A 40,986-nucleotide genomic window follows, 5' to 3' on the forward strand; every position below is an offset into this window, starting at 1 on the left:
TGTATAACAATATTTTAATATTTCTTTTGTTTAACCCTTTTGGCCGGTAACTCGTAAATGGTATAAATTGAAATTCAAAAAAACCATTGTTATGAATAATTCGGTTCGGCTTTTAATCCTGATGGTATTTACCATTTTTATACTCAGCGGATGCACAAAAGATGATGACACAGTAAAGGTTGGATTCCTAATTCATGCCCTCGATAAAGAGCGGTGGGAAAACGACCGGGACTACTTTATTGAAAAAGTACAGGAGTTGGGAGGAACTGTTGAAGTTCGTATTGCAGATAATGATGCAGAAAAACAACTTGCTCAGGCAAACGAGCTCCTTGCCAACGGAATAGATGTTTTGGTGGTTGTACCAGTTGACCAGTTTGCAGCGGCTGAAATTGTTCAAAATGCACATGAGAAAAATGTGAGTGTAATTTCGTATGACCGATTGATAAAAAATTGCCGGCTCGATTATTATGTGTCAACCGACAATGTTGAAATTGGCAGATTGCAGGCGGAGTACTTAACAACAATGAGGCCTACCGGGAAATATGCCCTTATTGGCGGTGCAATTACCGATAATAACAGTCAGTTTTTGTACCTGGGCCAGATGAATGTTTTGCAACCGCTGGTTGAAAAAGGAGATATTGAGATCATCTATAATGAATTTACCGAGGCCTGGGAAGAAGAAGAAGGCTACAACCATGCGAAAAAATTGTTGCAAACTACCGAAGATATTGATGCTATTATTGCCGGGAACGACGCAATAGCTTATGGAGTTACACGTGCTTTGACAGAAGCGGGAATAGAGGGGGAAGTTTTGGTTGCCGGAATGGACGCTGACTTGAGAAATTTACAGCAAATTGTGGCTGGCCATCAAACATGTACGGTTTATAAACCATACGAAAAACTGGCTGCTACTGCTGCCGAACTTGCTATGACACTTGGCAGAGATGAAGAATGTGAACGCACGTTCCAAACAGTTAGCAATGGACAACGCCTTGTCCCGGCAGTGTTGCACGAAGCAATGATGGTTAATAAAGATAACCTGAAACTGACCGTTATTTCTGAAGGTTATCAAACAGAAGAAGAAATCTACAAATAATCTTCAGATTTGATATTAATTCTGAAGTTGTTTGTTTTAATACTAAAGTAATTTTTTCGTTCTCTGTTCTTGCTAAACAACTCAATTATTTTATGTGCTTTATTTTTGATTAGTCTTCCAAAACCCAATGGCAATGAGAATATAAAAAATGACATAAAATATATTGAAAATAAAAATTGTTTGTATTAAAAATTCAACAGAATTTTCTAATAAAATATTATACAGAATATAAAAGAAGAAATTGGAGGTGTAATAGATTAATATGCCCGAATTAATCCATACTGCCGGTTCATTCGCTAATTTTTTGATATTTGCCTCGGCCATAATCCTGGCAAAAAGCAGTATTGAAAAACCAATCAGAATTAAAGCGCCGATGGCCCCCGAATAGGATGGAAAAGAATAAAAGCTTTGAATCAGTAATGAATTTATAGCTGAGAATATTATAAAAACGTTTGTTATTGCTAAAATAATTTTTTCGTTAATAAATCCCTTAAGCCGATTTGAATAAAAAAGTCCTGCCAGTAAAAAACTAACAGGAATATAAATGTGCCCAATAGGCATAGTATTATCAATTAAATTGAGCCAGCGATGTAATAACCTTGTTAAAAGTTCACTAAAACTTCCAAATGCTACGAAGTAAAAAATATATTTTGTTCCTCGCTGAAATTTCCGGAAGGAAAAAATTCCAATAACAAGAGGAAGAAAAATAAAAAACCACTGGTATTTATTCAGTATCTCCATCAGAATTGAAAATACTTGATGTGTCACAAATTGGCGGGCATAAATCACTGAAATTGAAAACAGTAGCAATATCATCTGTGCTTCGCTCATCTTTGATATCAGAATAAATCATGGTATGCATGGTTTTCGATATTCCAAATCCTATTTGAGCTTCTTCTTTACCCTGAACTTCAAAAATGTCGAGCAATTCATATTTAGTCATCAGGAAAGCATTCGGGTAAATGTATTTTCTGAAAACAGCCAGTTCATTATCGCTGTCAAGTTCTCCCATCCTCCATTTTCTGTAACGACGAATGTTATCAAGTACTTCTTTTGATTTTGAGTGGTCCTGATTTACTCTTTCAAGCTTAAAAACCGGATTTTCATAATCTCTGTAAACATCACCACTGCCCAGCAGGAATGCGGAAACAGCATAGGCACACAGCACATATTTCCCGTCCTTTTGTTCGGGTTCGAGCCCAAGATAAATTCTAACTCTGTTATTGTTTTCACCAGTGAGTTTCAGGTAGGTTTCTTTTTGAAAAATTACAGGAGGAACAATTAAGTTGAAAGTTAATTTTTTTTCTTCCTCCAAATTCAATTTCCAGACTTTGGCTTCGGTGGGAGGTATTTGGTCTCTTTTTAAATTAGAACTCATTAGCTGTATTGTTTGGTTTTTTAAAAGTAATGAAAAAAGTTATTCTTCGGTTAATATATTTCAAATTTTAATTGAACCTTTCGCGCAATTTAACAAAGCTAAAATACTCATTTCATTTTTGGCAGGAAACAAAAATAAGCTGCCCTGTGACAGCTTTTTATAATTTAACAAACAGTAGAAACTTAATCAAAATAACGGAAATCGTCCCGGTACCAGTAACCATCGTTATAATAATTGTAATTAGCGTAATAATTTTTGTTCAATCTGTAAACTTTGCGTTTATTTCCCGGATTTGCACGTACCCTGGCTTTTTTGGTGTTTGCTCTCGCTGAAGTGCTTCTTCTTACAGAGCTACTGTTAAAAAGTTTTATTATTTGCATAATTCTCTCTAATTTTGCGCACTGAAAAAGAATACATGGGAAGAATTTTAGCAATTGACTACGGGAAAAAACGAGTTGGACTGGCTGTTACCGATCCGTCTCAAATAATCGCCAATAAACTAACCACGGTGGCAACCGCCGAACTGTGGGATTTTTTGCAGAATTATTTCAGCAAAGAAAATGTTGACGAAGTGATAATTGGTTATCCACGTCAATTGAACAACCAACCTTCTGAAGCTGTTACTTACATCAATCCTTTCATAAAAAAATTTAAGCGGGAATATCCTGAAATGAACCTCGAATTGATGGATGAAAGGTTTACATCCAAAATGGCTTTTCAAACAATGATTGATGGAGGTGTAAGCAAAAAAGGAAGGAGAAACAAAGCAATGGTAGATGCTATTAGCGCTACCATAATTTTACAGAATTACATGGAGCAAAAAAGGAATTCCTTTTAAATAGTAACAAAAAAATAAAACCGGCCCGCCTGACCAGCTTAGTCGGGCAGGTTCCATATCATACTTTGAAAATTAACAATTTTATTCAGATGAAATATCCGGTTACAGTATATGGCGACCCTTTACTCAGGAAAAAAGCAAAGCCAATTGAAAAGAAAACAGAAGAGCTTGAAGAAATAATTGAAAATATGTGGGAAACCATGTATTATTCTGATGGAGTTGGGCTTGCCGCTCCACAGGTAGGTAAATCAATTCGCATGTTTTTGGTTGATGCTTCGGCAGGAGCCGACGAAGAACCGGAACTGAAAGATTTTAAAAAAGTATTTATCAATCCTGAAATTATTGAAACGGCGGGCGAAGAATGGATAATGAACGAAGGTTGCTTAAGCCTTCCGGAAATAAGGGAAGACGTAAAAAGACCCGATGTGGTGAGAATTAAATATTTGGATGAAAATTTTGAACCTCACGAACAAGAATTTAGCGGCTTTGCCGGCAGGGTAATTCAGCATGAATACGATCACTTAGAAGGAGTACTGTTTATTGATTATTTATCACCGTTGCGAAAACGGCTTTTAAAAAGCAAACTGCGTAATATTGCGATTGGAAAAGTTACCCCTCATTACCGGATAAATGTTCCTGTCCGGTAAAATAATTTGAACTTTTTCAATTTTTTTCGTAATTTAACTTCCCTTACAACACCACAAAAATTGGAAAGAACAATTCAGAAAATACCCTTTTTACGAATTGCGGTTGCTTTTGCAGTTGGAATAGTTGCTCATTCTTATGTAAACATCGGATTCACTTTTGTTTTTCTGATTTCGTTGCTGGCATTCCTGGCAATTGTTTTGGGCCAGAAATTTTATAGCTACCGCATTGCTCCTTATTGGGGAGTAACGGTACATTTGGTATTTGTAATTTTGGGAGTTCTCGTGGCAATACAGTACAACCAAAAACCAACAATGCCTGCTGAAGGTATTTTTATAGCCACAATTTTTGAAATTCCTCAGGAAAAACCCAACTCGTACCAAACGGTTTTACATGTTGAAGAAGTTGAAGTGAATGATTCAGTTTTTCAAACTGATGAAAAAATAATGACCTGGTTTGAAAAAGGCGAAAACGCGAAGCAGTTAATTCCAGGCGAGCAAATCATTTTCAAGGGAAAACCGCAAGTGGTTTCCAACAATAATAATCCTTTTGAGTTTGATTATAAACAATATCTGGCAAGAAAGAGGATTTACAGGCAACTTTACCTGCCAGCTGAAAATTGGCAGAAAGTAAACAGTGAATCGTCATTTTCTTTACCGGTTTTTGCCGAACGCATTCGCATGCAACTCCTTCAAATTTATAAAGAGCAGGAGTTGGGCGAAAATGAGCTTCAAATTTTATCGGCACTTACTTTGGGCTACAAACGCGGCCTCGACCCTGAAACCAAAAGAGTTTTTGCATCTGCCGGAGCCATGCATGTTCTGGCTGTTTCGGGCTTGCATGTGGGCATTGTATTTTTGGTTTTGAATTTATTGTTGGGCTTTTTACGCCGGCAAAAAGCTGGCCGGATAATATTTGTATTATTGGTTATTTGCGTTTTGTGGTTTTTTGCTTTTCTTACAGGACTATCACCTTCGGTTACCCGGGCGGCAACAATGTTCTCGTTTGTTGTAATTGGAACCAACATTCGGCGCCAGGTTAACATTTACAACTCGCTGGCTGCCTCAGCTTTTTTGCTGTTGCTTTTTAACCCTAATAATTTGTTCGAGGTAGGATTCCAACTCTCATACGCTGCAGTTTTTGGTATTGTTTTTTTGCAACCCCGGCTCGAAAAGCTCGTCTCGTTCAAATATAAAATCATCCGGTACGCGTGGGCGCTTCTAACCGTTTCGGTAGCTGCCCAAATTGCAACGTTCCCTTTGGCGGTGTACTATTTCAATCAGTTTCCAACCTATTTCTGGATTTCAAATTTATTTGTGATCCCTGCAGTAACCCTGTTAATTCCATTGGGAATAGCCATTTTGGTGTTGCATGGAATACCGGTTATCTCTCTGGTTATTTCTGAAACAATAAATTTAGTTATTGGGGTGGTTTACAGCTTGCTTCGGTTTATCGAAAATTTACCTTCCTCAATTATTGAATTCACTTTTTTGCCTCTTGAACTGGTATTTGTTACCGGGTTTCTTTTGTCTGCTTTTGTGTTTATTGAAACAAAACGAAAGTTGTTTTTTAAGCTGGCCCTTGTTAATGTTGTTCTGGTATTGTTTTCGGTGTTTATTTTCAAAATCAATAATTTATCACGCAACGAATTAATTGTTTATAATCAGCCGGATAATACGATTATTCACCTGCTTTCAGGCCCAAAAAATTATGTGATTTCTGAAAAAGAACTTGAAGAGAATGGATTTTCTATGGGTATGATCAAAAATCTGGTTTACAGAAATCGGCTTCGTTCTCCGGTCTTTTTAACACAACATCAAATTTTTGAAGATGAACACCTCATGCTGAAAGACAATTTTATCTGTTTCGGAGGGCGGGTTTTCCAGATTGCTGCAACTAATAACGAAAAATTACCTCGTGAACTAACACCTGATATTGTAATTGGTCCAGTAACCAGGCCGGCTGTTAATCAAAAAATACCATACAATTCATTATTGGTTTCCACCGCCCGGTTTTTTCCCCCGGAGAAATTCGAAAGCTTTAAGGTTTATTCTGTCAGGAAAAACGGTGCTTACAGGGAAAAGTGGTAAATTTGCACCGGTTCATACATTAAATGAATTTTTTTTGTACTGAAAAAACAGAAAGATTACTGGTAGTTCATTTTGTATTCTTTTAATTTGTACCCTAATTTGAAATAAAGAAAGGCTAAAATGAAAGTTGTAATTGCTGGTGCCGGAGAAGTTGGAAATCATTTGGCTCGAATGCTGAGCAGTGAAGAACATGATATTGTTTTAATGGACGATTCGGTGGAAAAGCTTTCCATTGTTAGCAACGATGTTGATTTAATGACCGTTACCGGTTCGGCACATTCTTTTCATGATCTGAAAAACACCGGAATTGAAAAAGCAGACCTTTTTATTGCAGTAACTCCGTTTGAAGAAAGGAACGTCCTGGCCTGTTCAATGGCTTCATATCTTGGCGTCGGGCGCACAATCGCACGCATTAACAATTCGGAATACCTTATGGGCAGGTACCGTTCGAAGCTAAATAACCTGGGAATCAATGAACTGATTTATCCCGAGAGTCTGGCTGCCAAAGAAATTGTGGCTTCGGTAAAACAAACCGGCACCCGGCAGTTAATTGAATTTTCAAATGGCAAATTATTGTTGCTGGGAGTTAAAGTCAGGCAGGATGCGCCAATTTTAAACAAAACATTCGAGGAGCTCGCACAGGAAAATGAACATATTTTGGTGGTAGCTATTAATCGCGAAAATGAAACCATTATACCAAGTGGAACCGATTTTATAAAAGACGGCGATATTGTATTCTTTATAACTACCCGCGATGAACAGAAACGGATTTTTGACCTGACGGCCAAAAAAACATTCGAGGTAAAAAATATACTATTTCTCGGCGGTAGCCGCATTGCTCAAAAAGCCATCGAAAAACTGGGCGACCAGTACAGGATTAAAGTGGTAGAAGAAAACCACGAAAAGAGCCAGCAGGTTGCTGAAAAATATGCCAATGCTTTGGTAATAAATGGCGATTGTAGAGACCTGAAACTCCTTAAAGATGAAGGCCTTGAAAAAATGGATGCAGTGGTAGCCACCACCGGGAATTCAGAAACAAATATTTTGAGCTGCCACCTTGCCAAATCCCTCGGCGTTCGGCGTACGATTGCCGAAGTTGAAAACCTGGCTTTTATGGGGCTTGCCGAAAACATGAACATCGGAAGCATTGTAAATAAAAAACTGATTGCAGCCAGCTATATTTATCGTTTTACGCTTAATGCAGCTATTTCGAAAGTAAAATGCCTGACAGCTTCCGATGCCGAAGTTTTTGAATTTATTGCCAAACCTGGCGCGAGAATCACTCAGAAACTGGTGAAAGACCTTGGTTTCCCCGAGGAAGCAAAAATTGGAGGTATCATCAGGGGAGATGATGCTTTTATTGTGCATGGCGATTCGCAGGTTAAAGAAGCCGATAAAGTAGTTGTTTTTACACTTCCTTCAGGTATTAAAAAATTGGAGAAATTTTTTAAGTAAATTCACCGGAAAGTCTAAACTAAATGAACTTTAAAATCATTTTTCGGTTGCTTGGTTTTTTGCTTCTAGTGGAAGGGATTGCTATGGCGCTGGCCTTTATTGTTGCTCTTATTTATGGCGGGTACGACCAAACAGCATTTTTAATTTCTTCCGGAATAGCCATTGCCCTCGGAACAATAATTGGCTTTTTAACCCGTAAAGCCAATAAGGATATTGGCAAAAAAGAAGGCTACATCATAGTTTCATCGGTGTGGATAGTATTTTCTTTTTTTGGAAGTTTGCCTTATATTATCAGTGGCGCCATTCCCAATTTTACCAACGCTTTTTTCGAAACAATATCGGGTTTTACAACCACCGGTTCATCAATTTTGGCTGATATTGAAGCGCTGCCCCACGGAATTTTATTTTGGAGAAGTATTACCCAGTGGTTGGGTGGTATGGGTATTATCGTTTTGTCGCTGGCCATTTTACCGGTTTTCGGAATTGGCGGTATGCAGCTTTTTATGGCCGAAGTTCCCGGTCCAACCCCCGATAAAATTAGTCCGAGAATAAGACAAACAGCCAAAACTTTGTGGGTGATTTACTTAGGATTTACCGTTAGCGAGATGCTGCTGCTATGGCTGGGCGGAATGTCAATTTTCGATGCAGTCTGTCATTCATTTACTACGATGGCTACAGGAGGTTTTTCAACAAAACAGGCAAGTATTGCATACTGGTCGTCTCCTTTTATTCACTATGTTATTATAATTTTCATGTTTTTTGCCGGAACCAATTTTACCCTTTCGTACATGGCAATTAACGGAAAGTTTAAGCATGTTTTTAAAGATGAAGAGTTTAAATATTACGGCTTATTTGTACTGGGATTTACGCTTGTAATTTTTATCGGGTTGCTTGTTTCTGCCCAAACAGGTGTAGAAGAATCCTTCCGGAATTCACTTTTTCAGGTTGTTTCTATTATTACAACCACCGGTTTTGCAACTGCCGATTATTTAACCTGGACACCCATTCTTATTTTTATCATTTTCGGATTGTTCTTTTTTGGAGGTTCGGCAGGCTCAACAGGTGGAGGCATGAAAATTATGCGTATTGTTCTGCTGCTGAAAAACAGTTATTACGAATTGCGAAGAATAGTACATCCGCAGGCAATTATCCCGGTGAAATTTAATAACCACTCAGTAGATGCAAAAATAATTACTAACGTGCTGGCTTTCTTTATGTTTTACTTTGTGATTTTTGGTGCCAGCACGGTAATCTTTACAATTATTGAGCCCGATATCGAGTCGGCGATGGGAGCTGTTGCCACAAGCCTGGGCAACATTGGTCCCGGATTAGGAAACGTTGGGCCTGCAGAGAATTTTCTTCATGTAAAACCAGTTGGTAAATGGTTCTTGTCGTTTTTAATGCTGCTGGGCCGTTTGGAGCTGTTTACTGTCTTGGTGCTGTTTTTTCCTTCTTTCTGGAAAGAATAACATTAAAATTCGAGCTTCCCTTTTCCTTCACGTACAATTTTAATTTCATCTGAGGTGCAGTCAACTATTGTGGATGGTGTCAATTCACCGGGGCCGCCATCAATTACAAGGTCAGCAAAATCTTTGTATTTTTCATAGATCAATTCCGGATCGGTGGTATATTCCCGTATCTCATCTTCATCGCGAATAGAAGTGGAAAGAATGGGGTTTCCCAGTTCAAAAATAATGTCACGGATAATATTGTTGTCGGGAATGCGAATGCCCACGGTTTTTTTCTTCCCTTTAAAATATTTGGGTACGTTGTTGTTGGCTTCAAGTATAAATGTAAACGGCCCCGGCAGGTTTTTTTTGATGAGTTTAAAAACCGAATTGGAAATGGGGCGCGAATAATCCGACAAGTGACTTAAATCGCTGCAAATGAATGAGAAGTTTGATTTTTCAATTTTAAGTCCTTTAAAACGGGCCACTTTTTCAACGGCCTTAGAGTTGGTTATGTCGCAGCCCAATCCGTAAACCGTATCGGTTGGATAAATAATAATTCCACCATCGCGTAAAACTTCTGTAACTTTACGAACTTCGCGCGGATTCGGATTTTCATTAAAGAGCCGTATTAACATAGCGAATTTAAATTTTGCCCGGTAAAAATATAATTTTAGATTTATTTCCGGAACTTTTACTAATGTTTAGTAATGCAATACCAAATTAAAAAAACTGCCGATGGCTCATCAACAATCTACCTTCCTGGTATGGATGAGCAATATCACTCGTTAAATGGTGCATTTACCGAGTCGGAACATGTATTTATAAAAATGGGATATTTGCATCATTCTGCCAGCGAGCCGGTTGTTTTCGAGGTGGGGTTTGGAACCGGGCTAAACTGTTTACTTACAGCGGTTTTGGCTCAAAAACTTAAACGGTGTACCCTGTATTACACAGTTGAAAAATATCCTGTTGAAAAGGAGTGGATTGAAAAGCTTGGTTATGGTGCGCTCATTTCAGCAGAAGCTGACGAACTGTACAGAAAGATTCATGCCTGCAAATGGGAAGAGAGGGTACAAATTTCTGAATATTTCCATCTTGTTAAAATACAAAAGGATATAACAAAGGATAAACCGGAAATTGAACAACCGGCTAACGTCGTTTTTTTTGATGCATTTGGTCCCGACAAACAGCCCGAAATGTGGATGCCTCAAATATTTGAACGCTTGAATAAAATAATGGCACCCCAGGGAGTTTTTGTTACCTACAGTGCAAAGGGGCAGGTTAGGAGAGACCTGTCAGCTGCAGGTTTCAGCATGGAACGATTGCCCGGACCGCCCGGGAAAAAAGAAATGCTCCGCGGAATAAAAGTGGACTCAGGCCTTTAATTGCCAAAAAATTGAATTATCTTCGTCCACTCGAACCGAGAAAAATAGTAAAATGACAGAAAAGAAATTAACAGGAGAACTCGATCGGTTTAGTTATGCGTTGGGTATGAGTGTTGCCTCCAATCTGATTCGATCGGGCGTAAAAAAAATCAATCCTGATTTATTCCTGCAGGCTATAAACGATACATTTACAGGCGAAATGCCAAAAATGATGCCTGAAGAAGCAAACAAAATTTTAGAAGAATTTATGCAGAAAGCCAACCAGGGAGAGGCCAAAAATAACCTGGAAGAAGGGCTGAAATTTCTGGCTGAAAATAAGTCGGAAACTGGTGTTAACGAACTGCCCAGCGGATTGCAGTATAAAATTCTGGAAGAAGGAGATGGTGAACTACCGTCAACTGACAGCGAGGTAAAATGCCATTACCACGGCACATTGATTGACGGCACTGTTTTCGACAGTTCTGTTGAACGCGGCGAACCGGCTGTGTTTCCTGTAAATGCAGTTATTCCCGGTTGGGTAGAAGCATTGCAGATGATGCCCGAAGGCTCAAAATGGCGCCTTTTTGTGCCACCTGAACTGGCTTACGGAGAGCAGGGAGCAGGCGGTGTAATTGGCCCCAATTCAACCCTGGTTTTCGATGTTGAATTATTAGAAATCGTTTAAATATAATTTAGTTATGAGGAACAGTATTATTTATTTATCAGCAGTTGTGTTGGTAATTGTTGGCATGAGTTGCCAGCAAAATGACGGAATCGGTGAGGTAAAACTCGAGACACAAGCCGATTCAGCAGGTTATGCAATTGGAATTTTGGTTGGAAATAACAATAAAGAACAAGTGGGGAACGCTCCCGGCGGCAGCGAGTTAAACATGGAAGCTATGGTTTCCGGTTTTGCACAGGCTGCACTCGATCAGGAGTTGCAAATGACCCCCGAAGAAGCCGATAAGATTGTAAGAGAATTTTTTACAGCTGCCGGCGAAAGACAAGGACAGGCAAATCTTGAAGAGGGAAATGCTTTTCTCGAAAAAAATAAAGCCAGGGAGGGAATTAGTGTGACTGAAAGCGGTCTGCAATACGAAGTGCTGAAAGAAGGTGACGGGCCAAAACCTTCGGCTACCGACAAGGTACGGGTACACTACCACGGTACACTTATCGACGGTACGGTTTTCGACAGTTCAGTTGAACGTGGCGAACCGGCAGTATTTGGTGTAAACCAGGTAATTCCCGGATGGACAGAAGCACTGCAGCTGATGCCGGTAGGTTCAAAATGGAAAATTTATATTCCTTCCGATTTAGCCTATGGCGAACGCGGAGCAGGTAATGATATCGGTCCGAACACTACACTTATTTTTGAGGTTGAACTGCTAGAAATACTGGACAAAGAGCAAGTACAGCAACAGCGTCAGCAGCAGCAAATGCAACAGCAGAAGTAAAACATTTTTTTATAAAATACCCTTTGCAAGTTTTCCTGCAAAGGGTTTCTTTTTTTATTTTTGCCGAATGAGTTTACAGGTTACCGGAAAAATACAACAGATATTGAAACCCGAATCGGGGGTTAGCCGTGCAGGCAAAGAGTGGCAAAAACAAGAGTTCGTGGTTGAAACAAATGACCAGTTTCCACGGAAAGTTTGCTTTACCCTTTTTAACGATAAATCTTCGTTGCTTAATGGCTTTTCAGTTGGCGATGAAGTAGATGTTTCTTTTAACCTCGAATCGAGGGAGTTTAACGGCAAATGGTATCACAACATCAATGCCTGGAAATTAGACAAAAAACAGGGTGGGGAAAGTTTGCCCGAACCTCCGCCTGAATTCAGGCCTGAAGATATTCCACCAGAACCAGATGATGATTCAGACTCCAGTGATTTGCCTTTTTAATGGTTGATTATTGTTCAGCTAAAATTCAATTGAATTGTTTGTGGGTTAAATGTACTTTTATTCTTACTTTTGTTCTTACAAACAAAAACAATTCAAATGAACCTTTCTAGAAGAAAATTTTTTGCCCAATCAGCTGCAGGAGCTGCAGCCCTGGCAAGTATTCCCTCAATAGTTAGTGCAAGTATAGCCCCTGCAAAAAGCAGTGACAAATATTCAATGTTCAGCAAAGCTGATACAGTGCTTTTTCAGGGCGATTCCATTACCGATGCCGGAAGAGAAAAAGTAAAAGAACTGCCCAATAATCCGGCTTCTTTTGGCTCGGGCTATGCCTTTTTGGCTGCATCAGCGTTATTGAATGCGTTACCGGAAAAAAGCCTTACAATTTATAACCGCGGAATCAGCGGAAACAAAGTTTATCAGCTGGCCGAACGCTGGAAAAAAGATTGCCTGGAGCTGAACCCAGACGTTTTAAGTATTTTAATAGGAGTGAACGATTACTGGCACAAACGAAACGGCCATTACGACGGTACGGTTGAAATTTATGAAAATGATTACCGCGAATTACTGAAACGAACTAAAGATAATTTACCCAACGTAGAACTTGTTATTTGCGAACCTTATTACGTGCTCAATACATCTGCTGTTGATGAAACCTGGGTAGCGCCCATGAAAAAATATCAGGCTGCTGCCAAAAGACTGGCTGATGAATTCAACACCATTTGGGTTCCTTTCCAAAAGGTTTTCGACGAAGCGGTAAAACACGCACCTGCAACCTACTGGACCGGCGACGGGGTTCATCCTGCTATGCCCGGGGCCCAGCTTATGGCCGAAGCATGGTTGCGAGCCGTGGAATAAATTCATATTAAGTTTTCACCCGGAAAATACCTGGTGTCAGGAATTTATACCACGAATATTAATTTTGTGATAAAAAGAAAAATGGTGAATTAAAAAGGGAATCCGGTGCAAAACCGGAGCTGTACCCGCAGCTGTAAATTTTCAAAACTGGCAGCATTTTTTGCCACTGTCCCGATTTATCGGGACGGGAAGGCGCTGCCAAAAGAAAATAAGCCAGAAGACCTGCCATTTTTTATAATGCTTTCGGGAATAAAAGCGACGGTTTAAACACCTGAAGTTTTATTTCCCCGTTTTATTAAAACAAAGGGGAATGAATAAATTATTACTATTTTTCGTATGGGGGGCTATTCCTTTTTTGGCGCTCTCGCAAACCATCGGTTTTGAAGTCTGGGGTTACAAACCGGCTCCCGGCCAGCACATTAATATCAGTTCGCTGGGAACACCGGCGGCTGCTGAGCAAATGGCTGCTGACCCCGACAAACTCGTTTCTCTCGGTAGCTTTGGAGGTTACATAATACTTAAATTCAACGAGGCCTGCCTGAATGATCAGGAAAATCCGTATGGAGTTGATTTTACTGTGTTCGGGAATGCCTTTTCCGGTTCTTCTGAACCCGGGGTTGTTTGGGTAATGCAGGATGAAAACAGCAACGGAAAACCCGACGGCACCTGGTTTGAAATTGCCGGAAGCCAGCATTTTCATTCCCAAACCATTAAAAATTTATCGGTGACTTATTTTAAAACCGAAACAAGGGATATTTTCTGGAAGAAGGACAGTGGCGAAAGCGGATGGATTTTTGCAAACAGTTTTAACCTTCAGGAATATTATCCGTCGAATAACTTTTTTCCTGACTACCCCGAAGATTCGGTGACTTTTGAAGGAACAATGTTGTATCCGTTTATCGACAGTACGCAGCAGGTAATTAAAACTGAAGCATTGGTTTTCGGATATGCCGATAATCGACCGAGGGTGAAAGGAATCGACATGGCAGTGCCCGATAATCCGTACACAACAGAGATTGAGGGTGCCGGAGGTGATCCCATTGATATTTCTTGGGCCGTTGATGAAAATGGAAATTACGTGCATCTCGATTCAATTCATTTTGTAAAAATTGTTACGGGAACTTTGGCCACCACAGGTCATTTGGGTGAAATTTCCACCGATGTTTCATGGCTTGCCGATGTGGCGACAGCCCCGGAAATTAGCGGTAAGGAAAACCTGTTGGTTGTTTTTTCAACGCCCAAAAAACTGGTTGCTGGTGATTCAGTATTGCTTGAAACAGTTTATTTTGAACAGGGCAGAAAAAAAGAAGCTGACATTGCTTTTTCCTCGCAGGATGAGTTGGTAGTAACGGTAGATAATTCAGGAAAATTAACGGCACAAAGTACAGGAGAAACTCAAATTTCCATTTCTGCAAAAGTTGAGGTCCGGCAAATTAATATTAAAGTGGTTGAGCCTGATTCCATTCAAATTCTTACTGATTTTTCAGCTCTTTACCCGGGCGATTCGGTCCGGCTGGAAGCCACAGTTTACGACAATGAAAATGAAAAACTGAAAATCCAGGTGCTTTTCTCTTCGTCTCGTCCCGGTTTGGGAAAAGTAGTTCAGCACAATGGAATATACTGGTTCAAAGCCATTCAGCCGGGGCAAATGAATATTATTTGCAAAGTGGAAGAATTTGACTTGCAGACAGAGATGAATGTGGAAGTGCTTTCAGAAAATGAAAAAATTAAACTGTATTTCAGCCTGAAAAATGAAGATGAAAATTTGTTTCCCTTTCAGTGGATTGAGGTTGGGAAGGTTGATTTAGAGAAGGTTATTGAAAATCCGCAATTGAATTATTCGGGCCTGGACCGGTTAACACTGGCCCATGCAATGGTCGCCGGTTTAGCTAAAGCCGGGGTTGATTTTAAGTTCAGAGACGACGAGGCCTCCGGGGGAAAGCTGTATTTATATTCAGTAGAAACCGACGGGATCTTTTCGTATGGCTGGGGCGGAAAAACTGATCCCCAAAGGTATGCCAGCGGGTGGATTGCCCGCCTCAACGGGAATCAGTTTTTGAACAGTTTCAATGAAATAGAAATTTCGGATGGCGATACGCTCGATTTGTACCATGTTTCAAATATTACACAACCGTGGAACTATTCCAGGTTGCTGGCCAATACAGATTCCGCAAAAAGGAATGATGAAATTGAAATCCTGCTCGAACAAACCACCTGTAATTTTTCTGATGGGGAAATTACTGAATCCGGCTTTGCTCCTTTAAAAGATGAGCAGGTTTATGCAGGTGACATCTATTTTACCGGCGAAAACGGAAAGGTTGTTTTCATCATTGACACCGAGCCGCCGATAACTGTTTCATCGGGAAATAACGCGGTGTTTATTGCCAAAAAAACAGTCACTGGCATACATGAAATTTTTCGCAAAACTCAGGTTTATCCAAACCCGGTTGAAAATGAACTTACAATTGGAGGATCTGAAATTTCTAAATCCAAAATTGAACTGTTTTCGTCAACCGGACAGTTGCTTTTTACTAACGAAATTTCTACGTTCCCTGCAAAAGTAGATTTTTCTTCATTTCAACCCGGAATTTATTACCTGGTTGTTACGCACCAGAATGGCACAGAAACCCACAAAATCATTAAAAAATGAACCCACTGAAGAGTATATTGCTGGTGTTGTTTCTGTTGCCTGTTCTTTTTTCGCATGGGCAAAGCCTTTCCGATACTGTCCAGATTGAGGAGGTTAAAGTGCTTGCCAAAAAGAAAATTGAAGAGGCCGGGTTAAAAATTACCCGCCCCGATTCATTGGCTATGGCATCATCAGTTACAGCCGATCTTTCTGAACTGATTTCAGGATTTTCGCCCGTTTTTATAAAGTCGTACGGACAAGGTTCTTCGGCAACGGCCAGTTTCAGGGGAACTGCGGCCACGCACACCCAAATATTGTGGAACGGGATGAACCTGAATTCCCCGATGCGCGGACTGGCCGACTTATCGTTGTTGCCGGTATTTTTTATTGACAATTTATATTTGCTTCATGGCGGCAGTTCACTCTCAGAGGGCAGCGGCGGGCTGGGAGGGAGCATTCACCTCGAAAATAATCCCGACTGGTCAACGCGGTTTAGCGTGTCGGGTTTAGTTGAACTGGCTTCTTTTCAAACCCGGAAAACATTTTTTAATTTGATGGTAGGCACTGAAAATTTTAAATCGAACACCCGGTTTTTTTACGAAGCATCGGAAAATGATTTTCCTTTTATTAATTCAGGAGTTATACCGCACCGAAAAGATACGCTTGAAAATGCCGATTTCCGGAAGGCCGGGATATTGCAGGAGCTTTATTTGCGACGCAACGAGAACGAAATTTTTTCGCTGCGTTTTTGGTACCAGGAAAGTCACCGGAATTTGCCGCAACTGATGTCCTACGAAGGAAGCACCCGCGATGAATTTCAGAACGACCAGCAACTGCGGGCGCAGTTGGAATGGAAAAAATACAGCGATGGTTGGAATACACGCATTTTTAGCGGAGTGAGTTCAAACCGTCTTGAATATTACCGTGCCACACCACAGTTTAATTTTGTGAACGAAAATTCGGAAAGCAGGGAAACCAGTTTTCTGAACCACTTTCGCTTTTTTAAAAGATTGGATGAAGTTGTATTTGCCACCCTGAGTTTTGATGCCAATCTGCACCGGGTGAAAACCAGCAACCTGCTTGATGAAAGTGGATACCTGAAAAATCGGTTTGAAACCAGCCTGCTCATGAAAGCCAACTTTAAACCATCCGACAGTTTTGCTGCCTTTCTGTTGCTTCGCTCCGAGTCGTTCGATAAAAGCATCGTTCCGCTCATTCCGGCAGCAGGATTGGAATGGCAGCCTTTCTCCCGTTTCCCGGTTGTTCTGCTGGCGAATATTGCCCGAAATTACCACAAACCCACTCTTAACGATTTGTACTGGATTCCGGGCGGAAACCCCGGGTTGCAGCCGGAAGACGGTTTTACAGGCGATATTTCTTTGTCGGGCGATTTTCAATTGGGTAGAATGACATTTGAAAATGAGGTTACCGGATTTGCGTCGAAAGTTGAAAACTGGATTTCATGGCAGCCTGCTTCGAGCGGGGCCTGGTACTGGGAAGCACAAAATGTGAAAAACGTTTTTTCGCGCGGAATTGAATATTCTTTTTCTGCTAAATACGACTGGAAAAGCTTCCGCTTCCGGACCAGTGGCAATTATTCTTTTACGCGGACATCAAATCTCGATGCTGTCAGTTCTGTCGATCAGTCGCGTGGAAAACAGTTAATTTACATTCCCAAACACAAAGGAAATTTTCATTTCAACACTTTCTGGAAAAAATTTGCGATTAACTATTCCTTAAATTATGTGGGCAAACGGTTTACAAAATCAAGTAACCAGGAATCGGAATTTGAGCGTGTTTTAAATCCGTACTGGCTGAATAAAGTTGCCATTGGCCGAAAATCCGATTTTGGAAACTATACTGTGAATTTGAAATTCACTATTGAAAATTTACTTGACGAGAATTACCAAAGTATTTTATGGCGCCCCATGCCCGGGCGTTTTTACCGTTTTTCGGTAGCAATTAATTACAAAAATTGATCATGAAGAAATTATTCAAAATAGCATTTTTGGTTTTACTAATTGCGGGATGTTCGGAAGAACCAGTGGAAACGGTGTTTTTTGATTTGGATACACAAAACGGCGTTTTTATTGCGAGTGAAGGAAATTTTATGTACGGCAATGCTTCGCTTTCTTTTTATAATACCCAAAAGAAAACCGTTACCAATCAGCTTTTTTATGCCCGCAACAATGCTCCGCTGGGCGATGTGGTGCAATCGCTCGCGCAATTTGGAGATTCATTATTTATTGTGGTAAACAACTCGGGAAAAATTTATGTAGCAGATTCTGAAACTGTTGAGTACATGGGCACCGTTTCCGGTTTAACTTCGCCGCGCCACATTCATTTTGTTTCGGAAGAAAAGGCCTATATTTCTGATCTTTACGCCAACTCAATAACAATTTTCAATCCTGCTACCCTTGAGGTTACCGGGGAAATTGAGCTTGGCGATCATCATTCGGAACAGATGGTCCAGGTGGGTAAATATGTGTTTGTTTCTTCCTGGGCTGACGATGAGTATATTTTGATTATCGATACTGAAAAAGATAAATTAACCCAGAAAATTAAAGTGCCGTTTCAGCCCAAAAATTTGGAAGTGGACAGAAATGAAAAGATTTGGGTACTTTCGGAAGGGACTTACGAAAATACGGGAGAGAAAGAACTTTTGCCGGCGTTAACCCGCATCGACCCGGAAACCTTTACAGTTGAACAGATTTACCGGTTTCCGGCACAATCTCAGCCGGCATCGCTGGAAATGAATGCTTCAAAAGATACACTTTATTATATTTTGAACGGTGTTAACAAAATGGCTGTTGACGAAAGGTATTTGCCCGATTCCGTTTTTTTACCTGCCAAAAACAGGCTGTTTTATAACCTTGCAGTTGATCCTTCTGCTAATGAAATTTATGTAGCTGATGCCATCGATTATGTGCAGGATGCCATTATTTACAGATATTCGAAATCGGGAAAACTGAAAGATTCGTTTAAGGTGGGGATTAATCCCTCTTATTTTTTATTCAGGTGAAAATTAGTCACCGTTTTTCCTGCGATCCCTGAATTTTTTTATCATGTGAATCCGGAATTCATTTTCAGCCTTGTAAAGTGTCAGCACTTTATCGGGAGATAAAATTTGGAGAAATTTCTCGTTGTAGTCAACTAAAAGGTCGGCTTCCTGTTGCAGGCTTCCTGCAAAATCACGTGTGAGTTGTTTTATTTCCCTGTCCGACATTGATTCTTCTGCATCGAGTACCTTTTTTTCAAGATCGCGCCGGTGTTTTTGCGCTTCCCATCTCTCTTTTTCAAGCTGGTTATACACGGGCCAGAATTTTTGCGCTTCTTCTGGTGTGAGTTCTAACCGGGATGTGAGAAATGAAATTTTTTCAGCACGGAACTTTTCCCACCTGTTTTCGTGTTTTTTATCATTGTCCTGGGCTTTTATTGCCGATGTGGCTGTAACAACCAAAATAATTGTAAAAGCTATTATTCGTTTCATCGTATTATTCGTTATCAGTTTCTAAATAAATTTCGTATTCCGAAAAATTGGAACTCACGTAGCTCATCAATTCTTCGTCGCTAAAATCATTTATTTCTTCATCAGAAGATTCAGAAAGCAAGGCAAAAAATGAATTTTCATCAATTTTTTCGAGTATGGAAAGGTAGGTGTCCTCTTCAGTAGTAGTAGTTTCAATAGCAGAATTGTTTTTGGCCATGTAGTTGGGCAAAAACGATTTAAGTGGCCAGAAAACAAGTAAAAATACCAGTAAAAAACTGGCTGCCAGCCCAATGGCTGGTTTGAGCAGCCTGATTATTCGGCTTTTAGGTTTTGGAAGAGCCTGTTTTTCTGTTTCCAGCCTGGTGTGAAGCCGGCTGGAAAAATCCTCGAAATAATTGTCGGGAACACGAAAAGGGTGTTCCTTTTTTATTCCAGATAATTTTGGTGCATCATTTTTTAGATCGCTCATTTCTTCCGTTTTGTTTTATTTGACTTTTCTTTCAGTAAATAGTTTAAAATAACATTAGTCAGTGTTTCTTAAATATTCTTCAATTTTTTTGGCCGCATGGTGGTACGAGGCTTTGAGGGCTCCCACCGATGTGTCCAGAATTTGAGACATCTCCTCGTATTTTATTTCATCAAAATATTTCATATTAAAAACCAACCGTTGTTTCTCAGGCAATAATAAAATAGCTTCCTGGAGTTTCATCTGAATTTTGTCACCTTCAAAATAGGGGTCCGAAATTAAGTTGTCCCGTAAATAGTCGGAGGCATCGTTTAACGGCAGCATTGTTCTGCGCTTTTTTGAATTGATGAACGTGATGGTTTCGTTGGTGGCTATGCGGTAAAGCCAGGTAAACAGGCTCGATTCTTCCCTGAAATTACCGATGCTTTTCCAAACTTTTATAAATGTATTTTGAAGAATATCGTCGGTGTCGTCGTGGTTCAGGACCATTTTCCGGATGTGCCAGTACAAACGTTCCTGGTATTTTTTTACCAGTTTATGAAATGCAAGATCACGTTGATTGTCATCTTTCAGTTCGGCAATGAGTGCACTGTCTTCACTTTTCATCCAAAAAAATTACAGTAAGTTATTTGTTCCAACCAGAAATCGATTTTGAAAAATTAATGATTTTGCTTTGTATGACCAAATAGATGTTGAAAGGTTTAAGCAACTTAAATTCTGAAGTTAAGTCCTTCATCCACTAATTTATGGTAAATGTCAATATCGAAGGTGTATAGTTTTGCCGCTCTGTGGGCTACATTTTTCTGTTTTTCCTGAGTGTCGATTAATAACTTCATGTTCTGTATTTTTTTCCGGAAGTTACGGGTATCGAGTTTTTCGCCTAAAATAACTTCATACAGGGATTGAAGTTGTGTGAGGGTAAATTTTTCGGGGAGCAGGTGAAATCCAACCGGGTGATATTGAGCTTCTTCCCTTAGCTTTTTTAGTGCTGCGTCAATAATTTCTTTTACATCGAAAATAACGTTTGGAATGTCGTCGATATCGAACCATTTGACAGATTTAGCCAGGGGCGATAATTTTAAATCTTGATAATCGGGGTTGATTAGCGAATAATACGCAACAGTGAGCACCCGGTAATGCGGCACTCTTTCAAGCGAACCAAACGTTTTCACTTGTTTCAGGTAAACATCGTCGAGGCCGGTTGTGGTTTGCAGAATTTTTTTGGCGTAACCGTCCAGGTCTTCTTCCAGCGGAAGGTGTGTGCCAATCAGTCCCCAGTAATTATCAGAACCAAGAGCGGGATTTTTTTCAAATAAAATTTTTATTTGCTCATACTCTTCTTCCGAAGTGAGAAAATTTTCAAGTAGCTCTGGTTCGGCCTGCCAGAGCAGGACTTTCAGCTTATTGTTTTGAAATCCGAATAGTACGCAGTCAACTGATATATTTTTTAAAATCATGGGTGTAATAAATTTAGACAAATGTACAAATTGGATGTTTAAGAAATGAATTTCAAATGCAATAAATCATAAGATTTTATATATGTGGAACTGTTAATGAACTTTTTACATTTAATTGAAAACAGGATTGAAGAATAAATTACCTTTGCACCGCAAATTTTAAAAGAAAAAAATGGCTTTGAAATGTGGAATTGTAGGATTGCCCAATGTGGGTAAATCTACTTTGTTTAACTGTTTGTCGAGTGCAAAAGCACAGTCGGCCAATTTCCCTTTTTGTACAATTGAACCCAACATGGGGGTCATTACCGTACCCGATGAGCGCCTTATAAAGCTGTCGGAAATTGACAAGCCCAAAAAGGTGGTGCCCACAACAGTTGAAATACTGGATATTGCCGGCCTGGTAAAAGGTGCAAGCAAAGGCGAAGGTTTGGGGAACCAGTTTCTGGCAAATATCCGCGAAACGGATGCCATCATACACGTGCTTCGGTGTTTTGAAAATGATAATATTACGCATGTTGATGGGTCGGTAAACCCCGTACGCGACAAAGAAGTTGTCGACACTGAACTGCAGCTTAAAGATTTGGAAACGCTCGAAAGCCGGCTGGAAAAATTTGAAAAGCAAGCCAAACATACCAACGATCCGAAAACCAAAAAGATGGTGGAGCTGGCTAAACGGTACATCGCTGTTTTGGAACAGGGCCAGTCGGCACGCACCGTGGAATTAACCAGTGAGGAGAAAAAAATTGCCAAAGAGTTTTTTCTGCTTACCAACAAACCGGTTTTGTATGCCTGCAATGTTGATGAAGCCTCGGCAAAAACAGGGAACAAACATGTTGAAGCAGTCAGGGAAGCTATTAAAGATGAAAATGCTGAACTTTTGGTTATTGCTGCGGCTACTGAATCGGATATTGCCGAGCTGGAAGAATACGAAGAAAAGCAGCTCTTCCTGGAAGAACTGGGGTTGGAAGAACCCGGTGTGAACAAGCTCATTCATTCGGCTTACAAGTTACTGAACCTGCATACTTTTTTCACTACCGGCCCGGATGAAAGCCGTGCATGGACTTTTACCGAAGGTACCAAAGCACCACAGGCAGCCGGGATTATCCATTCCGATTTTGAAAAAGGATTTATTCGTGCCGAGGTTATCAGGTACGATGATTATGTGCGGTTAGGTTCGGAGCACGCCTGCCGCGATGCCGGTAAAATTGCCGTGGAAGGAAAGGAATACGTAGTGAAAGACGGAGATATTATGCACTTCCGGTTTAATGTGTAAAGCCCCTCTGTCCGCCAGTCGGCGGACATCTCCCCAATGGGGGAGAGAGAAGGAAAGAGAACGCCTGATTAAATGCTTAATAAAAGCTTAAAAAAGGTTGGTTGTTTTTTAACTGCCAACCTTTTTTCTTGCTTTTACAAATTTTTTTAGCGCTGTGGTTGCGCGTCGCTTAAATCTTTTACAATGCCGTTTTTGTCAACTTTAATGTGCACATCTTTGGCAATTTCAAGCACAACGGTGGTTTCTTTTACTTCAACAACCTTTCCGTAGATTCCGCCGGTAGTCACTACTTTGTCGTTTTTAGCAAGGCTTTCCCTGAATTTTTTTACTTCTTTTTGCCGCTTCATTTGCGGGCGGATCATGAAAAAGTAAAAAACAACAATTATCAGTAACAACGGTAAAAAACTCATTAGCGGGTTAGCGTCCTGACCTTCAGGCTGCATCATTAGAATAACATTCATCATTTTATCAGATTTTTAATTTTCAAAATTCATTTTATTGTTCACATTGGCAAAAATAGCCAATTGTTTTGGTTTTTCAGTATTTGCCTCAACGGTAATTGATTAAAAAAGCAGGGTATTTCATTACTACTCTCCAATAAGGCCGCGGCCAGCTTTTTTAATTTTTCCACTTTTTTTCAGGTCTTTCAGGGTTTTATCTAAAATACCGTTAATAAAATTCCGGCTCTTATTGGTGCTGTAATATTTCGAAAGTTCGATGTATTCGTTTAGTGAAACTTTTGTGGGTATCGATGGGAAATACAAAAATTCTGTTAATGCCAGTTGCATAATGAGAATGTCCATAAAGGCAATGCGGTCTAAATCCCAGTTGCGCGAGTGCTCTTTAATTAGCTCCCTGAGTTCGTCGTGGTTAATAACAGCTTTGCGTAACAAATTTTTGGCAAAATCGCGGTCGTCCTGATCTTTAAAAAGCTGTAACAACGGCTGGTCAGAATCTGAACCCGGATTGAATTTTTTCAGGGTTTTCGAAATCATGGAAACAACAAACTCAACATCGTCGTTCCAGTAAATGCTCTTTTCTTCAAGCGCATCGTACAAATCTTCGGTAATCAGAATTATTTTGTTGAAAATTTTATCGACAAACTTCCGGTCGTCAAAAAAAGAGCGGTTTTTATCGGCCATGTAGTCTTTGTAAAAATCCGATTCAATCAGGAATAAATACAAATCTTTAACCAGTTCCGGATTATTTGCCCAGCTCAGTTTTTCCTGGTTGAGGTAAGCTTTTAACTGGCGGTTTTGGCGAAGTTGCCCAATAAGTTCGTTGCTTATAAACTTGGTGTTCGGATGCAGATCCTCTTCGGTGGGTTGGTGTTTGTTCCTTCTGATTTCGATTCGTTCCTCGGCATAATCGGCAATATCAATTACCAGTGCCAACAAATAATGGTATAAATCATAAGTTTTTCCAATACAGAAAAAAAGCTCCTTTTCGGTGTTGGAGAGCGTTTTCCCTGGTGAGGAATAGTAAGCGTACAAAACCTGCAATACTTTGGTACGGATAATCCTTCTGCTAATCATGCTTTAATGAACTTCTTATTTTGTGGCGCAAAAATAGTACTTTTTCAGAAACAATGCCGGTTTCTGTGTATTTTATCGGCAGTTAAAACGAATCTTAAAATTCAGCTTGCAGATAAATTTTTGATTCATTTTTCTCGTTACTAAATTCGTCTGTTATTTTTGAATTTGCCTAATTTTGTTGCTATGGAAAGAAAGAACATAAAACTGGTGGCTACCGACCTCGACGGTACGTTTTTAAGAAATGACCGGAGTATCAGCGCCGGCAACCTGGAAGCGTTGCATAAACTGGGGGAACAGGGCGTAATCCGCGTGGCAGCCACCGGCCGCGACCTTAAAAAAGTGGAAGAAGTGATCGCTCCCGATGTGCCGTTCGATTATATCGTTTTTTCATCGGGCGCTGGAGTTTACCAATGGAGCGATAAAAAGCATCTTTTTAACCGGAACATTACACCCGCCTCAACCAACCGGCTGGTAAAGCATTTCATTCAACGGGATTACAATTTTTATGCTTTTGCCCCGGCACCTCAAAACCACAATTTATGGTTCCGCCGCGGGAAAGAGGAATGCCCCGAGTTTAACAAATATCTTTCTTTCCATAACTCTTTGGCAACAGAACTGACCCAAAATGGCGAACTGGACGAAGGATTGTGTCAGTTTCTTTTAATTATTCCTGAAGATGAGAGCAATTTTGCAGCACTGAAACAGGAAGTTGAAGCACAGTGCAGCGAAATCAGGGTTATTCGTTCCTCGTCGCCGGTTACTGAGGGGTACATTTGGCTGGAAGTTTTTCATAAAGATGTTTCAAAAGGGCACGGCGTGAATCATGTTTGCAAAATGCTGGGAATCCATCCCGGACAAACCTGTGGGATTGGAAATGATTATAACGATTTGGATTTGCTCAATTTTACCGCCCATTCATTCCTTACCGAAAACGCACCAGCCAACATTAAAGACAGGTTTATAATTATTCCTTCAAACGAAAAAGATGCATTTGCACATGCCGTTCAACCTCTGTTTAAATAAATTGTTGTAATGTAAATGATATTTCAGATACACATTTCTGTAAAAATAAATGTTAATACCATGAAAAACTTACTGATTGTTTTATTCCTTTTCAGCACACTATTGTTAAGTGCGCAGCAAAATATTGATTTAAATGACCCAATTCCGCTCGACCCGAAAGTTTCGAAGGGGGTTTTGGAGAATGGAATGACTTATTATGTGCGGGCAAATGAAAACCCGCAAAACCGTGCCGAACTGATGCTGATTGTGAAAGCCGGCTCGGTTGACGAAGATGACGACCAAAAAGGATTGGCGCATTTTGCCGAACACATGGCGTTTAACGGGACCAAAAATTTTCCGAAGCATGAATTGATCAACTATTTCGAATCTATCGGGATGGAGTTTGGGCCGGAAATTAACGCTTATACCAGTTTCGACGAAACCGTTTACATGCTGAAAGTTCCGCTCGATTCGGCTCTTTACATGGAAAAAGGGCTGCAAGTGCTTTACGACTGGGCCAATCAGATTACTGATTCTGATGAAGAAATTGAAAACGAACGCGGCGTTATTTTGGAAGAAGAGCGTGGCGGCCGGAATGCCAACTTCAGGATGCAACAGGAATGGCTGCCTGTTTTCCTGCACGATTCAAAATATGCCGAGCGGTTGCCAATCGGCGATGTTGATATAATTAAAAATGCTCCGCCTGAAAAACTGCGCCGTTTCCGCGACGACTGGTATCGCCCCGATTTACAGGCCGTTATTGTTGTGGGCGATTTCAACCAGGAAGAAATGGTGGAAAAGGTAAAAGAAAAATTTTCTCAAATCCCGGCACCTGAAAATCCGCGCGTGAAAGAAATTTTTGATATTCCCGACCACGAGAAAACCCTTGTTTCCATTGCCACCGACAAAGAAGCACAATATCCGGTGGCCTATGTTTTTCACAAACATCCGCTTGAAAAAGCCAAAACAGTTGGTGATTACCGAAAAACTATTTTGCACAGCCTCTACAATACAATGATAAACACCAGGTTGTCGGAAAAGACACAGGAGGCTGAACCTCCTTTTATCATTGGACAGTCAAGTTTTACTGAATTGTTTGGACCCAAAAGTGTTTACCAGTCGGTTGCCGTTTGTAACAACGGCAAAATTGAAGAGGGTTTAAAGGCCGTGTTGCTCGAAAATGAACGGGTTAAGCGATTCGGTTTTACCAAGTCGGAACTGGAGCGGCAAAAAAGTGCGCTTTTAAATCAGATGGAAAAAGCTTACAACGAACGCGAAACACGGAAATCGATAAATTATGCCCAGGAATACCAACGTAACTTTTTGATGACTGAAGAACCCATCCCCGGCATTGAAAACGAATATGAATATTTTAAAACTTTCCTGCCCGAAATAACACTGGAAGAAGTAAACAGCCTGGCTGACAAATGGATAACTGAAGAAAACAGGGTGGTGGTTGTTACTGCCCCTGAAATTGAAGGAACTGAAATTCCGGATGAAGAAGATATTTTTGCCTTGCTCGAAGAAGTGGAAAACGCGGAGTTGGAACCTTATGAAGACACAGTCTCAGATGCACCGCTCCTCTCAGAGAAACCGAATGGAAGTTCTGTGGTAAATGAAAAACAGCTTGAGAATGTTGATGCTGTTGAGTGGACATTGCGCAACGGGGCAAAAGTAGTTTTGAAAACCACCGATTTTAAAGACGATCAAATCCTGTTTTCGGCATGGAGCCCGGGAGGAACTTCATTATATGATATTGAAGACGATATTTCAGCCGGCTTTGCCGATGCAATTATGGCTATGAGCGGCATTGGACAATTTGATAAAATCACGCTCGACAAGATGCTGTCCGATAAAGTTTTCAGCTTATCGCCTTATGTTTCAACGCTTCGTGAAGGTTTCGAAGGGAATTCATCAGTGAAAGATTTGGAAACCATGCTTCAAATGGTTTACCTCTATTTTACCCGTCCACGTTTTGATGAAACCAGTTTTCAGGCTTATATGAGCCGGATGAAAGGAACGCTGCAAAACAGGTCGGCCTCACCGGAAGCAGCCTTTCAGGACACACTTACAACCGTACTGGCTAACTACCACGAGCGTTCAAGGCCCATGTCGGTGGAACTGCTTGAAGAGGCTGATTTTGAACGAATCAGAAGTATTGCCAAAGAACGGTTCCGCAATGCTGCTGATTTTACCTTCTTTTTTGTTGGGAATGTCGATCCGGAAACATTGAAACCACTGGTTGAGCAGTATATTGGCGGATTGCCTTATTTCGATGACAAAGAACAATGGCGAGATCTGGGTATTGACCCGCCCGCCGGAGTGGTAAACAAAACCGTTAAAAAAGGTGAGGAAGAACGAAGCCGCCAGTACATTGTGTTTCACGGAGATTTCGACTATTCATCAGAAAAAGCAATGGAACTCGATGCACTTGGCCGTATTTTATCCACCCGCTTGCTGGAAGAAATCCGCGAAGAGCGAAGCAGTGTTTATTCTATCGGTGCGCGTCCTTCCTCTTCAAAATATCCCGATGAGGAATACACCATTGCCATTTATTACGGAACCGACCCGGACAAAGTGGAAGAATTGAAACAAGCAGTTTTTGATGAAATCCGGGGGTTTGCCGAAAACGGACCGAGTGAAGAAGAACTGGCAAAAGCAAAAGAGAAAATGCTGCGCGAACGCGAACTGGCGCTTCGTGAAAACAATTTCTGGCTGAATATCCTCAGCAATACTTACTACCTGAAAGATGGCGATTTCTCAGAATTTGGTTCGTACGAAAATATTGTAAACAATATGACGGTGGAATCGATTAAGGAAGCTTTTAATACTTATTTCGATTTTGATAATTATGTGAGTGTGGTTTTGAAACCGGCAGAATAAGCTGTTTTTAAGAATAATTGTCCAGGTTTCAGTAATAATTCTGAAATTGAAGTGAAGTTTAAAGGATGGCATTGTTTTGAGTGATGCCATCCTTTTTACATTTTAATTAATAATGTAAATTAGCCCACTCAAATTTTGATTATGCAGAGTTACACGCCAGCAAAAATTGCCCTCCGGGTAGTAATCTATTCTTTATTGGTTTTTGGGATTGCAGAAGCTATCCGGTTCGATGCTATTTTTCCTTTGGAAGATGCTTTGTTTGGGGAAATCAGCCGAACCGAACTTTTACAGGAAGCGATTTTGTTTGGGCTATTTGTTTTTTACCTGGCATTGGGCTACAGGCATAAACCTGTTCAACCGGTTGCCAATTTGGTGGCTTTGTTTTTACTAATTGGGTTTTTACGCGAATTCAATTTTCTTATGTCATGGTGGTTTTGGTCGGCTTTGCTCGTGCTTCTGGCTGCGATTTGGCTGGTGTGGCGCGACTTTAAAAAACTGAAAAGTGCCACACAGGAGTTTTTTTCGCAGCCTGCTTCGGTCTGGTTTTTTGCGGGCATTCTCATTACTTATGTTTTTAGCCGGTTAATGGGGCGTTCCAAATTCTGGCTCGAACTATATGACGAAAACAATTACCGGATGGCAAAAGCAGCTACCGAAGAGGGAATGGAACTGATGGGCGATTTGTTGCTGCTGATTTCGGCCATTGAATTTGCCCTGGCTTTTTGGAACAAAAAACGAAAATTTAATTCATGAAACGAGCATGGACAAAATTTTGCCACACAGATGGACATTATAAAGCGAGTTCCATCAAATACCGTTGAAAATTAACAATTATAATGAGATGAAAATTTGCGGTTTTACATTCATTCGAAACGCCGAAAAGTTCGACTTCCCGGTTGTTGAAGCCATCACTTCTGTTTTGCCTGTTTGCGACCATTTTTTAGTTGCGGTTGGAAAATCGGATGACAACACACGTGAAATCATTGAAAAAATAAGCCCGGGGAAAATTACGGTTGTGGATACGGTTTGGGACGAAAACATGCAAAAGGGCGGGGCAGTTTACGCTGCCGAAACCGACAAGGCTTTTGATGCCGTACATAATGATTACGACTGGTGTTTCTACATTCAGGGCGATGAAGTTCTGCACGAAAAATACCTTCCGGTTGTTCAACAGGCGATGAACGAAAATCTCGGTAACACCAAAGTGGATGGCCTGCTGTTCCGGTACAAACATTTTTACGGAACGTTCGATTATGTGGCGGTTTCCCGGAAATGGTACCGTAATGAAATCCGAATAATCCGCAACGACAAGTCCATTCGTTCGTACCGCGATGCCCAGGGGTTTCGCAAAAACGGACGAAAGCTAAACGTGGTTCCGGTTGATGCTGAAATTTATCACTATGGCTGGGTGCGGCACCCGAAATTTATGCAGGAAAAAATTGACGAAGTGCGTAAATTTTACGATGGCATTTCGGAAGCCGAGGCACGCAAAAAAACCGGAGAACAGGAATTCCGTTACAGCGGAAATTACGACGCGCTGGCCCGGTTTGGCGGAACACATCCTGCCGTTATGAAGAAGCGGGTAAAACGGCTCAACTGGCAGGTGAATGTGGATTTGAGTAAAGTCAGAATGAAACCCAAATACCGCTTGCTGCATTTTATCGAAAAAAACTTTGGGGTGCGGCTGTTCGAATACCGGAATTACAAAATTTTAAAGGCTAAATGTGCTCCTCATAATTAATGGAACAATGAGTTGGCAATTGGCAAAAATGCAGTTGGCAAAACACCTGCCAATTGTTAATTGCATTTAACCAACTTTTAAAGGTTAATTTATTATGTTCATGGTATTTTGAATTTGTGGTATTTTTTACCAGCATCATCGTTTCACTATCTTTTTTGTCACCATTCTGTCTTTCCCTGAAAAACGAACCAAATATATACCTGGCTCAAGTGCTGTGACATCCAGGCTTTTTTCATTTTTCCGAACGGTATTTTCCTGCACTGGTCTTCCCAAAATATTGAATACAGTTATTTTCTCAAAATCACTGGTAGTATTAAAGAACAACCTGTCTTTTACCGGATTGGGGTAAATGGTGAATTCCTGCGAATTTATTTCCGAAATTCCGGTGGGCGGTTGAAAGATAATTTCCTCGATTTTAATTTCAGTAATCCAAATGTTGATGTCGCTGTTACCCATGTCGAAAACCATTCGGGCGCTGTTGTCTGTTGTATTCGCATCAAAAATAAATGTGTAAACAGCAAATGTATCTGCCAGCGAAACTCCGTTGTAGCCACTGTATGCCGACCACGGATCCTGCGACATCCCAATGTAGGTAGTCATGCTTCGGGCCGATTCCGCTTTGGCTTTAAACGAGAAACGGTACTTTCTGCCCGCTTGCAGCGAAATATTTCCTTTTTTAAGCTGCACATGCCAGCCGTCAGTTCCGGGATTGCTGATGTTGATATTCAAAGTGTTTTCAGCACGTGTGAGTTGAGCCGATGCACTTTGCTGGGCGCTTAAATTCCAACCGTCGTTGCCGGTTTGAAAATTTGAAGTGTAAACCGGCGTTCCCACGTAACGCCCCGGTTCCGGCATTTCGTTGTGAAGCAAGGCATCCACAAGTTCTGTATAAAATGTTTTGTTTGAAGGATTGTAAACGCCAAAACCTGCGCTGAATTCCCAGTAAGCCCAGCTCCATCCCAGCTCTTCCAGGTAGCGCGACAAAAAGGTTGTCCACCGTGCCCGCGATTTCATGTCGGCTTTGCTGTAAGCACCAAATTCACCAATATGAACCGGAATGTTGTGTTGAATTTCAAACGCTTTCAGTGGTGCAAATTCCTGACGCATCACATCGCGTTCGGTTTCGGTATCGAGCCACTCGGTTCCCAGCCATTCATCGGCATTGCCGCCTACCCAGCTTGCTCCCTGGTGGGTAAACTGGAACGGGTTGTAGTAGTGCACCGTCAAAATTATGTTTTCATCATCGGGAAGCTCGATGTATGGAATGCCGCCCAGTCCGCCATAATTTGGAGTTCCAATTAACACAATCCGGTCAGGATTTTCTTTTCTTATGGTATCCAAAGCCTGCGGTACAAATTCATTCCACTTTTCAGCAACCAGATTTCCATGTGGTTCATTCAGCAATTCGAATAACAAACTGTCGGGATAATCTTTAAAAAATGTTGAAATTTGCTTCCATTGTGCCAGAAACCGTTCTTTTTGTCCGTCCGGATTTTCATATAGCGCTTCGTGGTGGTGCATGTTAATAATGGCATACAATCCGTTATTGAGAGCCGAATCAACCACCTGTTTTATACGGTTCAAAAAGAGGGAATAAACAGTGTAGGGAGGCGTAGCCATACTCCGGTCGGAGGGTTCCCAGCGAATAGGAATGCGCACGTGGTTAAATCCCAGCTCGGCAATTATACCGGCATATTCCGGCTTCCACTGGTTACCCCATGCCGTTTCCGAAGGTGCTTCGAACATATTGCCGTAGTTGATTCCGCGACCAAGTTTTGCGTTGGTTTCAAATGCTTTTTCGCGGGTTTGTGCTGTTAATCCAAAGGAAATAATCAGAAGGGAAATTGTAAACAGGTTTTTCAAAAATTCCTTCATTAAAGTGAATTATAATGAGTCCAGTTTAAAAAGGTCATTGGCAAAAATAAGGATTTAATTCCATATTAGTTGTTAATAAACAAAGATTGTAAGGTGTTGTATTTCAGGAAATTAAGAATTTACCAACAAGCATGCAAGCCTTTGACAATCAGGGGATTAGATGTTCCACGTGGAATGTATTTATTTGAATATCAGCAAAATAAGGCTTATATTTGTTTTGAAAGAAAAAATCACCTATAGTATGTTCAAGGCAAACAACCGGAATTATTCACTTTTGAGAGTGAACTTAGCAAAAAGCAACGTAAATTGCTGGACAGTTCAAGGGAGAAGTGGTTTTATTATCTGGTATTAAGTGTTTTTGCATACAACCTGCCCACCAACTGACGGGTGCGTCCCAAAAAAGATTGGATTAAAACGACAGGAGCATTGACATTTATTGACTGGTTTATTGCAGTTCCAAAAAAAATGGACTTCAAAACTACCGTAAGTAGGATCGACTCAATAATAAATTTGGATTTTTAGGTAGTCAGATTTTTTTTAATGAGTTTTTTTGCCGAGCTGGTTTTCTTTCCATTTTTTGGCATACGAAGAATTTTGGCCTTTTAACAATGCCACAAATGTGAGGAGTGCTTTTCGGGCATCGCCAACGGGGTAGTAAAAAGCGTCCCAGTTTTCGCTGTCTTCGCCGTCGTGGTTAGGAATTACATACTGGAAATGATGGGCATCCTGCAATTCCCTGAAAGCGCTGGAAGCCCGTTTTTCAATGTTTTCCAGGTCGGGCAGCGAGAGCTCACCTTTTTGCCGGCGGGTACGGCGCAGTAACTTTCGCCGCATAACATCGGTAACAAAATCAGGAATTGAAACGGATGGTTTTGTTGATTTGAGAAAGGATATTTCGTCAGCAGAAAGCGGTGACATGAAAGCACTCAGTCGTTCAATATTTTTTAGTGCTTCGTGCGTTTGCAAAACCCGGCCAACAAACGGATTCCCTTCGAATAACACATCGGTTTCATTTAATAATCGTCTCAGCTCCTGAATATCCAAAGCCTGCAAATCGCCCCTGACATCCATCACAACAAATTGCTTTTCCTTTTTCAGGTTTTCAATTTCTTCACGTGTCCTGAAATGATAATCGTAGCCGTCAACTTCTCCCGGCCGGGCTGCCCGGCTGTTGTATAAAACAAGTGGTTTCATGTTCTGGTGCAATTCGGGGTAAAATCTTGCAAGGGCTTTGGCCAGCGGGCTTTTGCCTACGCAGGAGGGGCCACTGAAAATTATAAGGCGATGATTTTGTGCTTTCATAAAATATCATTTAAAATTTTAATACTCTCCGGTGTGGTTGGTGTTTTTTGAAAAATAGTTGTCCGGAAAGCCGGAATTAACCTGCGTGTTGCTATTTTTCTTTTCAGGATGCTGTGGTTGCAATTCTTCGTTTTCTTCTTCCGTTACTTCCTCCTCCTCTTCTTCTTCTTCTTCCCATTCAAACTTATCGCGTCGGATAATGTATTTCCGGTAGTAAAAAGCCAGCACAACTCCTGAAATGGCTCCCCACAAATGCCCTTCCCACGATATTTTGGGATCGATGGGAAGCAACCCCCAAACCATTCCGCCATACAAAAAAACAACAACTACCGAAAGCGTGAGCAACCGGATGTCGTTTCGGATAATTCCACTCACAAAGTGAAATGCAGCCAGTGCATACACCACACCGCTGGCACCGATGTGCCATGCCGGCCGACCAGCCAGCCAAACGGTTAATCCGGCCAGTAAATAAAGCTGAATGAAAATGCGGTAGGAAATGTGCCTGTAGAAATAGATGAGCGCAAAAAAAAGGATAAAAAAAGGTATTGAATTGGATATTAGGTGGCTAAATCCGGAATGAATGAACGGGGAAAACAGGATTCCCGGCAAACCCCTCAACTCCCGTGGAAAAACACCCCATTCTACCAAACTGATTCCGGTAACCAGTTCGGTGATTTGTACCATCCAGAAAACAAACACAAACAACGCCGGAAGTATGAGTGAGTGGATAAAAATCCGTTTTTCCAGTTTCGGATCCAGCTTTTTTGGGTTGCTCGGATAGTAATTAAACAGGCGCATATTTTTCTAAATTTCAATTATCAAACCTCAAATTACAAATAAATACCAATTTTCAATATTCAAGTTCCAAAATACAGACTGAAACTTAACAGGAAAGTGAGTGTTAAGTTTGAAATTTTATTTTTTGGATTTTGAAAATTAATTGAGTTTTGTTGCTTGTTATTTGGAATTTGAATGCAACAGATTTTTTATCAGTTGTACAAACTCGTAAATTTCGGTTTCTGTGGTATCAAACGAAGTCATCCAGCGCACTTCGCCTTTAAATTCATTCCACGGGTAGAAAAAGAAGTGTTCCTGCAACGGGGCAATTATTTCTTTGGGAACCTGCGCGAAAACACCGTTGGCTTCAACATTTTGGGTGATTTTTATTTCCGGAATTTTTGAAACTTCGGCTTCGAGCAGTTTAGCCATTTTGTTAGCATGTGTAGCCGTTTCTTTCCATAAATCATTTTCGAAATAGGCAAGGAACTGCGCCCCAACAAAACGCATTTTCGAATAGAGCTGCATACTTTGTTTGCGGAGATATTTTGTGTTAATCGTCAGCTCCGGGTTAAATAAGAGAACCGCTTCTCCCATCATCATCCCGTTTTTTGTGCCGCCAAACGAGAGTACATCCACGCCGCAATCTTTGGTAAACGCTCTGAAATCCATGTTAAGCGCCACGGCAGCATTGGCAATCCGCGCGCCGTCCATGTGCAGCAGCATATTATTGCTGTGCGCCAAATCAGCCAGTGCCCTTATTTCGCCGGGCTGATAAACCGTGCCCATTTCGGTTACCTGCGATATGGAAATCACCCGCGGTTGGGAATGGTGCTCAAAATCAAATCCTTTCAGGTGATGTTTAACCGATTCGGGGGTGAGCTTTCCGTTTTCGGGCTCAACCGGAAGAAGCTTGCAGCCTGAAAACTTTTCCGGTGCACCACATTCGTCTTCTTCAATATGGGCTGTTTCGGCACAAATAATCGAGTTGAAACTTTGGGTTACCGTTGTTAATCCCAGCACGTTGGCACCTGTCCCGTTAAAAACGAAAAAAACTTCTGTCTTTTCACCAAATTTTTCTTTAAACCGTTGAATGGCTTTTTGGGTGTACGGATCATCACCGTAGCCATTTACATGTCCCTGGTTGGCTTCTTCAATCCCTTTCAGTATTGCAGGGTGTATTCCCGAATTATTATCGCTTGCAAATCCTTTATTCATTTCATTAAAAGTTTGTCATATTCTTTGTAAATTCATGCAAATATTTAGATCTGTTAAAGTAAGAAAAAAAAGAAGTTTTATGGAAGATAAAATTGTACTATTTTGGTTTCGGCGCGATTTGCGGTTGCACGATAATCATGGCCTTTTTCAGGCGTTAACATCAGGCTTGCCGGTTTTGCCTGTGTTTATTTTTGATACGGAAATCCTGGATAAACTAAATTCCAAAACCGATGCCCGTGTTTCGTTTATTCATGCTGAAACTAAAAAAATAAAAACTGAACTCGAAAAAAATGGAAGTACGTTAAAAATATTTCATTCAATATCTTTGGATGCCTTCAGAGAAATTGTTGAAACATTCGATGTGGTGGCTGTTTACTCGAACAAGGATTATGAACCCACAGCCCTGGAGCGCGATAAAAAAATAAAAACATTTCTGAAAGATAAAGGGATTGAGTTTCTGCAGTTTAAAGACCAGGTTATTTTTGAAGAAAATGAGGTTCAGAAAGACGATGAAACACCCTACACCGTTTTTACGGCCTACAGCAAAAAATGGAATAAAACGCTGAAAAATAATCCGGTTTCAGCATTCGAACCGGAAAAGAAACTGGATAAATTGTTGAAAGTTTCCTCTTCTTCGTTTCCAAAACTGAAGGAACTGGGGTTTGAATATAGTGATATTGAATTTCCTTCACGTGAATTCCCGGAAGAGGTAATTCGCAATTATGCCAAAACCCGCGATTTTCCGGCAGAAGAGGAGGGAACAACACGACTGGGTATTCATTTGCGGTTTGGCACGGTGAGTATCCGTCAGTTGGTGCAAAAAGCGGCCGAACTTTCGGATGTGTTTCTGAGTGAGTTGATTTGGCGGGAATTTTACATGTCGGTTTTATGGCATTTCCCGCATGTGGTAAATAAAGCTTTCAAACCGAAATACGATTTTATCAACTGGCGAAACAACGAGGAAGAATTCGAGCGCTGGTGCAAAGGGGAAACCGGCTACCCGATGGTGGATGCCGGAATGCGCCAACTCAATGCAACCGGGTTTATGCACAACCGGTTGCGGATGGTTACCGCCAGTTTTCTAACAAAACACCTGCTCATCGACTGGCGCTGGGGGGAGGCTTATTTTGCCGAAAAATTGCTCGATTACGAACTGGCTTCCAACAATGGTGGGTGGCAGTGGGCGGCAGGTTCAGGCTGCGATGCAGCTCCTTATTTCCGGATTTTTAACCCTGAAAATCAGCAAAAAAATTTCGATCCCAAAGATAAGTACGTGATGAAATGGGTGCCCGAAATGGGAATGAAAAGATACCCGGAACCAATTGTTGAACACAAGGAGGCCAGGGAAAGAGCCTTGCGGGTTTACAAGGAGGCGTTGAAGTGAACATATTTTCGTGAAGAATTTAAAAGTGTTGACGACAATTGCTTTTGTCAAATTATTAAACACACCCAGACTGATAAAATAAGCGATAATTATTTTTTCCCTCCTTGTCACATTCTGTTTTGTAAAAGTACTGAAGGATAAACGTGATAATTTTTAAACTTAAAAAACTTATTGAGACAAGTTTAGATTTGAAGTTGGAAAGTACATCAACAAACGCCAGTTCCAATGATAATGGTGTATCTTCCATTACTTCTCGTATTCCACTTGAGAACCAAAGATTAAAAGGGACATCTTATTATTATCAGACAGATAAAATTGTACATTTCACATCAATGCAAAATCTTTTTTCAATTATCAATGAAGGTTCTGTTCGTTTGTACAACCTGAATAATAGCAACGACTCTGAAGAGTATATTCATGCTGCCAATCTATTGAATGACATTTACAGATTGCAAAATTTTAATGAAACAAGAATTAATAAGAAAATTGAAGAAATCAAGGAATATTCTTTTATTCTGTCTTCAACTTCCATAGAATTTTTGGGACAGAAAAAATTTTGGGAAAAGTATGCAGATTGTGGAAAAGGTGTGGCATTAGAATTTGAAATAATTGATGATATTAGTAACTGGGAAAATTTTTATTGTTCAAAAGTTCATTTTAATGAAGCTCATAAATTTGATTTATTGATTAAAGAATGGAATAGTCTACAAAAAAAGGTAGAGAACATTCATTACGATATTAAATTGCATTAGTTGCTAAGTATTAATAAATCAGAATATTGGGGATGGGAAAATGAAGTTAGAATTCTTGCACAACACCCAATTAAATGTAGTAACGTTCCAAGTAGTGAAATCCATTTTAATGAGCGAATTTGTTGGGATTTTCGTTCAAACAAGCAAAACAAAGCAATAAGATACTTTAAACTCCCCTTATGTGATAAAACGGGTAGTTTTATTGAAAAAAATCTAAATGAACGAAACGAATATTTTTGGTCAAAAATTCCAAAATTAAGAATTTTTGATATTCATTTTGGTCCAGAATTAGAAATACCTGCTTTTCGGAGATTTCAAGAAAGATTAAGAACTTATATTTGTAATAAAACAAATGTGTGGTTGAAAAATTTACCAAAAGATAAAATAAGGTTACAGGATTAGTTATTCCCATTAGAGCGGAATTGTATTCTTGTCTTAGTTGAGGTTTCCGGTTGCGGCATCCGCCTGACCAGTTTCGGGCAGGGTTTCTCCCACAGGGATTTCTTTGGAGCCATCCGCCGATTTAGAAATGCCTGCCAGACGACAAGGCAGGCGTGATTTTCATATTATGAACCAACTTACAAATCGCGCTACCTGTTAGGACAGGTTTCGCAGAAACAGCAGCGTTAAATTTAGCCAGTTTTTTTTGGCTGTCCCTTTTGTTGGAAAAAGTTTTACACCGCGGCTTTAGACCGGTGCAGGAAGTGCCTTAGCTAAAACAACGGCTTCAGCCGTTAATGCTTAAATGCTAAAGCTTTCCTTTTACTGTATTTCTGTTCACCGGGCTAAAGCCACGGTGTAATATCCTGTTATCCGGGTTAGAAATAATGGTATTTAAGCGAATAGATTGTGGCAATTTGGGAGGAATACTCAAATTTGTAACCGATTCGGTGTTCCTTATTTTTTCATGGTTGTAAAACGTGATTTGACCAATTGTCAATCTTTAATCCGGTAATTCGTTTAAAATGTTTTTCATTGTTTGTCACCAGAATCATGTCATTATCAATTGCCACTCCTGCAATCAATAAGTCAATATCATCAATAATATTCCCTGATTGCCTTAAATTAGAATATAATTTTGCGGAAATTTTTGCAGAACTGTCAGTCATTGGGATAACCAGGTTGTCAATGACGAAATCTTCGAATATACTCAGTTGCTTAAGCGCGTTTTTTGCGAGCAATCCACCTAAAATCTCATAGTATGTAATTATGCTTATCTCAATTAAATCATAATGTTGGAGGTAAAATTCAAAGTTTTTAACTACTGTTTTATCTCCTTTAAAATAGTATGAAAGAATATCAGTATTAATAAGTGCTCTATTCATCAATTCTACGCCTGTTTTTTTGACGATTACTTATCAGCTTCTCTGTCAAATCTTTAAATGTAGATTCATCGATATCCTGCCATGAACCGGCGTAGGATAAAGTTTTGCTTTTCCGGACAATCTCATGCTCAAGTTTTGAGACGTACTCGTCCAGTTCTTTCAGTTTATCTTTTGGAATACGGTTTATACGCCTTAAAAGTTGATTGCGTCTTTGAATATCTGTAATCATACTTTACTTTTTTTGCAAATATACAAAATAGCATTTAGAATTTACACGGTCACCTTTTTTGCAGTCACTGGTTTGTTCATTGAATCAGCGGCGCTCAACCCTGACAGGTTTCCCAAATTCTGTCAGGGTTAAAAGACCCAAAACCATTAGGCTTTTTTATTTGAGTTATCCCTGGTATCATCAGATTTAAAAAAAATACTTAATTTTGACCTGTAGAAAAATGTAAGTTATGAAGGAACAATATATTACCGACAAAAAAGGAAGGAAAGTAAGTGTTATCTTGCCCATTAGGGATTACCGTGAAATGCTGGATAAACTGGAAGAATTGGAAGATATAAGGGCTTATGACGAAGCAGTATCGGGAAGTGAAGAATCAATCCCTGCAGAACAGGCCTTCACCGAGATAGAAGCAAAGCGTAATGACTTATAAAGTAGTAAAAGACATTCTTACAGTGAGAGTAATCAGAATAGGCCACCGTAAGGATGTTTACAGGTAAATCGGGGTTCTCATCTCTTCTGACTTACAAAAAATTTGTACTTTCACCCATCAAATGACCAAAACTGCACCTTGATGGGAAATATTTCACTGAAACTGTCACATACCGTTTTTAGGAGGAACCAAACAACAGCATATACCGATGAAGAAATTGTGGAAGGGATTCTTGAAAATTCTAATGCAGCCTTCGGGTATATTTACAAATGGTATTATCCAAAAATTAAAAAAATGGTATGGTCGTTTAAAAATACGCTGCTGCTACCCGACGATGTTTTCCAGGAAGGCCTGACCCGTGCGGTGATGAATATCCGCAGCGGCAAATTTAGGGGCACCAGTTCGTTTTCATCTTATCTGAACAGCATTTGCTATAATATTTGCCTGAAAGAACTGAGCAAATACCGGTTTTCGCCACCTGAAACCGAAGTGCCCGACGAAACCGACGATGAGAATTACGAGTTGCTAAGCGCACTGGTTGGCTTAATGCACCGGTTAGATAAAAAATGCCGTTCCATCATCGACCTGCGTTTCAATATTTCTGCACAAAACAAAACGGAAAACCCGGAAGAAACCCGTAAAAACACACCGTTTGAAACGGTAGCCGAACAAACCGGCCTTTCGTCGCAACCGAAGAGGATTCCACTAAACCGGAGTCATTTGAACCGCAGGTGAAAGAACCTGCAAGTTATGCCAATTCCGGCAAATATATTGAAGAAGAATTTACACTGAACTATCAAATCAAAAACGATTCTGTTGTTTTAAGCTGGCAGCCTGTATTTAATACCGAAACCAACATAATTATTCTTTCCCGGGAAACAGAAAAAGAGGTGTTTCGGAAGTTAATCCAGCCTGATTCGGAAAGTATTGCGTTGTATCGTAACGCACTGCCCTCGGGAGAAATAATCTGGTTTCCTGAAGGTTTTGCAATACGCGACACTGTGTTGAATTAATGCCGAATATTATTGTTATTCAACAGTTTCTAAAAACTGTTTTGCGGTCATCACCGGTATCTTTGAATTTTTAAAGTCTTTCAGGTTTCGGGTTATTATTAAATCCTGATCGTACTCAGTTGCTGTAAAATATTGCAGGCCATCCTCAAAATCAGAGAAGGTTTCATCATTCAAAGCCAGTCCCACAACTTTATCATCCAATGGCAATATATTTACAATCAGCCTCAATTTCCTGAGTGTTGATTTTGCCTTGTCCGGGGTCATCTGTTGTAATAAAACATAACTCGTGTTGGCAATTGTCAAAGAAGATACAGCCAATTCAACCAGCTTTCTGTCCGCTAAGGAAAAAAGAGTTGAAGCCTCATCGTAAAAAAGTACTCTCCGGGATAACAAATCAATAACAATATTTGTATCAATGAGTAACTGTTTCATTTGTATTTTTCATTCAAATGGTCACGGTATTCCTTTTTGTAATCAAAATCAGCCGGTAAATCAATAACCCCGCTTAAACTCTCAACCAGAGGTGTAATTGATTGATTTGTCTCCTTCCCTTTCTGCTCGGCAATGCTGCTGAGATAAGATTCAACCATTTTTGAAAGACTAATCTTGTGGTCACGTGCATAAGTTTTAGCCCGCTTAATCACATTATCATTTAACCTCAATGTTAACTTTGTTTCCATAATAGCATTAATTTATTGACGTGTAAATTTAAAATATTTATACGGCAATAACAAATTTATATCTCCTGATCTGAATTATACAATCAAATTAACAGCCCGATTTTTTCTCCTTGCCATGTTTTGCAGCTTACACGTTCCGGTATTTTCACAAACCATTATGAATGTATCCTATAGCACAAAATGAACAAATGTGGCAACAGTTTTTAAGTGGAAGAATGTTTTATTAAAAATTAACCAATTGAAAATGTGCAAGATTAATTAAGAAACAAATAAAAAATTATGCTCCGATGAAAAAATATTTTAAACCGGGTTTAAACAAATCCAGGCACGATGAAAGAAATTACATTATCCCCAAATCTTTATCGCGTAAAAATTTTGAAGAATGGATGGCCGGCAATAAAACTGCCATCAGCGATTTTTTGGATTACCAGATTCATATTGAAATATTGGGCGATTG

42 protein-coding genes and 1 riboswitch are annotated in these 40,986 nt (G+C 40.3%); of the genes, 25 read left to right on the forward strand and 17 right to left on the reverse strand.

Annotated elements, in window-relative coordinates; all coding sequences use genetic code 11:
• Positions 1-91: 91 nt before the first annotated feature.
• A complete protein-coding gene (locus tag ACTCNA_RS08575) occupies positions 92-1,096 on the forward strand; it encodes a sugar ABC transporter substrate-binding protein (protein ID WP_462947491.1) in 1,005 nt (334 codons plus the stop codon).
• A 724-nt stretch (positions 1,097-1,820) separates the two neighbouring features.
• Here the strand turns inward: ACTCNA_RS08575 and ACTCNA_RS08580 are convergent.
• Positions 1,821-2,474, reverse strand: coding sequence for a hypothetical protein (locus ACTCNA_RS08580; protein WP_462947492.1), 654 nt, complete (start codon positions 2,472-2,474; stop codon positions 1,821-1,823).
• A 182-nt stretch (positions 2,475-2,656) separates the two neighbouring features.
• Positions 2,657-2,854: a hypothetical protein gene (locus tag ACTCNA_RS08585; RefSeq protein WP_462947493.1), complete on the reverse strand. Its 198-nt coding sequence runs from the start codon at positions 2,852-2,854 to the stop codon at positions 2,657-2,659.
• A gap of 35 nt (positions 2,855-2,889) precedes the next feature.
• On the opposite strand from ACTCNA_RS08585, the gene ruvX reads away from it, so the two are divergent.
• From ruvX to ACTCNA_RS08610, 5 genes are all read left to right on the forward strand, one after another.
• The gene (ruvX, locus tag ACTCNA_RS08590) at positions 2,890-3,312 is read left to right on the forward strand and encodes a Holliday junction resolvase RuvX (protein ID WP_462947494.1); all 423 of its coding nucleotides are present in this window, start codon (positions 2,890-2,892) and stop codon (positions 3,310-3,312) included.
• An 89-nt stretch (positions 3,313-3,401) separates the two neighbouring features.
• The gene (gene def, locus ACTCNA_RS08595; protein WP_462947495.1) at positions 3,402-3,959 is read left to right on the forward strand and encodes a peptide deformylase; all 558 of its coding nucleotides are present in this window, start codon (positions 3,402-3,404) and stop codon (positions 3,957-3,959) included.
• A gap of 60 nt (positions 3,960-4,019) precedes the next feature.
• A complete protein-coding gene (locus ACTCNA_RS08600) occupies positions 4,020-6,047 on the forward strand; it encodes a ComEC/Rec2 family competence protein (protein ID WP_462947496.1) in 2,028 nt (675 codons plus the stop codon).
• Between the two features lie 120 nt (positions 6,048-6,167).
• The gene (gene trkA / locus ACTCNA_RS08605) at positions 6,168-7,502 is read left to right on the forward strand and encodes a Trk system potassium transporter TrkA (protein WP_462947497.1); all 1,335 of its coding nucleotides are present in this window, start codon (positions 6,168-6,170) and stop codon (positions 7,500-7,502) included.
• Positions 7,503-7,525: 23 nt separating this feature from the next.
• Positions 7,526-8,971: a TrkH family potassium uptake protein gene (locus ACTCNA_RS08610; protein ID WP_462947498.1), complete on the forward strand. Its 1,446-nt coding sequence runs from the start codon at positions 7,526-7,528 to the stop codon at positions 8,969-8,971.
• Positions 8,972-8,973: 2 nt separating this feature from the next.
• On the opposite strand, the gene ACTCNA_RS08615 is transcribed toward ACTCNA_RS08610, so the two are convergent.
• Entirely contained in the window at positions 8,974-9,588 is a 615-nt protein-coding gene (locus ACTCNA_RS08615) for an L-threonylcarbamoyladenylate synthase (RefSeq protein WP_462947499.1), read from the reverse strand.
• A 72-nt stretch (positions 9,589-9,660) separates the two neighbouring features.
• Between ACTCNA_RS08615 and mnmC2 the strand changes: the two genes are divergently transcribed.
• The 8 genes from mnmC2 (at position 9,661) to ACTCNA_RS08655 (ending at position 18,719) form a co-directional block, all read left to right on the forward strand.
• On the forward strand, positions 9,661-10,338 hold the full coding sequence (gene mnmC2, locus ACTCNA_RS08620) for a tRNA (5-methylaminomethyl-2-thiouridine)(34)-methyltransferase MnmC2 (RefSeq protein ID WP_462947500.1): 678 nt from the start codon (positions 9,661-9,663) through the stop codon (positions 10,336-10,338).
• A gap of 52 nt (positions 10,339-10,390) precedes the next feature.
• A complete protein-coding gene (locus ACTCNA_RS08625) occupies positions 10,391-11,002 on the forward strand; it encodes an FKBP-type peptidyl-prolyl cis-trans isomerase (RefSeq protein WP_462947501.1) in 612 nt (203 codons plus the stop codon).
• Between the two features lie 13 nt (positions 11,003-11,015).
• Positions 11,016-11,771, forward strand: a complete 756-nt coding sequence (locus tag ACTCNA_RS08630) for an FKBP-type peptidyl-prolyl cis-trans isomerase (protein WP_462947502.1) — start codon at positions 11,016-11,018, stop codon at positions 11,769-11,771.
• Positions 11,772-11,838: 67 nt separating this feature from the next.
• The gene (locus ACTCNA_RS08635) at positions 11,839-12,213 is read left to right on the forward strand and encodes a DUF3127 domain-containing protein (RefSeq protein ID WP_462947503.1); all 375 of its coding nucleotides are present in this window, start codon (positions 11,839-11,841) and stop codon (positions 12,211-12,213) included.
• Between the two features lie 96 nt (positions 12,214-12,309).
• Positions 12,310-13,068, forward strand: coding sequence for an SGNH/GDSL hydrolase family protein (locus ACTCNA_RS08640; RefSeq protein ID WP_462947504.1), 759 nt, complete (start codon positions 12,310-12,312; stop codon positions 13,066-13,068).
• A 65-nt stretch (positions 13,069-13,133) separates the two neighbouring features.
• Positions 13,134-13,312: riboswitch (cobalamin riboswitch) on the forward strand.
• Between the two features lie 66 nt (positions 13,313-13,378).
• Complete coding sequence (locus ACTCNA_RS08645) at positions 13,379-15,718, forward strand: T9SS type A sorting domain-containing protein (RefSeq protein WP_462947505.1); 2,340 nt, start codon at positions 13,379-13,381, stop codon at positions 15,716-15,718.
• Positions 15,715-17,676: a TonB-dependent receptor plug domain-containing protein gene (locus tag ACTCNA_RS08650; protein ID WP_462947506.1), complete on the forward strand. Its 1,962-nt coding sequence runs from the start codon at positions 15,715-15,717 to the stop codon at positions 17,674-17,676. The genes ACTCNA_RS08645 and ACTCNA_RS08650 overlap by 4 nt, the downstream gene beginning before the upstream one ends.
• A gap of 2 nt (positions 17,677-17,678) precedes the next feature.
• Positions 17,679-18,719, forward strand: a complete 1,041-nt coding sequence (locus ACTCNA_RS08655) for a YncE family protein (RefSeq protein ID WP_462947507.1) — start codon at positions 17,679-17,681, stop codon at positions 18,717-18,719.
• A gap of 3 nt (positions 18,720-18,722) precedes the next feature.
• On the opposite strand, the gene ACTCNA_RS08660 is transcribed toward ACTCNA_RS08655, so the two are convergent.
• The 4 genes from ACTCNA_RS08660 to ACTCNA_RS08675 form a co-directional block, all read right to left on the reverse strand.
• Entirely contained in the window at positions 18,723-19,187 is a 465-nt protein-coding gene (locus ACTCNA_RS08660; protein ID WP_462947508.1) for a hypothetical protein, read from the reverse strand.
• Between the two features lie 4 nt (positions 19,188-19,191).
• Positions 19,192-19,656: a hypothetical protein gene (locus ACTCNA_RS08665; RefSeq protein ID WP_462947509.1), complete on the reverse strand. Its 465-nt coding sequence runs from the start codon at positions 19,654-19,656 to the stop codon at positions 19,192-19,194.
• Between the two features lie 54 nt (positions 19,657-19,710).
• The gene (locus ACTCNA_RS08670; protein WP_462947510.1) at positions 19,711-20,259 is read right to left on the reverse strand and encodes an RNA polymerase sigma factor; all 549 of its coding nucleotides are present in this window, start codon (positions 20,257-20,259) and stop codon (positions 19,711-19,713) included.
• A 104-nt stretch (positions 20,260-20,363) separates the two neighbouring features.
• A complete protein-coding gene (locus ACTCNA_RS08675) occupies positions 20,364-21,110 on the reverse strand; it encodes an NUDIX hydrolase (RefSeq protein ID WP_462947511.1) in 747 nt (248 codons plus the stop codon).
• 172 nt (positions 21,111-21,282) lie between these two features.
• Here ACTCNA_RS08675 and ychF point away from each other — a divergent pair, with 172 nt between their 5' ends.
• A complete protein-coding gene (ychF, locus tag ACTCNA_RS08680; protein WP_462947512.1) occupies positions 21,283-22,383 on the forward strand; it encodes a redox-regulated ATPase YchF in 1,101 nt (366 codons plus the stop codon).
• Between the two features lie 146 nt (positions 22,384-22,529).
• Here the strand turns inward: ychF and yajC are convergent, their stop codons facing one another.
• Together yajC and nusB are read right to left on the reverse strand one after the other, a co-directional pair.
• Complete coding sequence (gene yajC / locus ACTCNA_RS08685; protein ID WP_462947513.1) at positions 22,530-22,847, reverse strand: preprotein translocase subunit YajC; 318 nt, start codon at positions 22,845-22,847, stop codon at positions 22,530-22,532.
• A gap of 123 nt (positions 22,848-22,970) precedes the next feature.
• Positions 22,971-23,918, reverse strand: coding sequence for a transcription antitermination factor NusB (gene nusB / locus ACTCNA_RS08690; protein WP_462947514.1), 948 nt, complete (start codon positions 23,916-23,918; stop codon positions 22,971-22,973).
• 183 nt (positions 23,919-24,101) lie between these two features.
• On the opposite strand from nusB, the gene ACTCNA_RS08695 reads away from it, so the two are divergent.
• From ACTCNA_RS08695 to ACTCNA_RS08710, 4 genes are all read left to right on the forward strand, one after another.
• The gene (locus ACTCNA_RS08695) at positions 24,102-24,941 is read left to right on the forward strand and encodes an HAD-IIB family hydrolase (protein WP_462947515.1); all 840 of its coding nucleotides are present in this window, start codon (positions 24,102-24,104) and stop codon (positions 24,939-24,941) included.
• A 60-nt stretch (positions 24,942-25,001) separates the two neighbouring features.
• Positions 25,002-27,803, forward strand: coding sequence for a M16 family metallopeptidase (locus tag ACTCNA_RS08700; protein WP_462947516.1), 2,802 nt, complete (start codon positions 25,002-25,004; stop codon positions 27,801-27,803).
• 141 nt (positions 27,804-27,944) lie between these two features.
• A complete protein-coding gene (locus tag ACTCNA_RS08705) occupies positions 27,945-28,556 on the forward strand; it encodes a hypothetical protein (RefSeq protein WP_462947517.1) in 612 nt (203 codons plus the stop codon).
• 88 nt (positions 28,557-28,644) lie between these two features.
• The gene (locus tag ACTCNA_RS08710) at positions 28,645-29,544 is read left to right on the forward strand and encodes a hypothetical protein (RefSeq protein ID WP_462947518.1); all 900 of its coding nucleotides are present in this window, start codon (positions 28,645-28,647) and stop codon (positions 29,542-29,544) included.
• Between the two features lie 135 nt (positions 29,545-29,679).
• On the opposite strand, the gene ACTCNA_RS08715 is transcribed toward ACTCNA_RS08710, so the two are convergent.
• From ACTCNA_RS08715 to ACTCNA_RS08730, 4 genes are all read right to left on the reverse strand, one after another.
• Entirely contained in the window at positions 29,680-31,419 is a 1,740-nt protein-coding gene (locus ACTCNA_RS08715; protein WP_462947519.1) for a cellulase family glycosylhydrolase, read from the reverse strand.
• Positions 31,420-31,956: 537 nt separating this feature from the next.
• A complete protein-coding gene (locus ACTCNA_RS08720) occupies positions 31,957-32,721 on the reverse strand; it encodes a hypothetical protein (RefSeq protein WP_462947520.1) in 765 nt (254 codons plus the stop codon).
• A gap of 18 nt (positions 32,722-32,739) precedes the next feature.
• A complete protein-coding gene (locus ACTCNA_RS08725) occupies positions 32,740-33,519 on the reverse strand; it encodes a rhomboid family intramembrane serine protease (RefSeq protein WP_462947521.1) in 780 nt (259 codons plus the stop codon).
• Positions 33,520-33,678: 159 nt separating this feature from the next.
• Positions 33,679-34,716, reverse strand: a complete 1,038-nt coding sequence (locus ACTCNA_RS08730) for a threonine aldolase family protein (RefSeq protein WP_462947522.1) — start codon at positions 34,714-34,716, stop codon at positions 33,679-33,681.
• Between the two features lie 79 nt (positions 34,717-34,795).
• Here ACTCNA_RS08730 and ACTCNA_RS08735 point away from each other — a divergent pair, with 79 nt between their 5' ends.
• From ACTCNA_RS08735 to ACTCNA_RS08745, 3 genes are all read left to right on the forward strand, one after another.
• Positions 34,796-36,100, forward strand: coding sequence for a cryptochrome/photolyase family protein (locus ACTCNA_RS08735; protein WP_462947523.1), 1,305 nt, complete (start codon positions 34,796-34,798; stop codon positions 36,098-36,100).
• 143 nt (positions 36,101-36,243) lie between these two features.
• Entirely contained in the window at positions 36,244-36,852 is a 609-nt protein-coding gene (locus ACTCNA_RS08740; RefSeq protein ID WP_462947524.1) for a hypothetical protein, read from the forward strand.
• A complete protein-coding gene (locus ACTCNA_RS08745) occupies positions 36,853-37,254 on the forward strand; it encodes a hypothetical protein (protein ID WP_462947525.1) in 402 nt (133 codons plus the stop codon).
• 503 nt (positions 37,255-37,757) lie between these two features.
• Here ACTCNA_RS08745 and ACTCNA_RS08750 read toward each other — a convergent pair.
• Together ACTCNA_RS08750 and ACTCNA_RS08755 are read right to left on the reverse strand one after the other, a co-directional pair.
• Positions 37,758-38,177: a PIN domain-containing protein gene (locus ACTCNA_RS08750; RefSeq protein ID WP_462947526.1), complete on the reverse strand. Its 420-nt coding sequence runs from the start codon at positions 38,175-38,177 to the stop codon at positions 37,758-37,760.
• Positions 38,170-38,406, reverse strand: a complete 237-nt coding sequence (locus tag ACTCNA_RS08755) for a hypothetical protein (RefSeq protein ID WP_462947527.1) — start codon at positions 38,404-38,406, stop codon at positions 38,170-38,172. The genes ACTCNA_RS08750 and ACTCNA_RS08755 overlap by 8 nt, the downstream gene beginning before the upstream one ends.
• A 229-nt stretch (positions 38,407-38,635) precedes the next feature.
• On the opposite strand from ACTCNA_RS08755, the gene ACTCNA_RS08760 reads away from it, so the two are divergent.
• The 3 genes from ACTCNA_RS08760 to ACTCNA_RS08770 all read left to right on the forward strand — a co-directional run bounded on the left by ACTCNA_RS08760 (position 38,636) and on the right by ACTCNA_RS08770 (position 39,849).
• Positions 38,636-38,836 (forward strand): hypothetical protein, encoded by a 201-nt coding sequence (locus ACTCNA_RS08760; RefSeq protein ID WP_462947528.1) that lies wholly within the window; start codon positions 38,636-38,638, stop codon positions 38,834-38,836.
• 141 nt (positions 38,837-38,977) lie between these two features.
• Positions 38,978-39,571, forward strand: a complete 594-nt coding sequence (locus tag ACTCNA_RS08765) for an RNA polymerase sigma factor (protein ID WP_462947529.1) — start codon at positions 38,978-38,980, stop codon at positions 39,569-39,571.
• Complete coding sequence (locus tag ACTCNA_RS08770) at positions 39,568-39,849, forward strand: hypothetical protein (protein ID WP_462947530.1); 282 nt, start codon at positions 39,568-39,570, stop codon at positions 39,847-39,849. Before ACTCNA_RS08765 ends, ACTCNA_RS08770 begins: the two co-directional genes overlap by 4 nt.
• Before the next feature lie 15 nt (positions 39,850-39,864).
• Here ACTCNA_RS08770 and ACTCNA_RS08775 read toward each other — a convergent pair whose 3' ends face one another.
• Positions 39,865-40,281, reverse strand: coding sequence for a type II toxin-antitoxin system VapC family toxin (locus tag ACTCNA_RS08775; RefSeq protein WP_462947531.1), 417 nt, complete (start codon positions 40,279-40,281; stop codon positions 39,865-39,867).
• Positions 40,278-40,529: a DUF6364 family protein gene (locus tag ACTCNA_RS08780; RefSeq protein WP_462947532.1), complete on the reverse strand. Its 252-nt coding sequence runs from the start codon at positions 40,527-40,529 to the stop codon at positions 40,278-40,280. Before ACTCNA_RS08780 ends, ACTCNA_RS08775 begins: the two co-directional genes overlap by 4 nt.
• Between the last annotated feature and the right edge of the window lie 457 nt (positions 40,530-40,986).

The organism is Tangfeifania sp. (assembly GCF_055108615.1).

Coding starts and splice junctions, on each gene's coding strand:
- ACTCNA_RS08575 (WP_462947491.1), top strand. CDS start 92: ATGAATAATTCGGTTCGGCTTTTAATCCTGATGGTATTTACCATTTTT.
- ACTCNA_RS08580 (WP_462947492.1), bottom strand. CDS start 2,474: ATGAGTTCTAATTTAAAAAGAGACCAAATACCTCCCACCGAAGCCAAA.
- ACTCNA_RS08585 (WP_462947493.1), bottom strand. CDS start 2,854: ATGCAAATAATAAAACTTTTTAACAGTAGCTCTGTAAGAAGAAGCACT.
- ruvX (WP_462947494.1), top strand. CDS start 2,890: ATGGGAAGAATTTTAGCAATTGACTACGGGAAAAAACGAGTTGGACTG.
- def (WP_462947495.1), top strand. CDS start 3,402: ATGAAATATCCGGTTACAGTATATGGCGACCCTTTACTCAGGAAAAAA.
- trkA (WP_462947497.1), top strand. CDS start 6,168: ATGAAAGTTGTAATTGCTGGTGCCGGAGAAGTTGGAAATCATTTGGCT.
- ACTCNA_RS08610 (WP_462947498.1), top strand. CDS start 7,526: ATGAACTTTAAAATCATTTTTCGGTTGCTTGGTTTTTTGCTTCTAGTG.
- ACTCNA_RS08615 (WP_462947499.1), bottom strand. CDS start 9,588: ATGTTAATACGGCTCTTTAATGAAAATCCGAATCCGCGCGAAGTTCGT.
- mnmC2 (WP_462947500.1), top strand. CDS start 9,661: ATGCAATACCAAATTAAAAAAACTGCCGATGGCTCATCAACAATCTAC.
- ACTCNA_RS08625 (WP_462947501.1), top strand. CDS start 10,391: ATGACAGAAAAGAAATTAACAGGAGAACTCGATCGGTTTAGTTATGCG.
- ACTCNA_RS08630 (WP_462947502.1), top strand. CDS start 11,016: ATGAGGAACAGTATTATTTATTTATCAGCAGTTGTGTTGGTAATTGTT.
- ACTCNA_RS08635 (WP_462947503.1), top strand. CDS start 11,839: ATGAGTTTACAGGTTACCGGAAAAATACAACAGATATTGAAACCCGAA.
- ACTCNA_RS08640 (WP_462947504.1), top strand. CDS start 12,310: ATGAACCTTTCTAGAAGAAAATTTTTTGCCCAATCAGCTGCAGGAGCT.
- ACTCNA_RS08645 (WP_462947505.1), top strand. CDS start 13,379: ATGAATAAATTATTACTATTTTTCGTATGGGGGGCTATTCCTTTTTTG.
- ACTCNA_RS08650 (WP_462947506.1), top strand. CDS start 15,715: ATGAACCCACTGAAGAGTATATTGCTGGTGTTGTTTCTGTTGCCTGTT.
- ACTCNA_RS08655 (WP_462947507.1), top strand. CDS start 17,679: ATGAAGAAATTATTCAAAATAGCATTTTTGGTTTTACTAATTGCGGGA.
- ACTCNA_RS08660 (WP_462947508.1), bottom strand. CDS start 19,187: ATGAAACGAATAATAGCTTTTACAATTATTTTGGTTGTTACAGCCACA.
- ACTCNA_RS08665 (WP_462947509.1), bottom strand. CDS start 19,656: ATGAGCGATCTAAAAAATGATGCACCAAAATTATCTGGAATAAAAAAG.
- ACTCNA_RS08670 (WP_462947510.1), bottom strand. CDS start 20,259: ATGAAAAGTGAAGACAGTGCACTCATTGCCGAACTGAAAGATGACAAT.
- ACTCNA_RS08675 (WP_462947511.1), bottom strand. CDS start 21,110: ATGATTTTAAAAAATATATCAGTTGACTGCGTACTATTCGGATTTCAA.
- ychF (WP_462947512.1), top strand. CDS start 21,283: ATGGCTTTGAAATGTGGAATTGTAGGATTGCCCAATGTGGGTAAATCT.
- yajC (WP_462947513.1), bottom strand. CDS start 22,847: ATGATGAATGTTATTCTAATGATGCAGCCTGAAGGTCAGGACGCTAAC.
- nusB (WP_462947514.1), bottom strand. CDS start 23,918: ATGATTAGCAGAAGGATTATCCGTACCAAAGTATTGCAGGTTTTGTAC.
- ACTCNA_RS08695 (WP_462947515.1), top strand. CDS start 24,102: ATGGAAAGAAAGAACATAAAACTGGTGGCTACCGACCTCGACGGTACG.
- ACTCNA_RS08700 (WP_462947516.1), top strand. CDS start 25,002: ATGAAAAACTTACTGATTGTTTTATTCCTTTTCAGCACACTATTGTTA.
- ACTCNA_RS08705 (WP_462947517.1), top strand. CDS start 27,945: ATGCAGAGTTACACGCCAGCAAAAATTGCCCTCCGGGTAGTAATCTAT.
- ACTCNA_RS08710 (WP_462947518.1), top strand. CDS start 28,645: ATGAAAATTTGCGGTTTTACATTCATTCGAAACGCCGAAAAGTTCGAC.
- ACTCNA_RS08715 (WP_462947519.1), bottom strand. CDS start 31,419: ATGAAGGAATTTTTGAAAAACCTGTTTACAATTTCCCTTCTGATTATT.
- ACTCNA_RS08720 (WP_462947520.1), bottom strand. CDS start 32,721: ATGAAAGCACAAAATCATCGCCTTATAATTTTCAGTGGCCCCTCCTGC.
- ACTCNA_RS08725 (WP_462947521.1), bottom strand. CDS start 33,519: ATGCGCCTGTTTAATTACTATCCGAGCAACCCAAAAAAGCTGGATCCG.
- ACTCNA_RS08730 (WP_462947522.1), bottom strand. CDS start 34,716: ATGAATAAAGGATTTGCAAGCGATAATAATTCGGGAATACACCCTGCA.
- ACTCNA_RS08735 (WP_462947523.1), top strand. CDS start 34,796: ATGGAAGATAAAATTGTACTATTTTGGTTTCGGCGCGATTTGCGGTTG.
- ACTCNA_RS08750 (WP_462947526.1), bottom strand. CDS start 38,177: ATGAATAGAGCACTTATTAATACTGATATTCTTTCATACTATTTTAAA.
- ACTCNA_RS08755 (WP_462947527.1), bottom strand. CDS start 38,406: ATGATTACAGATATTCAAAGACGCAATCAACTTTTAAGGCGTATAAAC.
- ACTCNA_RS08760 (WP_462947528.1), top strand. CDS start 38,636: ATGAAGGAACAATATATTACCGACAAAAAAGGAAGGAAAGTAAGTGTT.
- ACTCNA_RS08765 (WP_462947529.1), top strand. CDS start 38,978: ATGGGAAATATTTCACTGAAACTGTCACATACCGTTTTTAGGAGGAAC.
- ACTCNA_RS08775 (WP_462947531.1), bottom strand. CDS start 40,281: ATGAAACAGTTACTCATTGATACAAATATTGTTATTGATTTGTTATCC.
- ACTCNA_RS08780 (WP_462947532.1), bottom strand. CDS start 40,529: ATGGAAACAAAGTTAACATTGAGGTTAAATGATAATGTGATTAAGCGG.